We start from the raw sequence: 57671 nt of genomic DNA on the forward strand, positions 1-57671 counted from the left end.
CCGGATGCGCCGCCTCGATCAGCGCCCGCTCCCGGGCCAGCAGGACGATCCCGCCCTCCCGGCACACCTGATCGAGGCGTTCGACCGCCGCCGTCCGGGCCACCGGATCGTCGGTACTCGCCACCAGGCCGACCAGCGCCTCAGCGACGTCCCGCAGGTCACGAGACCCTTCACAGGCCCGCACCGCCGCCGCGTACCACTCGGCCGCCCAGTCCCGGTCGCCCCGCTGCATCGCCAGGCTCGCCTCGATCAACGCGCAGAGCCCGTCGTCCCGGGGCGCGATCTCGTCCACCCGGGCACGCCCGGGCTCCGGTTCGACCGGGCCGAATCCGTCGACCGCCTTCCGGGCACGCAGCTCGGAGAGTACCGCGGTCGCCTCGTCGATCCGCCCGTCCTGGGCGAGCGCCAGACCGACCGTGCCGAGCGCCCGTCGACGGTGCCCGGGATCGCCGAGGTCGGCCAGGGCCGACACCGCCCGGCGACCGTGCCGGACCGCGTCCGCGTACCGGCCCTCCAGGCGGGCCACCTCGGCCAGGTTGGCCCGGGCCAACACCCGGAGGCGCTCCTCACCGCACTCTCCGGCGAGCCGGTCCACCGCCGCCAGCCGACGCCGGGCGGCAGCGAGGTCACCGATCCGGATCTCGTGCCAGGTCAGATTGTTCTGCGCCACCGCCATGTCCCGGATCCGGCCGATCCCGGTGGCCAGTTCCAGAGCCGCCTCGCCGTGCCGCCGCGCCTCGTCGTGGCCGCCGACCGCGGTCCACAGTCCACAGAGTACGTTCCGGGCCGCCAGCTCACCGGGTACGTCCGACAACCGTTGGAACGCCGTCACCGCCGCCTCGGCAGCCGGCAGCTCCTGCGGCCCGGCGCCGTGCTCCTGGGCCAGTTGCGCGACACCGACCTGGGCCCAGGCTCGGGCGGTCGGATCGGCGTCCCCGGTGCGCGGATCGTCCAGCAGCCGGCGCAGCCACTGCCGACCGGCCACGTCCCGTCCCCGGTAACGCCACCAACGGGCAAGGTGACCGGCCAGCCGCAGCGCGGTGTGTGGATCGTCGTTCGCCGAGTACGCCAGCGCCGTCCACAGGTCACCGGCCACCTCGTCCAGCCGGCCGACCGCCTCGACGAACCGGGCACCGGCCAACTCCGGCGCGACCCGGGCGGCCAGCCCGGCGAAGACCGACGCGTGCCGTCGGCGGATCGCGGCGAGTTCGCCGTTGACGGCGGCACGTTCGGCCGCGAAATCCCGCACCACGTCGAGTACCCGGAACCGGAGCGGTCCGCTGCCCCGGGCGCCGATCAACCCGTGCGCCAGCAGGCGGTCCAGCAACCGGACCGGATCGACCGGACCGCCGGGCCCGTCGCCGGAACCCTCCGTCTCGGCGACCCGGGACGGCTGCGGATCCCCGGCGACCCGGGACGGCTGCGGATCCCCGGCGACCCGGGACGGCTGCGGATCGCCGACGGATGGGACATCGGCGTCGGCGGACCGGCTCGGCGGGGTACCCGCCGGCCGGGTCGGCGGATCCCGGGGCGGGGTGCCGGCCACCGGGAGCGGGTCGGGGGCGAGCATCGCCTCGGCCAGCTCCACCGACCAGCGGTTGCGCATCACCGAAAGGCGGCGCAGCGCCGCACGCTCGTCGGCGTCGAGCAGCCGGTAACTCGCGGCCACCGCGTCCCGCAGGGTCACCGCCGCCTCCCGGCCCACCGGCGGGGTGCCGAGGTCGAGCAGGCGGTTGCCGTACCGGTCGAGCAGCTCGTTCAGGTTGAGCACCCGGCCGTGCGCCGCGGCCAGTTCGATGGCGAGGGGCAGCCCGCCCAGCCGGCGTACCAGCTCGACGAGCGCGACCACCTCGTCCGGCTGCGGCGGCTCCCGGCCGATCTGGCGCAGCCGGGCGAGCAGCAGCGCGACGGCCGGATATTCCGCCACCGCCGCGAGGTCGGCCGGGACGTCGGCGGGTGGCACCTCCAGCGGGGCGACCGGCCGGACCCGTTCCCCGGCGAGCCCCACCGGGTGCCGTCCGGTGGTCAGCACCCGCAGCGTCGGCGCGATCTCGGCGAGCCGGTCGAGCGCCTCGGCGGCCGCGCCGGGAGCCCGCTCGACGGCGTCCACCAGCAGCAGTGACGGTGCGTCCGAGAACCGGCCGGCAAGGTCACTGGCCCGGCCGACGCCGAAGACCGTGGCGACGACCGACAGGACGTCCTCCTCGGTGGCACCCTCGATCATCACGAGCCCGCTGGTGCCGCCGGGAAACTCCTCGGCCACCTCCCGGGCCACCTTGAGCGCCAGCCCGGTCTTGCCGACTCCGGCGAGGCCGACCAGGCTGACCACCCCGCGCGGCGCCCGGGGCTGCTCGGTGAGCATCGCGGCCAGGTCGGCCACGTCCCGGTCCCGACCGATCAGCTCACCCGGCTCCGGCAGTCCCAGGCCGCGCGGCGGCAGGCCCCGGGCCCCTGGTGCGGCCAGGCCGCCCACCTCCGCCACCGGCCCGGCCTGGCCCCGGGCCAGTGCGACGAAGTCGGCCCGGTCCTGACCGGCCAGTCCGAGTGCGGTCGCGAGCAGCTCGACCGTCGTCCGCTGCGGGCGGGACGCCCGGCCCCGTTCGAGGTCACGGACCGTACGGATCCCGACGGCGGCCCGTTCGGCGAGTTCGGCCTGGGTCAGCCCGGCCGCCAGCCGGCACCGGCGGAGCAACTCGGCGAAGCCACCCGGAACCCGGTCAGCACCATGATCCGGAGTCATGGCCAGGAAGACTACGCAGCCCGGCTGGGCCCCGGCATAGATACGTCGCGCTACCGACGGAAGAGGACATAGATATCCGACAGATCACTGATGACCGGTTCCGGCGGGTAACCGAACCCTCACGGTTCGGCGGAGACCGGGACCGGAGCAGGTGGAGCCGGCGAGCCCGCCGGTCGTTCCGGGTCGCCGGAGAACCGCAGGTGCAGCCGACGTAGTGGGTCCGGTGCCCACCAGTTCCACTCGCCGAGCAGGCTCATCACCGCCGGCAACAACAGCCCGCGGACCACGGTCACGTCGAGGAGTACGGCCACCGCCATGCCGAAGCCGATCTCCTTTACCGCCGTCAGGTCGCCGAGCAGGAAACCCAGGAAGACGATGGTGATGCAGATCCCCGCCGAGGTCACCACCGGACCGGTCCGGGTGATCCCGGCCAGTACCGCCCGCTGTCCGGCGCGGGTGCGGGCCGCCGGGGTACGCAGATGCGACCATCGGCGCCACTCCTCGCGGATCCGGGCCAGCAGGAACACCTCGTAGTCCATCGACAGTCCGAAGACGAAGACGAAGAGCAGGATCGGGGTGGTGAGGTCGATCGCCCCCCAGGACTCCACCCCGAGCAGGGCCGCCCCCACCCCCCACTGGAAGACCACGACCAGCACGCCGAGGGTGGCGAGCAGGGTCAGCACGTTCAGCACCAGCGCCTTGACCGGGATGACCAGCGAGCCGGTGAGTACGAAGAGCAGCACGGTGGTGACCAGCAGCAGCACTCCGGCGGCGTACGGCAGTCGTCGGGTGACCGACGCCCGGTAGTCGACCAGCTCGGCGGCGGGCCCACCGACCAGCAGCGGCAGTGGCTGGTCGAGGGCGCGGACGGCGCGGACCAGGTCACGGGACTCCGGGCCGCCGGTCGCGCCGCGCGGGGTCAGGTCGATCACCACCGCCGCACCGGGCACGTCCGGCCGGGGCTGCATCCGGATCACCTGGGGCAGGGTGTTGAGCTGGTTCATCAGGTCCCGCACCTCGGTGCTGGCCGGATCCGCCTCGACGACGACGGTGACCGGGGCGGCCCGGCCCGCCTCGAAGTCGCGCAGCAGCACGTCGTGCACCTGCCGGGCCTCCATCGACCGGGGCAGCGCCCGGGCGTCCGAGTTGGCCAGGTTGGCGCCGGCCAGGAAGGGCAGGGCCAGCAGCAGCAGGCCGGCGGCGACGCCGAACGCGACCGGCCCGGGTTTGCGCTGTGCGTATCCCGCCAGTCGGCCGAGCAGGCCGGGATCGGCACCGGGCGTACCCGATCGTGGGCTGGCCGGGACGATCCGGCGGGCCGGGCGGGCGGCGACGGTCAGGGCCCGGCGCAGCCAGGTCCGGGCGCCAGGGGGCGGGATGCGCCGGTGCGCGACGGCGACCAGCGCCGGCAGCAGGGTCAGGCCGGCCAGCGTGGCCAGGGCCACCGCCAGGGCGCCGCCGAGCGCCATCGCCGCGAGCAGCGGCGAGGCGAAGACGTAGAGGCCGGCCATCGCGGCGGCGACCGCCAGGCCGGAGATGAGCACGGTACGGCCGGCGGTCGCCATCGTCCGGGCCAGCGCCTCGACCGGATCGCCGGGCTCCGCCCCCGCACCGCTCCCACGCCCCGCACCGCGCTCCGGTCCGGCGCCGGGCCGCGACCCGGCGCCACGCCCCGACCCGGCACCGCGCTCCTCGCGGAACCGGGCGATCAGCAGCAGCGCGTAGTCGACGGTCAGGCCGATGCCGAGCAGCGTCACCACGTTGACGGTGAACTCGCCGACCCCGGTGACGGCGGTCAGGCCATAGAGGCCGAGCAGGGTCACCACGACGGCGGCGAGCGCGGCGAGCAGCGGAAGGACCCCGGCCAGCAGACCGCCGAGGATCACCACCAGCGCCACCAGGAGTACGCCGAGCGCGATCGACTCCCCGACGGCCGCGTCGTCGATGGCCTGCTCGGCGAAGGCCCGCTCGGCCAGATCCTCGCCGCCCACCAGCACCTGCGGTGCGTCGATGCCGCGCAGCAGGGCGGCCACCCGGTCCTCGGCCGCCTCCCGGTCGGCGGTGTGCAGCCCGGCTGCCAACTCCACCCGGACCAGGCTGCTGCGGTTGTCGGCGCCGATCCGGCCGCCCGCCGCGTTGTAGAGGTCCTCAACCTCGCTGACCCCCGGCACGGCCAGCACCTCGGCGCGTACCCGGTTGACGCTGGACACCAGCGCCGGGTCGTACGGGTCCCGGTCGCGGACGACGGCGACCACGATCGGGCCCTCCGGCAGCAGCTCGGCGACCCGGCGGTCGGCCCGCTGTGACTCGGCGTCCGGGCGGAGGTTGTCGGTGTCGACCAGCCGGTCGAAGACCTGTCCGCCCAGGGTGGCCCCGGCCAGCACCAATCCCAGCCAGCCGACCAGGACCGGCCAGCGCCACCGCCACAGCGATCGCCCGAACGCAGCGAACATGCCCGAACCTCCCCTGACGCGACACGCATCGACGCGGGGGTCGCCGCCCGCTCGTCGCCCTCGGCGCACATGCAAACACCCAGAGCAGTGGTACGTCAGCCGCTATCCGGTCAGAACTGACTGTCCGGTGTGTCGGGTCCCGGGCGGGCCGCTGCCGTCAGGGTGCGGACGGGCCCGGTCAGTCGCGTTCGAGGGCACGGCGGGCCCGGAGGCGTTCGGCGAGCGCGCCGAGTGCCGCGGCGGCGTTGGACAGCTCGACCCGCTGCTCGTCGTCGATCTCGGCCATGGCGGCGGCGAAGATCCGGGCCCAGGCGTCCTCGATCCGGGCCGAGCCGTGCGCCGCCTCGACCGTCGCGTGCAGCCGTACGGCTCGCCGGTCGTTCGGGTCCGGTTCGCGGCGGATCAGGTTGCGGGCCACCAGGGCGCGGACGGTCGCGCTGACGTTGCTGGCGTGCAGCCCGAGGTCACGGGCGAGCGTGCTCACCGAGACGCCGGGGGCGTCGGCGACGTACCGCAGCACCTCCAGTTCGGACGGTGGCAACTGGCCCAGCCCGGCCGCGTCGACGCCGTGCTGCCGCAGCACCCGGCTCAGTTGGTACAGAACCGGTACGAGTGTCCTCGCCTGCCGGAGGACCGTCTCGTCCGCCATGGTCACTCGTTTCACCTCACGAGGATAACGCTAGACATAGTTATATAGGTATAGTAATTTGCCGTCGTGACTTCCGCCCCCTCGCGAAGCGAAGAGTCCAACCCACCGTCACCGCCCGAGACGTCCGGCGATCCACCCGCCGGGCCACCCGGCGAACCGCCCGCCAGGTCACCCGGCAGGTCACCCCGACTGCTGCTTCCCGCCCTGGTGCTACTGGCCTTCGTGCCGCCGATGGGCATCGACATGTATCTGCCGTCCTTCCCCCGGATGGCCGACGAGTTCCGCACCGACCCCGCCGGGATCCAGCTCACCCTCACCGCGTTCGTGATCGGGCTTGCCCTGGGACAGCTCGTGCTCGGTCCGCTCTCCGACCGGTACGGCCGCCGGCCGCTCATCCTCGCCGGCACGTCGGTCTGCGCGGCCTCCGCCGCCGCCTGCGCGTTCGCGCCCACCCTGACGACGCTGACCGCGCTGCGGTCCGTGATGGGCTTCAGCGCGGCGGCCGGGGTGGTGGTCGGCCGGGCCGTCATCTCCGACACCGCCCAGGGGCCGGCCGCCGCGCGGATGTTCGGCATCCTGATGGCGCTCACCGGCATCGCCCCGATCACCGCACCGCTGATCGGCGGCGTGGTCACCAGCGCCGCCGGCTGGCGGGCGGTCTGGGTCACCCTCGCGGTCGGGCTGCTGCTCACGCTGCTGGTCGCGCTCGTCGGCGTACCCGAGAGTCTGCCGCCGGACCGCCGGCACGCCGGCGGGCTCCGCGCCACCCTGGGCACCGCGCGGTCGTTGCTGACCGACCGGGTCTATCTCGGCTACATCTGCGCGTTCGGGTTCGGGTTCGCGGCCCTGTTCTGCTACATCGCCGCGTCGCCCTTCTTCCTCCAGTACGTCCTGGAGCTCTCCGTCCGGCAGGCCGCCGTCGCCTTCGCCGCCGGTGCGCTGATCGCCACCCTGAGCAGCGCGGTCAACGCCCGGGTCGTCGGTCGGGGCGCATCCCCGGCGGTCCTGCTCCGGATCGGCCTGGCCATCATGCTGGTCACCACCGGAGGGCTGCTCGCCGTCACCCTGGCCGGGGCACTCGACCGGGCGGTGGCGGTCGCACTGCTGCTCTTCTTCGTCGGGCTCGGCATGATCATGGGGAACGCGACCGCGCTGGCGATCCAACGCGTACCGAGGGCGGCCGGCAGCGGGTCGGCGGTGCTCGGCACCCTCCAGGGCGTACTCGCCGCGGTGGCGGCCCCGCTGATGGGGCTCGGCGGGCGGGACAACGCCGTGGTGCTGTTCCTCGGCATGACCGGCTGTGTCACGGTCGCCTGCCTCGCCCTGCTGCTCACCCGATCCGCGAAGCGGCCCCGGGGCGACCAGGTGCCCGCCGGGCCGGTTGCCGGCGCTCCGCCCGATTAGCGGAAGCGACAGGTCACGGCATGGGATTGGGCGGGCCGAGGTAGGAGCGCGGCCCCGAATTCCGAAACTGCCACCCGTATGGATGACGAAGATTACTCTCCGGAGTATGACCCGAGGGTTGCTCGCACTCAGGGTAGCCGCCGCAGCACTGGTGCTGCCGTCGGTGACCATGGCCGGCGCGCCCGGAGCCGCGATGGCGGGAACTGCGGCCCAGGCCAGGGCGGGTACTCCGGCCCGGCCCTGCCCGGCGCCGAGCCCACCGGTGGCCCGGCCGACCCGCCCCGCCCCGCCGCCGCTCGACCCGGCGAAGGCGACGGTCGGTGGCCCCGCACTGGCGACGGCCGGCCTGGTCACCCCGTCCGGCGTCGCCGAACCGCCGAAGGTCACCGCCACCTCGTGGCTGGTCGCCGACCTGACCAGCGGCGCGGTGCTCGGCGGCTGCGGTCCGCACGAGTACGGCGTACCGGCGAGCGTGCAGAAGCTGCTGCTGGCGGCGGCGGTACTGCCACACCTGGACCCGCGGCAGGTCGTCGAGGTGACCGAGTCGGATCTCGACTTCGAACCGGGCAGCTCGGCGATGGGGCTGGTACGCGGCGGCCGGTACACCGTGGAGACGCTCTGGCTCGGCCTGATGCTCAACTCCGGCAACGACGCGGCGAACGTCCTGGCCCGGCTCGGCGGCGGTGCCGGCGGCCAGGCCGGCGGGGTCGCGGCGATGAACGCCGAGGCGGCCCGGCTCGGGGCACACCAGACGCACGCCGCCACACCGTCCGGGCTGGACGGCCCCGGGCAGTACACCAGCGCCTACGATCTGGCGCTGATCGCTCGCGCCTGCTTCGCGCACGCCGACTTCCGGCGGTACGCCGGCACGAAGATCGCGCAGGTGCCGGCACAGGCGGTCAACAACACCAAGGGCTATCCGATCTGGAACGACAACCAGCTCCTGCACCGCTATCCCGGCGCGCTGGGCGGCAAGACCGGCTACACCGACCTGGCCCGGCACAGCTTCGTCGGAGCGGCCGAGCGGAACGGGCGTACCCTGCTGGTCACCCTGCTCGGCGCGGAGTCGCAGCCGCAGCGTGGCTGGGAGCAGGGGGCGGCGCTGCTCGACTGGGGGTTCGGGCTGCCCGCCGCCGCCACCGTCGGCCAGCTCGTCGCACCGATCCCGACCGACTCCGGCAACCAGGTCTCCTCGCCGGCCGCCGGCGCTACCCGGGTACGCCTCGACGACCGGGGATTCCGCACCGACCAACTGTTCGGCACGGTCGCCCCGGTCGTGCTGGTCGGCGCCCTGCTCGGGCTGCTGCTCCACCGGCGGCGCCGGGCCGCACGCCGCCGGATCGGCCGCTGACCAGGGTCCCGCTACTCCGCCGGGCGTACCGGGTCGACCTCGGAGACCTCCAGGAACCGGCTGGTCAGCTCGACGCCGCGCAACTCCTCCTGCCGGTGGACCGCCCGGCGCGGATCGGCCAGATAGGACTCGTACCCATCCCGCCCGGCGAACGACAGCAGGTGCACCTCGGTACACCCGTCCCCGGTGCGCAGCCGCTGCTCCAGCCGTCCGCCGTGCTCGGTCAGCAGCGGAAGCACCAGGTCCTCGTAGCGCCGGAAGGCGGTCAGGTGCTCCGCCGGCACGTCGAGCACCGCGACCATCCGGAGCCGGCGGTGCGGGGTCGAGTCGTTCAGCCGCGTGTTCGGCACCGGGGGACGGTGGGACAGCTGGTCGTCGTTCGTCATCCGACGGAGTATGCCGGATCAGGATAACCTCGACACCGGGGCTGAACGGCCTCGCCAGCAGGGCCGAGGCCCCTTGGCGCCAGGGGGCCGGCCGGGTCGGTCGAGTCGAAGGAGAGCGGATGACCCGCTACGTCGCACTGCTGCGGGGCGTCAACGTCGGCTCGGGCAACCGGATCGGCATGGCCGACCTGCGCCGGATCGTCACCGACCTCGGCCACGACGACGTGCGGACCTACCTACAGAGCGGGAACGTGGTCTTCGGGGTGGCGGACAAGGCGGATCCGCAGCGGCTGGGCAGCCGCGTCCGGAAGGCCATCGCCGAGGAGCTGGGCCTGGACGTACCGGTGCTGGTCCGGTCCGGCCCGGAGCTGACGGCACTGGCCGGCGCCAACCCGTACACGAAGGCGAACCCGGACGAGGTCAAGCTGCTGGTGGCGTTCCTGGCCGAGCTGCCCGACCCGGGTCTGGCAGCCGAACTGGCCGTGCCCGGTACGGACACCGCCGAGTTCACCTTCGCCGGCACCGGCCGGGAGATCTACCTGCACTACCCGGACGGGTACGGCCGGACCAGGTTCGACAACGCCTACCTGGAGAAGCGGTTGGCCGTGGCGTCGACGACCCGGAACTGGAAGACCGTCCGGGCCCTGACCGACCTCACCATCGGCTGACCTCAGAGCCGGCTGACCTCGACGGCTACAGCCCCAGGTCACGGGCAATGATCATCCGCTGTACCTCCGAGGTGCCCTCGCCGATCTCCAGGATCTTCGAGTCCCGCCAGAACCGGGCCACCGGGAACTCGTTCATGAAGCCGTAGCCGCCGTGGATCTGGGTCGCCTCCCGGGCGTTGTCGACCGCGGACTCGCTGGCGTGCAGCTTGGCGATCGCCGCGTGCCGCTTGAAGTCCTCACCGGCCAGCATCCGGGCCGCCGCGTCGTAGTAGGCCAGCCGGGAGGTGTGCGCCCGGCGCTCCATGTCGGCAATCTTGAACTGGATGGCCTGGAAGTTGCCGATCGGCTGGCCGAAGGCGTGCCGGTCCCTGGCGTACCGGATGGACTCGTCGACGCAGCCCTGGGCGAGACCGACCGCCAGCGCCGCGATGGCGATCCGTCCCTCGTCGAGGATCCGCAGGAACTGGGCGAAGCCCCGACCGCGCTGGCCGAGCAGGTTCTCCGCCGGGACGCGGCAGTCGTCGAAGGTCAGCTCGTGGGTGTCCGAGGCGCACCAGCCGACCTTGGAGTAGCCGGGCGCGACGGTGAAGCCCGGCGTACCGGACGGCACGATGATGGTGGAGAGTTCCTTGGAGCCGTCCGGGTTGGTGCCGGTGACCGCGGTGACCGTGACCAGGCTGGTGATCTCGGTACCGGAGTTGGTGATGAACGCCTTCGAGCCGTTGATCACCCACTCGTCGCCGTCCAGCACCGCCCGGGTCGCCGTGCCACCCGCGTCGGAGCCGAAGCCCGGCTCGGTCAGCCCGAACCCGGCCAGTGCCTCGCCGGTGACCAGCTTCGGCAGCCACCGGGCGCGCTGCTCGGCGGTGCCGAACCGGTAGATCGGCATCGCGCCGAGCGAGACCCCCGCCTCCAGGGTGATCGCCACACTGGAGTCGACCCGGGCGATCTCCTCCAGGGCGAGGCAGAGCGCGAAGTAGTCGCCGCCCATCCCGCCGTGCTCCTCCGGGAACGGCAGGCCGAACAGCCCCATCTTGCCCATCTGCGCGACGATCTCGTACGGGAAGGTGTGCCGCTCGTAGTGTTCGGCGATGGCGGGCGCGACGACCTCACGGGCGAAGGACCGCACGCTCGATCGCAGCGCCTCGTACTCCTCGCTGAGCCGGAAGTCCATGGGTTCCTCCATCTGGTCGGCGCCCCGTCCCGCCGCCGTGTGGGCAGGTCCGCCGGGAACGCTCGTGGCCGGGATTCGCTAGACGGGCGTGACGCCGTGTCGGCGGCGGGAGAAGCTGCGGTCCTTGCCCCGGGCGGCGGCGAACCGCCGGACCAGTTCGGCCCGCAGGTCGCCCGGCTCGACGATCGCGTCCACGACCAGTTCGCTGGCCAGCCGGACGATGTCGATGTCCTGCTCGTACGCGGCGCGCCGCTCCGCGACGAAGGCAGCCCGCTCGTCCGGGTCCTCGATCGCGGCGATCTTGTTGGCGTAGACGGCGTTCACCGCCGCCTCGGCGCCCATCACCGCGATCTTCGCGGTGGGCAGCGCGATCGTCGCGTCCGGCTCGAAGCCGGGGCCGGCCATGGCGTAGAGCCCGGCACCGTACGCCTTGCGGACCACCACGCAGATCTTCGGTACGGTCGCCTCGCTGATCGCCGTGATCATCTTGGCGCCGTGCCGGATGATGCCCTGCTTCTCCACCGCCGTGCCGACCATGAACCCGGGGACGTCGGAGAGGAAGAGCAGCGGCACGTTGAACGCGTCGCAGAGCTGGACGAACCGGGTCGCCTTGTCGGCGGAGTCGACGAAGATCACCCCGCCCTTGAACATCGAGTTGTTGGCCACCACGCCGACGACCTGGCCGTCGAGCCGACCGAAGCCGATCGTCAGCTCCCTGGCCCAGAGCGCCTGGATCTCCAGGAAGGAGTCGGCGTCGAGCAGGCCCTTGACGTACCGACGCATGTCGAACGCCTGCCGCTCGCTCGCCGGCACCAGCGCGGCCAGGTCGATCCTGTCCGGGGCGGCGACGGCGGGTGCGGCCGGCGGGGGCTGGGTCCAGTTCGCCGGCAGGTACGACAGGTAGCGGCGGACCACGTCGAGCGCGTCCGCCTCGGTCTTGCAGAGGAAGTGCCCGACGCCGGACTCGGCGCAGTGCACCCGGGCCCCGCCCATCTCCTCCAGGGTGGTCTTCTCCCCGGTCACCATCTCGACCATCCGGTCGGAGCCGAGGTACATGCTGGCATTGCCGTCCACCATCGCGACCACGTCGCAGAACGCCGGGATGTACGCCCCGCCGGCCGCGCTCGGCCCGAACAGCGCGCAGACCTGCGGGATGGATCCGGATGCGCGGACCTGGTTCCAGAAGATCTTTCCGGCGCCGCGCCGCCCGGGGAAGAGGTCGACCTGGTCGGTGATCCGGGCACCGGCCGAGTCGACCAGGTAGACCATCGGCAGGCCGTTGGCGTACGCCCGCTCGATGATCCGGATGATCTTCTCGACCGTACGGGCGCCCCAGCTGCCGGCCTTGACCGTCGAGTCGTTGGCCATCAGGCAAACGGGGCGGCCGTCGATGCTGGCCTGGCCGGTGACCACGCCATCGGCGGGGAGCCCGTCGGCGTGCGCGTTCGCGTAGAGCCCGTCCTCGACGAACGATCCCTCGTCGACCAGCAGCGCGATCCGCTCCCGGGCGAAGAGCTTGCCCTTGGCCGCGTTGGCGGCGTGGTATTTCTCCGCTCCGCCGGCCCGGACCCGCTTGCCGAGTTGTTCCAGCGCCGCACCGTCGAGTGTCACGCCGACCCCCTCGTCCGCACCGGGACTGTCGTCGCCCCGCCCCAACCGACCTGAACGATCGTTAGGCTACTGCATCCGGGCCGGTCCGGGCCACTCGACCACGCATCCGGGCCGCCCCGAGCCACACTCGACCACCGTCATAGCGAACGACCACGTATCCGGACAGGATGTTGTAATTGACGTTTGTCTATAACTACGCTGCTGGCACCCCCAACCGAGCAGAGCACCGGATCGGAGAGTGCGTCATGACCTCACGCATCAGCCGGCTACTGGTCGCGTTCGTCGCGACGACGGGTGCCACCCTCGGCGTCACGCTGGCCAACCCCTCGCCCGCGTCCGCCGCCATGACCATCTGCTACAACACCAGCCAGGCGCCGAGCTACGTCAGCATCGCGAACCAGGCCGCCTCGATCTGGAACAACGCCACGTCGAACCTGACGCTCTCGGCCAACTGCGGCTCCAACCTGCGGATCTACCAGATCACCGGCGGCGGCTCGTACGCCGTGCGAACCAGCCTCGGCAACGGCCGGGTCTACATCGACACCCGGCAGGCGCAGCAGTACAGCCCGCTGCGGATCATGAGCCACGAGATCGGGCACATCCTCGGGCTGCCGGACAACTACAACGGCAACTGCGCGCTGCTGATGTCGGGTGGCAGTGCCGGTACGAGCTGCACCAACCCGTACCCGAGCAGCACCGAGGCCAACCGGGTCACCCAGCTCTTCGCCGGTACCCGGGTCGGGCCGGAGCGGGCCGACGACGTCGGCGGTCAGATCTTCCAGGACAGCTGGCCGGCGACGACGCTCGCCCCGATCGGCTGACCACCGCCCGAGCGGCGACCCGCGACGGAGGGGCCGGCGATTCGCCGGCCCCTCCCGGGCGCTACTCCACGCCCGGTCAGTCCAGGGTCACCGACTGGCCCGGGGCGATCCGGCCGTACTCGGTCTCGGCCTTCTGCTCGAACCAGCGATCCACGACCGGCGCCCCACGCTCGCTGAGCAGCCCGTCGTGGATCGAGTACGCCCGCCGGGGCTCGATTGCCCGGGTGAAGTTGAGCGACTCGGAGACCTTCAACCACGGTGCGCTGGTCGGCACCAGCAGCGTCGCCACCGGCAGGTCCGGTACGAAGAACGCGTCGCCCGGATGGTAGACCCCGCCGCCGCTGGTCCCGACGTCGACCACGAACCCGAGGTTCGGAATCCCGGGCAGCCCCTGGTAGATCTCGGCATGGTCGCCACCGACCGCCCGCACCCGGAACCCGCCCGCGTCGAACTCGTCACCGGCGGCGACCGGAACCACCGCCGGACCGAGGTCGGCCAGTTGCCTCGTCACGTCGGCGTGGGCGTAGATCCGCAGCGCCGGGTTCGTGGCCACCGCCGCGCTGATCCGCTCGGTGTCCAGGTGGTCGGGGTGCTCGTGCGTGATCAGCACCTGGTCGACCGAGTCCAGCGCCTCGGCCTCGGTCCACATGCCCGGATCGATCACCAACGACCGTCCGTCCGCCTCCAGGCGTACGCAGGCGTGGGTGTACTTGATCAATCGCATTCGTCGAGCCTATCCCTGTTTCCCGTTGTCCACTCCCGTTACGCCGCCGCCAGCCTGCTGCGCGGGCCGGCCCGGAGCACCCCGGACGGCAGCTCCCGACCGACGAGCTGCTCCGCGTAGGCCGCCACCTCCAGCAGGGCGTCCAGGTCGACACCGGTCTCGATGCCCATGTCGTGCAGCATGTGCACCACCTCCTCGGTGGCCACGTTTCCGCTCGCCCCCGGGGCGTACGGGCAGCCGCCGAGCCCGCCGACGCTGGCGTCGTACTCGGTGACGCCGAGCTCCAGCGCGGTCAGCAGGTTCGCCAGCGCGGTACCCCGGGTGTTGTGGAAGTGCAGCAGCACCGGGATGTCGGGCTGCCGGTTCCGGACCGCGGTGACGAGTTCCCGGACCCGACGCGGGGTGGCCATCCCCGTGGTGTCCCCGAAGGCGACCCGATCCGCCCCGTCGGCCACCACCCGGTCGACGATGCCGGCCACCCGGGCCGGGTCGACGTCCCCCTCGTACGGGCAGCCGAAGCTGGTCGCCACGATCACCTCGGCACTCGCCCCCGCCTCGTGCAGCAGCGCGATCAGCCCGGCGATGTCGTCCAGCGACTCGGCGGTCGAACGGTTGACGTTGCGCCGGTTGTGGGTGTCGCTGGCCGAGACCACCACCTCGATCTCGGTGAAGCCGGCCGCCAGCGCCCGCCGCGCGCCCTTCGAGTTCGGCACCAGCGCCGAGTAGCGCACCCGCGCCGCCCTGGCCGCCCGCGCCCACACCTGGTCGGCGTCCGCCATCTGCGGAATCGCCCTCGGATGCACGAACGAGACCGCCTCGATCCGGCGTACACCGGTGCCGCCGAGCAGTTCCAGCAGCCGTACCTTGCCGTCGGTCGGGACCGGGTCCTCGTTCTGCAGTCCGTCGCGCGGCCCGACCTCCCGGATCGAGACCGCGCCCGGCAGATCGCCCGTCATACCGTCACCTCGCTCCGCCCGCGCACATCTCTCGCCGTCCGGCCGCACACTCCGGCACCCGCATCCGGCCGCTCCATTTCGGCGCCCGCATCCGGCGGCCGCTTCACTTCGGCACCCGCATCCGGCCGCTTCACTTCGGCGCCCGCATCCGGCCGACGATGCCGGTGTCGTAGTCGCCGCCGACGAACTCGGCGTTGTCGAGCAGCTCGGCGAAGAACGGCAGGTTGCACTTCGGCCCGGCGACCTCGAATCCGGCGACCGCCGTACGGGCCCGGTCGATCGCCTCGGCCCGATCGGCGCCGTACGCGATCAGCTTCGCCATCAGCGAGTCGTAGAACGGGGTGACGGTGGTGCCGAGGGCATACCCGGAGTCGACCCGGATCCCCTCACCGGTCGGTTCCGTCCACGCGGTCACCGCGCCCGGACCGGGCAGGAACCGCACCGGGTCCTCGGCGTTGACCCGCAGCTCGATGGCGTGCCCGCGCGGGGCGAGCGCGTCCGGGTCGAAGGTCGGGGCGAGCCCGGCGGCCACCCGGAGCTGCTCCTCAACCAGGTCGACGCCGTAGACCAGCTCGGTCACCGGGTGCTCGACCTGGAGCCGGGTGTTCATCTCCAGGAAGAAGAACTCGGCGGAGTCGGCGGAGTCACCCTGGGCGTCCCGCTGGCCCGGGACCAGCAGGCACTCCACGGTGCCCGCGTTCCGGTAGCCGACCGCCTCACCGGCCCGGACCGCCGCCGCCAGCAGCCGCTCCCGCAGCCGGGCCGAGACGGCCGGCGACGGCGACTCCTCGACCAGCTTCTGGTTGCGCCGCTGCACCGAGCACTCCCGCTCGCCGAGCGCCACCACCCGGCCGTCGGGCAGGCCGAGGATCTGCACCTCGACGTGCCGGACCCGGGGGAAGTAGCGCTCGATCAGCACCGAACCGTCCCCGAACATCCGCTCGGCGAAGGCGCGCACCCGGTCGTACTCGGTGCGCAGGCCGGCGGGGTCGCTGGCGACCGCCATGCCCATCCCGCCACCCCCGGCGGCGGCCTTGACCATCACCGGGTAGCCGATCACCTCGGCGGCGGCGAGCGCCGCCTCGACCGTTTCCGCCGGGTCGGTGGTGCCGGGCGCCACCGGCACGCCCGCGGCGGCCATCAGGTTCCGAGCGTTGATCTTGTCGCCCATCGCGGCGATCGCGTCGGCGCCGGGGCCGACCCAGACCAGACCGTTCGCCTCGACCGTACGGGCAAAGTCCGCGTTCTCCGACAGGAAGCCGTAGCCGGGGTGGATCGCCCGGGCACCGGTCGACTTGGCGGCGGCGAGAATCGCCTCGGGATTGCGGTAGCTCTGGACCGGGTTCGCCGGCCCCACGCAGACCGCCTCGTCGGCCTCCTGCACGAACGGCAGGTCGGCATCCGCCTCGGAGTGGACCACGATCGTCCGTACGCCGAGTCGCCGGGCCGTCCGGATGATCCGACGGGCGATCTCGCCACGGTTCGCGACGAGCAGGGACTCAAACATGCTGGTGTTCACCCTCTCAGTACTCGACCGGCCGCACCTGGTTGTGCGGCCGTCCGCGACCCGGCTCGGTGAACTTTTGGTTCAGTTGTCCGGGTCGGCGAGCAGCGCAGCCAGGGTAGCCGCCCGGAGCAGCGCGGCCCGGCGTTGGCGGTCCACCTCGCCGCCGAGGAACGGTGTGGAGTTCATCAGGCCGAAGGCGGCGTGGGCGAGCACCCGCGCCTCTCCCGCCGACAGTTTCGGGTGCAGCGCGGTCAGCACCCCCACCCACTCCTCGACGTAGAGCCGCTGGAGCCGCCGGATCTGCCGCCGAGGCTCCTCCGGCAGCCGGTCCAGCTCGTGCAGGTGCAGCGCGATGACCGCCGGGTTGGCCAGGGCGAACTCGACGTGAAAGTCGATCAGGGATTCGAGCGCCGCCCGGGAGTTGTCGGGATGCTCCGCGACCCGCTGCCGGCCGCCGGCCAGCAGCCCGTCACTCACCGGCATCAGCGCGGCGACGAGCATCGCCTCCTTGCCGGCAAAGTGGTGGTAAAGGGCCGGACCGGTCACCCCGGCGGCCGATCCGATGTCGTCCATCGAGACTCCGTGATAGCCACGGGCCGCGAAGAGGCCGACCGCGATCTCCAGAATCTCGTCGCGCCGGGACCGCCGTCGCCGCACGCCGCTGGCGGACGCGCCGGCCTCCGTCGCCATCACCTGCTCCTTCACCGTCACCCGACCAGCCTAGTCAGATGTCAATCGCCGACCCCGTGCCGAGTGTCGGCCGCCACTGGACGGACAGCCCTGGCCGATCCGCACCCGCACTACTCGTCGTCGGAGTCGAGGCCGTAGCGGGCCCGCAGCGCGTCGGCCTCCGCCGTACGGTCGAGCGCGGCGAGCGCGGCGGCGAGCAGCCAGGCCGCCCGGCGTACCGGCTCGGCGTGCTCGGGCAGGCTGTTCAGGGTCGCCCGGAGCAGCGGTTCGGCCTCGGCCGCCCGGTCCAGTCCGAGCAGTACCTCCCCGGTCAGCAGGTCCACCAGCAGCGCCTCACCGAAGGCCTGGATCGACCGTAGCCTTTCGGCGGCACCGTCCAGCCGGGCCAGCGCCTCCTCCGGCCGGTCCGCGCCGAGCAGCGCCCGAGCAGCGGTGTCGGCCAGCATCGCCCGCTCCCAGTGCACCGTCGGCTCGACCTCCCGACCGGTCGGATCCGACGTACCGGACCCGCCCGGCAGGGCCGCCGCCACCCGGTCGGCCACCTCCAGTGCGGCCAGCGCCGCCGCCGGGTCACCGGCCCAGTGCTGGGCGGCCACCTCCCGACGCCGGGCACGCACCTCGTCGAGGGGCAGCCCGGCGAGCCGGAACGCGGTCGCGGCGGCGGCGAACCGCTGCGCCGCGAGACTGTCCCGGTCCTGGGCGTAGAGCAGCTCGCCGGCCTCCTCCAGCACCCCGGCCCGGGCGGGCAGGTTGTCCGGGCCGTCGAGGTTGTCCGCGAGTTCGTCCAGCAGGGCCAGCGCCGGGCCGTCCTCGCCGAGCAACCGGTAGACGGTGGCCAGCAGGTGCCGGCACTGGTCCGCGTCGGCCTGCCGGCCGAGCCGGTCCAGTTCCCCGACCGCCTCCTCCGCCGCCTCGGCCGCCTCCAGCGTCCGGTCGGCCCGCCGGTAGGCGTCCGCCAGCTCCCAGCGCAGGTAGGCAGCGCCGTCCACGATGCCGCGCTCGACGCAGATCGCGACCGCCTCCACCAGATCGTCGACGGCCTCGCCCGGACGGCCGGCGGCGACCAGCGCCCGGGCCCGCCCGGTCCGGGCCGGCAGCGCCAGCTTGCCGGTGGCGAGCCGAACCGCCTCGTCGTACGCCGAAACCGCCCGCTCGGGGTCGTCCAGCGAGTTGGCATAGCCGAGGCTGGCCACGGCCCGGTGCTCGGGCAGGCCGAGTTCGTCGTAGAGGTCCCGGGCCCGCAGCGCCGCCTCGCCGGCCTCGGCCCCCCGCCCCAACAGCTCCAGGGCCCGGACCCTGGTCAGCGCGATCCGCGCCACCAGGTGCCGGTCGTCGGCACCGGCCGCCTCGGTCGACGCCCGGTCGACCGCCGCCAGCGCCTCGTCACCCCGCCCCCGCTCGACGAGCGCGATCGCCAACCGGTCCTGGGCGGCGGCACGATGCCAGGCGTCACCGTGCGCCATCAGATAGTCGGCGGACTCCTGGACCAGCGGCAGCCCCTCGTCCGGCTCGCCGGAGATCACCAGCAGTACACCGAGCCGGCCGGCGACCACCTGCGCGCGGAGCGGGTCAGGGATCTGCCGGTGCAGCTGCAACGCCTCCCGGTTCGCCGCCACCGCCGCGGCCATGTCCCCGGCCACCCGGCACTCGACCGCCCGGAACTCGGTCCGGCGAGCCGTGACGGACTGCTCCAGCGACCGCCCGGCGAACCGTTCGTCGAAGACCGCCAGTAGCGCGAGGAGGTCGTCGTCACGCTCGCTGCGCCAGGCCGCCTCGGCCAGGTCGAGCACCTGCTCCGGGCCGGCATCCGCCGGTACGTGGAGCGGGTCCGCACCTCCGGCCGACGCGCCGCTGGTGTCGCCGGCCGAGGCGCCGCTGGTGTCGCCGGCCGACGCGCCGCTGCTGTCGCCGGCCGACGCGCCGCTGCCGTCGGCTGCCGGGCCTGACACGGCGGCGTTGGACGCCCCGGCGAGGGGCGGGCGGCGGCGGGCGGTCGGCGAGAGCGGCAGGTACTCGCCGACCGGTTGCCGGCCGAGCAGCTCGGCGACGAACGCCGACTGGGTCGAGGTGCCGTTCCGGGCGTCGAACCTGGCGGCCAGCTCCCGGGCCGTACCGGCCAGTTCGTCCGCCAGCGCCGTCGCCGACACCTCGGCCGCCGGCCGGTCCAGATGCGCGGGGCGCCGCACCGGCAGCTTCCCGTGGCCGTCGGCGACCAGCCGGTGCAGCAGCAGCGCCGCGCTGGCGGTGAAGACCATCGCGTGGGCCGGCGAGGGCACCTCGTCCAGCCATCCCAGGTGCCGTTCCAGCAGTTCGAGCCCGCGCGCCTCGTTGCCGGTCAACGCGCAGAACGCCAGGTGCTCACCGACCCGGGACATGTACGCGATGTTCGTCCGGTGTCGGCGGTACGCCCGCAGGTGCGCGTCCCGGGCCTGCTCCCGCCGGCCGGTGTGCAGGTACGGCAACAGCAACGCGGTGAGTACGGACTGCGGCTGCTCGAAACAGCCGAGCCGGCCCGCGAGCACCGGTTCGGCCAGCGCCACCGCCTCCTCGTGCCGGCCGAGCGAGGCGAGATACTCGATCTGGTCGGTCGGGTCGCAGCCGGCACAGTCGGAGAGTTCGTCCCGGGGTGCGGTGGTCCACCGGCGGTACCACTGCTTGGCCTCCTCCGCCGCGCCGACGTGCACCGCCACGTGGTGCCGGTACTTGTAGACCATCTGGAGGCTGTGGCCGCCGTCCCGGTAGCGCCGTTCCATGTCGTCGAGTACGGCCATGGTGCGATCCAGCGGCACCTCGGGAAAGTCGAGCAGGCCGCAGACCATGTGCTTGAAGTACCAGAGCAGGGTGTGCAGGTGCCGCTGGTGGTAGGGCTTCGGGTTCTGGTCGAACTCGGCCAGGCACCAGGAGAAGGTGACGAACGACCGGGCCGGCTCGCCGCCGTAGTAGTAGGCGGCGGTGGCGAGCATCCGGGCCGCGAACCCGAGCTGCTCGTCGCCGGAGGCGTCCACCTCCCGGAGCAACGCTTCGACGGCGGCGATCTGGCCGCTGCCGTACGGCATCTCGCCGACCCGGTCGATCGTCCGCCAGAGATCGTCGTGGTCCCGGGCCATCGTCACTCCTTTCCTGGTACGGCCCGGTCGAGCAGGCCGAGGAACGAGCTGTTCAGCAGGGCGGCGTCGGCGGGCCGGATCGGGTGGTAGCCGAGCAGCAGCGCCTGGCCGTACAGGGCTTCGACGGCGATCCCGACCAGCGCCGGGTCGCCGAGCGCGCTGACCCGGCGGACCAGCGGGTTACGGTGGTTGAGCACCAACTGCGGGCGCTCGGCCGGGCCGGAGGCGGCGAGCGCGTCGAGTACCCCGGCCCAGGTCTCGTCGGCCCGCTCCCGGGTCGCCCGCAGCTGTTCCTCGAACGCCGCCGACCGGCTCACCAGGTAGAGCGCCGGTAGCGACGCCGGGGCGTATGAGCGGAGCACCACCTCGACACCGAGCCGGTCCAGGGCGCGCTGCGCGGCGATGACGAACGGCCGCAACGCCAGCTCCGCCACCGGGTCGAGGGCGTCGAACCGGGTGGTCAGGTCGGTCGGCTCCAGCCGTTCGACCAGTACCGAGCGGTCCACCGTCGGCAACCGCTCGATGATCTCGGTGTCGTACGTGTAACCGGCGTTGACCAGCGCCAGGTCCTGTGCCGCCGCCACCCCGGCGAGCTGCCGAAACTCGTCGATGCTGGCCGCGTAGCGGATCAGCCCGTGCCGTGCGCGGAACTCGGCCAGCGTGGTCTGCCCGGTGTTGGTCTCCATCGGCCACCAGCGTTCGACCAACCGGAGCATCTCGTCGTCGTGCAGGGCCAGCGCCTTCACCCCGAGGTGGTGGACCTGGAGGAACTCGGCGAGCCGGCGCGGCGCGCCGCCGGCCAGCCGGACCAGCCAGCCCCGGAGCTGGTCGCCGAGCGCCTCCCGGGTCGCCTCAAGCAGGCTGTCCTCGTAGAGCGCCTCCCGGCTGGCGGTCGGGCGCAGCTCGGTGGAGTCGACCACGCAGCGGGCGAAGAACGCCCAGTCCGGCAGCAGCCCCTCGGCGCCCTCGGTGAGCAGCATCCGCTTCAGGTAGACCCGGTGACCGGCCCGGGCCGCCGGGTTGACCGGGGTGGGCAGGACGAACGCCGCGCCGGTCAGCCCCGCCTCCGGCACCGACAGCGGCACGACGTCGAACGGGGTGAAGCCGAGCACCTCGCGGGCGTACCGGACGAGGTTGTCCCGGCGGGCGGAGGGTGAGGTTCCGGCGGGGGCCGACCACGGCGGCGGCCCGGCGGTGATCTCGACGTCGCCGACCAGCACCCGGACCGGCAGCAGCGAGCCGAACAGCCGGGCCAGCTCGGTGACCGTCGGCCGGGTCAGCCACTGCTCGGCGTCCCGGCGCGGGATCAGCGTGACGGTGGTCCCCGGCTCGGCACGCTGCGCGTCGACGGTGTGGGCCGCGGCGGCTGCGGCGGCCTCGGCGGCCAGCTCGACCCGGTAGCGGCCGTCGGCGTAGCCGGTCCAGAGCACGGTCGGCTCGTCGCCGCGCCGGGTGCACACCCGGACCTCGTCGGCGACCAGGAAGCAGGAGAGCAGGCCGATGCCGAACTGGCCGAGGAACTCGTGGCGGGCGAAACCGAGCTCGTCCCGCTTGGAGCTGCGGCCGATGGTGGCGAGCAGCTCGTGCACCTGTGCCTCGGTCAGGCCGATCCCGGTGTCGTGCACCCGCAGCGTGCCGTCCCCGGTCAGCTCCGGCGGCTCGATCCGGACCACGGCCGGCGCGTGCGGCTCGGTGGCCCGGCGGGCGGTGATGGCGTCCACGGCGTTCTGCAACAGCTCCCGGACGTAGACCCGGGGACTGCCGTAAAGGTGATGGCTGAGCAGGTCGACCACGCCACGGAGGTCGACCTGGAAGGTCCGGTCCACGATCTGCCCACTCACTCCCGTCCGGTGACGGCGCTCACGGTACCGGTCGGGGGCGACGCACCGCGTCCTGCTTTTCCGCCGACTTTCCGGAACGGCGGGCGGGTGGCTTGACCCTCGACCCGATCGAGGCCACAGGCTCGCCCCGGTCGACCGGGAGTGGGGAACGGGTGATACCGAATGTCCGATATGACGACGGTGACGAGGTCTGCGGCGCGGTCCGACGGCCGGGTTCGAACCGGCGGCGGCTACCGGGCACTCTGGACCGCGACGGTGGTGTCCCGGCTCGGCGACACGCTGCGTACCCCGGCCCTGGCGCTGCTCGCCGCCTCGGTCAGCCGCGATCCCCGGGTCGTCGCCGCAGTGGTGGCCGCCGGGCAGCTTCCGCCGCTGTTCCTCGGTCTGCTCGGCGGCGTCTATGCCGACCGCTGGGACCGGCGCCGGACAATGGCCACAGTGGACGGCCTACGTGCCGTCCTGGTCGCCGGCTTCGCGCTGCTGGTCGCCACCGGTGAGGCCGGGATCGTCGCGCTCGTCGGCTGTGCCCTTCTGCTCGCCACCCTCGGCGTCCTCTTCGACTCGGCGGCCTTCGCCGTACTGCCCGGCATCATGCCCGCCGACCGGCTGGCGGTGGCCAACGGCCGGCTCCAGGCGGGTACGGCGGTGGCCGGCGGCTTCGTCGGCGCACCGCTGTCCGGGGTGCTCTTCGCCCTCTCGGCGGCATTGCCGTTCGTGGTCGACGCGGTCACGTTCACGCTCGCCGCCCTGCTGGCGCTGACCCTCCGACCGACCCCGGTGCCGGCCCCGTCCGCGCTCCACCCGGTCGGGCCGGGTGCCGCCTGGCGGGCGGCCGGAGACGGGCTGCGCTGGATCTGGCGGGACGCCACCCTGCGCCGGATCACCGGGTTGACCGTGGTCACCAACCTCGCCACCAGCGGACTTGTCGCGATCATCGTGCTCTACGCGCTGGAGGTGCTGACTGTGCCCGCCGCCGGATACGGACTCTTCATGGCGGCGGCGATGCTCGGCGCGCTGGCCGGTGGACTCTGCGCCGGCCGGATCGCCACCCGGCTCGGTACCCTGCCCGGGCTGCGCTGGGTGCTGGTCGCCGAGACGATCGCGGTCGCCGCGCTGTCCGCCGCCCGGCACCCGGTGCCGGGAGCGATCGCACTCGCCGTCTTCTCCGCCGGCACCGCGACCTGGAACGCGCTCTGGTCGGCGTACGGGCAGCGGAACGTACCCGCCGAACTGCTCGGCCGGGTCGGCAGCGCCCAGCGTACGGTCGGGATGCTGGCCGCCCCGGTCGGCGCGATCCTGGCCGGAGCGCTCGGTTCCGCCGCCGGCCTACCCCCGGTGCTGTACGCGGCCACTGCCGTCTTCGCCCTGGCCACGGCCGCCTCGTGGCTGACGCGTCACACCGCCTCCGGCGCGGCCTCCGTGCCGTAGGCGGGCAGGGTCTCATACCTGCGTACGGCCGGGTTGGCGAGGAAGAGCCGCTCGGCCACCTGCCGGTAGGTGTCGAAATCGGCGGTCATCAGCACCACCACGAAGTCCCACTGACCGGCGACGTGGTAGCACTGCCGCACCGCGGGCTCGTCCCGGAGGCATTCCCGGAAGGCGGTGTAGTGCGGACCGGTGTCGGCCTCCAGTTCCACGAGCACCAGTGTGGTCATCGCGAGTCCGAGCGCCCGCGGGTCGAGCACCGCGACCTGTCCCCGGATCACGCCGGAGACCCGTAACCGGGTCAGCCGGCGCTGCACCGCGCTCGGTGACAGGCCGACCAGCTCGCCGAGTTCGTACAGCGGTTTGGCGGCGTCGACCCGGAGCAGGTCCAGCAGTCGACGGTCGGTCCGGTCCAGCGTCGGGAAGGTGGGAGGCACGCAAGAACCTTGCGTACCGGGGGCAGAATCGTCAATCGTCATCACCTGCACGTTCCCTAGCCTCGTCATCATGCTGGACAACCTTGATCTGGAGTCGCTGCGCCGCCGTCCCGGGGTGAAGTGGGCGCGGGCCACCGCAGCCGGTGCCGTGCCAGCGTGGATCGCCGACATGGACTTTCCGGTGGCCGAGCCGGTCAGGGCGGCGTTGGTGCAGGCCGTCGAGACCGATCTCGGCTATCCGGCCTGGGACGACCGTCCCGAGCGGAACCCGCTCGCCGAGGTGTTCGCCGCGCGGATGTCCGACCGGTACGGGTTCGCGCCGGTACCGGCGCACGTCCGGGTGTTCACCGAACTGATCCAGGCGGTGCAGGCGGTACTGCATGTCGGCACCGCCCCGGGTGACGCGGTCGCGATGCACACGCCCGCCTATCCACCGTTCCTGGAGACGCTCGGGGACATGCGCCGACGGCTGGTACCCATCCCCGTGGTGGACAGCGGTCACGGCTGGACCTTCGATCCGGACCGGCTGGCCGCCGACGTCGCCCGGAACCGATGCGTGGCACTGATCCTGGTCAACCCGCACGGCCCCACCGGCCGGGTCTTCACCCGGGCGGAACTCTCCGCTGTAGCGGAGATCGCGATGCGGCACGACCTGCTGGTCGTCACCGACGAGATCCACGCCGATCTCACCTACGAACCGCACCGGCACACCTCGTTCGCCGCGCTGGCACCGGAGCTGGCCGCGCGGACGGTCACCCTGCATTCGGCCAGCAAGGCATTCAACCTGGCCGGACTGCGCTGCTGCGTCGCGCACGTCGGCGATGCCCGGGTACGGGCAGCCCTGGATGCGCTCCCGCCTCTCCTGCTGGGTCAGCCGGGCAACCTCGGCGTACTCGGTACCCAGGCCGCCTGGCAGCACGGCGATGCCTGGCTCGCCGACGTACGGACGGTGCTGGACCGCAACCGCCGGTTGGTCGCCGACGGCCTGCCGGACGCGGTCGGCTACCACCTTCCGGAGGCGACCTACCTGGCGTGGCTGGACTTCCGCCCGCTCGGGCTCGGGCCCGATCCGGCCGCACACCTCCTCGACCGAGCCGGGGTGATGCTCAGCCACGGCCCGCCGTTCGGGCCGGGTGGCGAAGGGTTCGCCCGGCTCAACTTCGCCACCGGCCGGCCGATCCTCGACGACATCCTCCGCCGGCTTCGCGCGAGCTGCCGCCCGCGGCTAACGCCGTCCGACCTGGCATGACCACTGGCATGCGGGAGTCGGTCGCGGCGGTGCACAAGCTCGTCTCCGAACTCGTCCCAAACGACGAGTGGGAGGAACGCCACCAGACGGAGACGCTGCACTGGCTGCGCGGCACCGACGACGTGTTCCGGCGGGTCAAGCCGGCGACCCCGCCCCGGCACCTCGTCTCGTACGTCGTACCGGTCGATCCGGCGGACCGCAGTGTGCTGCTGGTAGACCACGTCAACGCCGGGCTGTGGCTGCCGCCGGGCGGGCACGTCGACCCGGACGAGCACCCCGCCGAGGCGGCCCGGCGGGAGGCGTACGAGGAGTTGGGCGTACCGGTCGAGAGCGGCCTCGTCGCGGAGGAGCCGGTCTTCATCACCGTGACGCGTACCGTCGGAATCGACGCCGGGCACACCGACGTGAGTCTGTGGTTCGTGCTCCAACTCGACAGGCAACGACCGCTCATGTTGGACGGTGGCGAGTTCCGAGAGGCCCGCTGGTGGTCGCCGGCCGAGGTACGCGACGCCGATCCGGCCCGCTTCGACCCGCACTTCACCCGCTTCTGGTCGAAGCTCCACGGCGATCGGGTCGAGGACGATTCCTGCCACCGAACGCAACCCTGACCGTTTATTGGCCGGACCCGCAGACGACCTACCGGCAGAAGACCTACCGGGGAGTTGAGCAGGGATGACGGGCGTGGTGACCGCGTACTACCTGTTTGAACACAATGACGCACCGGTCGTCGTCCAGACCGCCGACGAGATGGACCGGCTCATCGACGACCTGTTGGCGCAGCCCTTCGACAACAGCGTCTGCACGATGTACTCCTCGGCCCGCCGCGACCGGACGAACGGCTTCCCCGACCACGAGTTCGCGGTGGCCGTCAACCCGGAGGACTCGGTCGGGGGCCTGTGGTTCGACGACTTCGACACCAACTGGTACACCCGGGGCACCCCAAGCAGACACGACCAGGTGTTCTACTACCACGCGGGCAGCGAGCGGGACTTCCCGTGCCGGTCCGGTGGCGTGCGGTGAGTGCGGTGAGTGCGGTGCAGGCGGTCAGCGGGTGGCGGCGCCCCGGACGAACGACCGCCATGCCTGCGGTGCGAAGGTGAGCGCCGGCCCGTCCGGGTCCTTGCTGTCCCGCACCCCGACCACGCCCGGCAGGTTGTCCGCCACCTCCACGCACGCCCCGCTGGCTCCATTGCTGCGGGTGCTCTTGCGCCAGACCGCCCCGGTCAGGTCCATTTCTCCACCGCTTCCAATATCAACTTTGCGGACTGCTGGTGCGACAGTGCCTCACTGTGGACGACCTCCCACGCCTTGCCCATCGACACTACTTCCGACGGCTCCTGCACCACCACCCCCTTCAGCTGGTTGTCGAGGAAGGCGAGATTTTCGCCGCCGGGCAGGGTGGCGACGATGAATGGCCCAGCCAGCCCGGCGTAGGCGCCGACCGAGCTGGGCACGACCTGCAACCGGACGTGCGGCATATCGGCCGCCACCCTCGCCAGGTGCAGCATCTGGTCGCGCATGACTGCCGGGCCGCCGACGGGCCGGTGCAGCAGACCTTCATCGAGCACGGCGATGAGCTGCGGCGGCTTCTCCCTGCTGAGGATCGCCTGGCGCTCCATCCGGGCGGTGACCCGAGTCGTGATCTCCTCTGCGCTCAACACACCCATGCTGGTGAAGATCGCTCGGGCGTACGCCTCGGTCTGTAGCAGACCCGGGATGAGGGCGTACTCGTACCAGCGGAGGGTTTCGGCCTTTCGCTCGATCTCGATCCACTCCCGCAGCCAGCTCGGCTCGCTGTCCAGGCTGAGCTTGATCAGCATCCGCTCGAACAGCCCGCCGGTTCCCAGCGCGCGGTCAGCGCCCTGGACGTACTCCCGGGTCAGCGCCCGGCTGCCGTTCTCCACCGAACTCACGTGCGACGCGGAGAAGGTGGCGGCCCGGCCGAATGCCTCCTGGGTCTGGTTGGCAACCACCCGGGCTCGCCGGATTTCGTCGGCGATAAACGCGATCATGGATTGCTGAAGGGCTGTCAACATTCAGTCCCCCTCGAACGATAGATCAACTATTCAGGACTACTCAATCCGCCTCATCGTCGACCGCCAAAGTAGCGGTTGAACGCAGCGGTGATCGACGCCTAACGAATTTAGGGGATGGCCGTCCAGAGTGGAAGACATGCGGAACCGCTCCGGATCGAAATATGACGGGTGGAACCGCGCGGCCGTTCGGCCCATCGTCGATCGGCCCCGCTTCCAGAAAACGATCACGATCACGAAGAAAGGGCATTGCGATGGCCAGACGGCACCGCCCACGCATCCGCCATTACCGCGCCTGGTACTTCCTCTGGATCTTCTGTTCCTGTGGCCGTCGTTGGCGCTGCCCCCGATTCATGCCGGCGCTGCACCGACCCGGGCCGCCACCGGCACCCCGCCCGGCGCCGGTCCGGATCTCGCCCGACCTGCCGCCGCCCCCGCCCCGGGCCCGGCACAGCAACAACCGTCCGGTCTGGGACGCGCCCACCCGCTGCCACCTCGGCAACGGCCGGGCCGGCGGGCTCACCCCGGGCCAGGCCCGCCGGGCTCGTCAGGTCGAAGTCCGGTAGTCAGGACAACCGTCTTGTACGGTCCACACGCGCGGTTCCGTCCGCACACGCCCGCCCGACCGTCGTTCCGGTGCCGGACCTGCGGTGCACACTGGCCGTGCCAGCCAGCCCGGCTCGGCCTGCTCTGGACCTACCGCCACGACCGGATCGGGCTGCTGGTCTATCTCGCGGCGCAGCTCCAGCACGCGTTGCAGGATCTGCCCGGCGCCGAACCCCGCGAGTTGGCCGCGCGATTCCTCCACTGGCTCCCCCGCACCCCGCCCTGCTGACCGGATGTCCCCGCTGACCGGATGTCCCCGCTGACCGGATGTCCCGCTGACTGGATCCCCCGGTGACCGGATTCCGCCGCTGACGCGGCGGTGACCGGGGAACCGGCGGTCGGTGCCATGCCTCTACCCGGCATGGCGACGACAGAGCACGAACACGACGGGACAGCCGGGCGCGACGGGGCAACCGGGAATGGACTGGCGACAAGGCGGGGTGTGTTGCGGGCGGCCGGGGCGGTGCTGGCCGGGACGGCCGGGTTCGGTGCGGTCTCGGCGGTCGCCGGTTGCCGGTCCCGGAGCGGCGGGCAGACCACCCGCCAGGAGCCGGCGCCGCCGGACGCCCTCGTGGTCGAGTTGGCCGACGGGAACCTGGCGGTGGTCGAGGCGGCGACCGGGCGGATGCTGGTTCAGCCCGCCCCGGCGGTGGTCAGCGGCGACGGCCGCCGGCTGGTCCGGGTCGAGCGCTCGGACGGGGGTACCCGGTTGACCAGTCACCGGCTGCCGGACGGCGCGGCGGTCAGCGCCGGCACCCTGACCGGGGCGCTCACGGTCCGCGCCACCTCGGCGGACGGCGCCCTGGTGGCGCTCGCCGACGACGCCGGGCCGGGGCACACGCCGTACCGGCCGGGGCCCCGGGAGCGAACCACGATCGTGGTCGCCGACGGTGCCGGCCAGCGCCGCCGGCTGGAGCTGCCCGGCAACCTCGAACCGGAGGCGTTCGACGTGTCCCGACAGGCACTCTTCGTCCTCGACTATCTGCCGCCGACCGCGCCGGACCGGTACCGGGTCCGGGTCGTCGACCTCGCCTCCGGACGGGTGGAGCCGCTGCTGACCCGGGTCAAGGCGGTGGTGCCGGCGGGCGCCGAGGAGGAGATGCGCGGCGAGGGCAGGCAGGCCGTGTACGACCGAGCGCGCAACCGGCTGTTCACGCTCTACACCCACCAGCCGGACCACGTGCACACCCGGGACCGGATCGCGGCGGCGAACGACGCCGGGGCGGAGCAGCGCGACACCGGGGCCCGGGACGACGCCCCGCACGTGCACGCCTTCGTACACACCCTCGACCTGACCGAACGCTGGGCGTTCTGCGTCGACCTGCCGGCACCGTTCGGCGAGCACGCGGCGACCGGGCACACGATCGCCCTGAGCCGGGACGGCAGCCGGCTCTACGTGGCGGACACCGGTACCGGCGCACTGGCCACGATCGACCCCGACGGGCTGACCGTGGTGCAGAGCGTCCGGTTCGACGCGCTGACCGGTACCACCGGCTCGGGGGGTGCGGCGCCGGCCGCCGCGACCTTCGACGGCGTCGGGACGCTGCTGATCGGAGCCGGCCGCGAGGTCGCCGGGATGGCGGTCGCCACGGGCGGGGGCCCGGTTCCGCGCTGGACGGCTCCGGCCGAGGTACGCGGCCTCGCCGGCCCACCCGACGGCTCCCTGCTGTACGTCGGCCAGCCCGACGCCGTACTCCGGGTCGACCCCGGCACCGGGGCGGTACGGCAGCGTATCGACGTACCCGGGCTGGTGGCCCTGCGTCAGGTGATCCCCGCCGGTTAGCGGTCCCGGTCAGGGGTGAGGCCGCCCGGCTGGTCGCCCTGGACCACGGGTGCCCGGACCAGGTTGCCCCACTCGGTCCACGAGCCGTCGTAGTTGCGCACCCGGGGATAGCCGAGCAGGTGCCGCAGCACGAACCAGGTGTGGCTGGACCGCTCGCCGATCCGGCAGTACGCGATCACGTCGTCGTCCGGCGACAGCCCGAGCTGGTCGGCGTAGATCGCCCGCAGCTCGTCGGGGCCCTTGAACGTGCCGTCGTCGTTCGCGGCCGCCTTCCACGGCTTGCTCAGCGCGCCCGGGATGTGCCCGCCACGCAGCGCGCCCTCCTGCGGGTACTCCGGCATGTGGGTCAGCTCGCCGGTGTACTCCTTCGCGGAGCGCACGTCGACCAGTGGCCGGGCCGCCGCGATGTGCGCCAGCACCTGGTCCCGGTACGCCCGGATCGGCGCGTCGTCCCGCTGCGGCGTCGGGTACTCCGCCGGGGGCCGCTCGGTCTTCTCCCGGGTCAGCTCCCGCCCCTCGGCGACCCACTTCTGCCGGCCGCCGTCGAGCAGCCGCACGTCGGGGTGCCCGAAGAGGGTGAAGACCCAGAGCGCGTACGCCGCCCACCAGTTGAAGTTGTCGCCGTAGAAGACGATCGTGTCGTCCCGGCCGATCCCCTTGGCCGAGCAGAGCTTGGCGAACGCCTCCGCGTCGAGATAGTCCCGGGTCACCTGGTCGTTCAACTCCAGGTGCCAGTCGACCTTGATCGCGCCCGGGATGTGACCGGTCTCGTAGAGCAGCACGTCCTCGTCCGACTCGATCACCACCAGGCCCGGCTGGCCCAGGTGTTCGGCCAGCCACTCGGTGGTGACCAGGCGCTGTGGGTCGGCGTAGCCCTGCAGGCTCGGCGCGGGATCGCTCGGCATCGGCATGATCCCCACCGTACGCCGGGCGGTCGCCGCAGGGGGCCGGCTCCGCTCGGTTACCGTCGTCACATGGTGGAGCCGACCCGGACAGGCGTACGACACGAGGGTCGGACCTTCCGACGCGAGGACTGGTACGGCGACGAGTTCGTCGAGCACGAGTACGTCGACTGCGAGTTCTTCGACGTCGACCTGACCGAGGCGACCCTGGAACGAACCAGCTTCACCAACTGCGTCTTCGGCAACGTCCGGTTCAACGCCTCCCGGCACACCGACTCGGCGTTCCTGCGCTGCACCTTCACCCGGTGCAACTTCTTCGAGGCCGAGTTCTCCGGCTGCAAGCTGGTCGGCAGCACGTTCGTCGAGTCGGCGGTCCGGCCGCTCACCGTGCTCGGCGGAGACTGGTCCTTCGTCGGCCTGCCCGGCGCCGACCTGCGCGGCGTCACGATCCAGGGCGTACGGATGCGCGAGGCGGACCTGGCCGGCGCGAACTGCACCGACGCGATCCTGACCAACGTCGATCTCTCCGGCGCGCAACTGCGGGCGGCCCGGTTCGTCCGGTGCGACCTGCGCGGCAGTGATCTCAGCACCCTCGACCCGACCACCGTCGAGCGCTCCGGCGCGATCGTCGACCCGACCCAGGCCATCGTGCTCGCCCAGGCCCTCGGCTTCCAGGTCGGCTGAGAGCCTCTGCCCGACGGGTCAGTCCACGAAGGGCCGGCGTTGCGGGTACGGCGCCAGCATCGGCCGCTTGGCCGTGATCGTGTCGCCGGACGACCGGCCGGTGAGCCGGCGCCGGATCCAGGGTGCGAAGTGCTGCCCCATCCAGCGCAGGTCCGCGCTCCGGGCCGCCAGCCAGGGCGTCGGAGCGGGCCGGGGCGGCACCACCAGCCAGCCGTCGTCCGGCACCACGCCGAGCGCGGTCAGCACCCGAGCGGCGACCCGGCGGTGACCGGCCGCCGACAGGTGCAGCCGGTCCGGGCTCCACAGCAGCGGGTTGTGGAAGACGTCGTCGGCGAAGAGGTCCACCAGCGTCACCCCGTGCCGCTGGGCCGTCTCGCCCACCGCCCTGTTCAGTACCGCCACCCGGGGGGCGATGAGCCGTTGCCCCGGCAGCCGGGCCATCACGTCGGCGAACCGGAACAGCAGTACGTCCGCCCCGGTGGCCCGGAACTCGGCAACCACCTGGTCGAAGCGCGCGACCAGGGCGTCCGGGTCGAAGCTGCGACGCAGTACGTCGTTGCCGCCGGCGGCGAAACTGACCAGATCGGGGCGCATCTCCAACGCGGCGGGCACCTGCTCGGCCACGATGTTTCCGAACAGCCGGCCCCGGATCGCCAGGTTGGCGTACCCGAAATCCGGCCCGGCCTCGGCGGCCAGCGTCGCGGCCACCAGGTCGGCCCAGCCCCGGAAGCTGCCGTCGGGATAGGGGTCGTCCAGTCCCTCGGTGAAACTGTCTCCGACCGCCACGAAGTTGCGCCAGCGCACGCCGGGCCTCCCCTGCACTTCTCCCACTCCCTTGATCGGTGGCCAGTCTGTCAGCCTGCCCCCGTCGCGGGCAGACCCGGCGCCGGGAGGTGACCGGCGCCGCACCCCGCCGGCCCAGCGCGCCCGACAGCCGGCCGACATTTTCGTGCCTCGCTCCCGCCCCCGGGTCTACGCTGCCCGGGTGCTGCTACGGATGTCCACGCTGTTTCTGCGTACGCTGCGCGAGGATCCGGCCGACGCGGAGGTGTCGAGCCATCGGCTGCTGGTCCGGGCCGGTTACGTCCGTCGCGCCGCCCCGGGCGGCTACACCTGGCTTCCGCTCGGCCGGCTGGTGCTGGACCGGATCGCCGAGGTGGTCCGGGAGGAGATGGTCGCGATCGGCGGCCAGGAGGTGCTCTTCCCGGCCCTGCTGCCCCGGGAGCCGTACGAGACGACCGGCCGGTGGACCGAGTACGGCGACGACATCTTCACTCTCAAGGACCGGCGTGGCGCCGAGTACCTGCTCGGTCCCACCCACGAGGAGATGGCCGCACTGCTGGTCCGGGACACCTTCACTTCGTACCGGGACTTCCCGGTCTCGATCTTCCAGGTGCAGACGAAGTACCGCGACGAGGCGCGGCCCCGGGCCGGGCTGCTGCGCGGGCGGGAGTTCCTGATGAAGGACTCCTACTCCTTCGACCTCGACCGGGCCGGGTTGGCGGCGGCGTACGACCGGCACCGGGCGGCGTACCAGCGGATCTTCGACCGGCTCGGGTTGACGTACACGATCGTCGCGGCGACCTCGGGCGCGATGGGCGGCTCGGCGTCGGAGGAGTTCCTCGCCGTGACGCCGGTCGGCGACGACACCTTCGTCGGCTGCACCGCCTGCGACTACGCGGCCAACACCGAGGCGGTGACCACCCCGCCGGCCCCGGCCGGGGACGTGCACGCGCACCCTGCGGCGCAGGTGCACGACACCCCGGAGACGCCGACCATCGAGAGTCTGGTCGCGCTCGCCAACGCCCGACGACTCGGCGGCCGGACCGACTGGGCCGCCGGCGACACCCTGAAGAACGTCGTCATCGAGCTGCGCCGGCCCGGCTCGGACGAGCCGGAGTTGCTGGTCATCGGGGTACCCGGGGACCGCGAGGTCGATCTCGGGCGGCTCGCGGCGGTGCTGAGCCCGGCCACCGTGTCGATGTTCGACGGCTTCGCCGACCGGCCCGAGTTGGTCCGGGGCTACATCGGTCCGCAACTGATGGCCAAGCTCGGCATCCGCTATCTCGTCGACCCCCGGGTGGCAGCCGGCACCGCCTGGCTGACCGGCGCCGACGAGCCGGGCCGGCACGCCACCGACGTCGTCTGCGGGCGGGACTTCACCCCGGACGGGACGATCGAGGCGGCCGAGGTCCGGGCCGGTGACCCCTGTCCGGCCTGCCGGCCGGGGGTGCTGACGATCCGCAGGGGCGTCGAGATCGGGCACGTGTTCCAGCTCGGCCGGCGCTACACCGACGCGTTCCGGGTCGACGTGCTGGGTCAGGACGGCAAGCCGGTCCGGCCGACCATGGGCTGCTACGGCATCGGGGTGTCCCGGGCGGTGGCGGCGATCGCCGAACAGCACCACGACGAGCGGGGGCTGGTCTGGCCGGCGGCGGTGGCGCCCTGCGACGTACACCTGGTGGCGGCCGGAAAGGGGCCGCAGCTGGCGGCGGCGCTGGACCTCGGCGGGCAGCTCGCCGGGCGCGGCCTGCGGGTGCTGGTCGATGACCGGACGCACGTCTCGGCCGGGGTCAAGTTCGCCGACGCCGAGCTGATCGGTATCCCACGCACCGTCGTGGTCGGCCGCCGCTGGGCCGACGGGTACGTCGAACTACGCGACCGCGTCACCGGAGACCGCGCCGAACTCTCGGCGGCGGAACTCCTGGCCCGGCTGGCCGGTCCGGCACGCCCAGGCCCGGAGGGTCCGGCCGGCGAGCACCCAGGCCCGGAGGGTCCGGCCGGCTAGCGTCCCGCCCGTTGGTGTCCGGTTGGTTCGGTCGTGGGCCAGCCGCCCTGGCCCGGACAACTGTGACCTGGGCAACTGTCGTTCATGGGGCACCCGGTCGTCTCGTCTGTGTTGGCAGGCAGGCATTGACCGCCCGCCTGTTGGCAGGCAGGCACACGAACGATCGGAGACGTCATGAAGGTCTTCCTCGCCGGCGCAACCGGTGCGATCGGCAGGCATCTGGTCAGCCAGCTTGTGGCCCGCAACCACGAGGTCGTCGGTACGACTCGCTCGGCCGAGAAGGCCGGCGTCCTGCGGTCCCTGGGTGCCGAACCGGTCATCGTCGACGCGCTCGACGCCGAGTCGGTGGCTGACGCCGTGGCGAAGGCCGAGCCGGAGGTGGTCGTGCATCAGTTGACGGCGTTGAGCGGTCCGACCGACTTCCGGCACGCGAAGCTCATGGCGGCGGCCACCAACCGGTTGCGCACCGTGGGCACCGACCACCTGCTGGCGGCTGCGCGCGCCGTCGGGGTACGCACGTTCGTGGCGCAGAGCAACGCGATGTGGATGGAACGGGTCGGCGGGCCGGTCGTCGACGAGAGCGGCCGGATCGAGCCGAATCCGCCGGCCGATGCCGAGGAAGCCGTGGCGGCGCTGCGCCATCTGGAGACCGCGGTGACCGGTATCGCGTGGGCCGAGGGCATCGCGCTTCGCTACGGCGGCTTCTACGGCCCCGGTACCGGCGTAGAGTTGGCGCCGGGCGCGGGTATGGCCGCGCAGGTCCGCCGACGGAAGTTCCCGATCGTCGGCGGTGGCTCGGGGGTGTGGTCGCTGGTGCATGTCGTAGATGCCGTCTCGGCGACGGTCGCGGCCGTCGAACGCGGCAGGAGTGGCATCTACCACGTCGCCGACGACGACCCGGCGCCGGTGGGCGAGTGGCTGCCGGAACTGGCCCGGGTTCTCGGCGCCAAGCCGCCGCGCCGCCTCCCGGCCTGGCTCGTGCGCATGCTGGCCGGCGAGATGCCGGTGGACATGATGACCCGGGCCCGGGGCATCTCCAGCGAGAAGGCCAAGCGCGAGCTGGGCTGGACGTTGCGGTACCCGAGCTGGCGCAGGGGTTTCGTCGAAGGGCTGGGCTGACCGGTGTCCGCCGACGATCTGTACGCCGAGCTGCGCCCCCGGGCGTTCGCCATCGCGTACCGGATGCTCGGCAGCGTGGGCGAGGCCGAGGACGTGGTGCAGGAGGCGTTCCTGCGGATGCACCAGACCCTGGGACGGGACGAGCGGATCGCCTCGCCGCGCGCGTACATCGCGACCCTGGTCACCCGGCTGGCGATCGACCAGTTGCGCTCGGCGCGGGCTCGGCGCGAACGGTATGTCGGCGACTGGCTGCCGGAGCCGCTGGTCACCGACCCGTCACCGGCGGACCGCGCGGAAACCGCCGACGAGATGTCGCTGGCGTTCCTCGTGCTCCTGGAAACCCTGTCGCCCCGGCAGCGGGCCGCCTTCCTGCTGCGTGAGGTGTTCGACTACCCGTACGCCGAGGTCGCCGACATCATCGGCTCCGACCTCGACAGCACCCGGCACCTGGTGGCGAAGGCTCGGGCCCACGTCCGGGAGCGCCGGCCGCGCTACCACGCCACTCGCCGGCAGGGCGAAGAGCTGGCCCGGCGGTTCTTCGCGGCCGCCGAGCACGGCGACCTGCGGGCGTTGGAGGCGCTGCTCGCCCAGGACGTGGTGCTGCGCGGCGACGGCGGCGGGAAGGTCCCCGCGCTGGCGCGGGCGATCAACGGCCGGACCACGGTGGCCCGGCACCTGCTGGCCGCGTTGTCGCTGGTGGCACCGCACGGTGGCGTGCGCATCCGCATCGCCGAGGTCAACGGCCGGCCCGGCGCGATGGTGTTGGACTCGCGGGACCGGCTCTTCGGTGTGCTGGGGCTCGACATCGCCGACGGCGAGATCCAGGCGATCCACTCGATCGTCAACCCCGACAAGCTGCGCCACCTCGAACCGGTCAGCGACCTCGGTGCACGGGTCCGCGCTGCCCGCCGACGCCACGACGGCGCAACCGGGGTCGGCAGGTAACCGGGCGGACAGCCGCGACGCCTAGTCCGTCGGCCGGCCGGCCCTGCCGGACCGTTGTGCCTGGTAGAGCCGCTGGCAGTCGGCGTACCGGGGCAGGATGTCGGCGGCGCGCAGCTCGGCCAGGCTGGGCGCGTCGGCGTCGCGTTCGGAGAGGATCGGGTCGAGCTCGGCCGGCCAGGGCAGCGCCAACTCGGGATCCCGCAGGTGCACGATGCGTTCCCGCGCCGGGGCGTACCGGGCGGAGCAGAGATAGCTGACGACGCTCTCCTCCTCCAGCGCGACGAAGGCGTGGCCGAGCCCTTCGGACAGATAGACGGCACGGTTGTCGATGGTGTCCAGCCGGGTCATCTCGTGCCGGCCGAAGGTCGGCGAACCGACCCGCAGGTCGACCACCACGTCGAGTACGGCGCCACGCGGGCAGTAGACGTACTTGGCCTGGCCGACCGGTACGTCGGCCCAGTGCACGCCCCGGATCACGCCCCGCCGCGAGACGCTCTGGTTGGCCTGCGCCACGGACAACTCGAAGCCGAGCGCGTCGGCGAAGACCGCCGCGTCGTACCAGACGAGGAGCCGGCCGCGGTCGTCGGAGAACTGCTGCGGAAGGAACTCCCAGGCACCGGCGATGGACAGCTCCGTGGCCTTCACTCGCACCTCACAGCGTTACTCCGGATCTCTCCGGCCTGTCGGGGCCAACCGCACCATAACGTGCAACGACCCAGGTGACCGATCGGAAACCCGACATGGTGTTAGCGTGCCGGCCAAGGGGTAGCAGGTGGTATCGGAATTCGGGGGTTCGGAGGTACACAGTGACTGAGGTCAGAGTCCGTGACGTCATGACCAGAACGATCGTCTATCTACCCGCGGCCACCGCCCTGGACGAGGCGGCCCGCGCCATGCGGGACGCCGACATCGGCGACGTGGTGGTGACGGACGGGTCGAGCCTGTTCGGCATGGTGACCGACCGGGACATCGTGATCCGGGCCGTCGCCGAGGGCAGGGACGCCCGGCAGACCACGATCGGCTCGGTGACCTCCCGGGACATTGTGATGATCGAACAGAACTCCACCGCAGCCGAGGCCGCGGCCCTGATGCGGGACCGGGCCGTACGCCGGATCCTGGTCTGCGACGGCGACCGGCAACTCGTCGGCATCGTCTCCCTGGGCGACCTGGCGGTTCGTCCGGAGCCGTCGCCGGTGCTCAGCGAGATCAGCGAGGCCGGCATCCGCCCCTGAGCCACCTCGGTAGCCTGGGGCCCATGCCGCAGTCGATGCCACCGAAGCTCGCCGAGATCGTGGCGGAGTTCGCCGCCGCTCCCCGGGACGTGGTCCTGGAGATGCTGCTGGAGTTCTCCGACGCGGTGCCGCCGCTGCCGGCGGAGTTGACCGGCCACGCCGGGATGGAGCAGGTCCCGGAGTGCCAGACCGCCTTTTTTTTGCGCGCCGAGGTGGCCGCCGACCGTACGGTGACCACCTGGTTCGACTGCCCGCCGGAGGCGCCCACCACCAGGGCCTTCGCCGGAATCCTGGCCGAGGGACTGGCCGGGGCGAGCGCCGACGAGGTGCTGGCCGTGCCGGACGACCTCTACCAGCAGATGGGGCTGGCTCAGGCGATCAGTCCGCTGCGGGTACGCGGCGGCAACGCCATCCTGGCCCGGCTCAAGCGACAGGTCCGGGACCAGCTCGCCTGACGGTGCCGGTGCGCGGCCGGTCGACACCCGTGGCGCGGCAAGGTTTCACGTGCAACAACATCGACAGACATCGCTGCGACAGGAGTGCCGTCGCGCGGCCGTCCGGCGGCGGCGGTCCGTCAGCGCGCGACTCCGGCCGCCCGTTCGACCTCGGCCAGCATCAGCCGCAGCGACAGGCTGTGCCGCTCGGGCGGCAACCGGTCCAGCGCCCGCCGGGCGTGGCCGAGTCCGCCGGACGCGTCCCCGGCGCTCGCCATCAGCAGACCCCGGTGCAGTTCGATGTGGGTGGCGAACCGGGGCAGACTCTCCGGCCGGGTCCGGTCCGCCGCGTCCTGTGCGGCCACCGCCGCGGGATGGCCGAGCCGGGACAGCAGCATCGATTCGAAGGTGTGGAACCGCCACTGCGGCACCGCGAAGTCGGAGATCTGCTCCGAGCTGCCGGCCGTGTCGAAGACCCGGCGGGCATCGTCCAGCCGGGCCAGGCCGGTGACGGTGTCACCCCGACAGGCGGCGACGTGCGCCTGCGCGGTCAGCGCGTTCAACCGGCCCAGGGTAGGCCGGTCGGAGAGCGCGACGGCGTGTTCGGCGAAGCGGGCGGCGACCGGCAGGTGCGCCCCCTCGTACGCCAGCGCGAGGGCGGCCCGGCCGCGTACCCAGACCCGGGTCGCCAGGTCGCCGGAACGATCCGCCGCGATCGCCGCCATCTCGTACGACCGGATCGCTCCCCGGCCACCGTCGTTGCCGGGCAGGGTCTTGCCGTGCACCGTCATCAACCGGGCGGCGACCCCCCACAGGTGTGGGCTGCCCAGCTCCTGTTGCAGCACCACCAGATCGGCGGCGAGCCGGCCCCGGAGTTCGGCGGCGCCGAGCGACATGTAGTCCTGCCCGTACGCCTCGGCCCGGGCAACCCACTCGTCGACGTCCCGACGCGGCCCGATGGCGGCGGCGAACCCGTGCTGGACCAGCTCGGCCACGGCGGAGGAGACGACGACGGTCGCGGCGAGTGCGAGGGCACCTCTGCGGTTCACGCTGTCTCCCAACACCCGCTCGTAGGCGAGGACCAGATCCGGGGTGGCCGGCCGCTTGCCGAGCTCCACGTTGCACAGATGACTCTTGCTGTAGTTGGTGCGGGCCGCCATCTGGGTCAGGGTGACCTTGGCGTCCGTACGCGCCACCCTCAGCCTTGCGCCGACGTGATCCATCCGTCTACCGCCTGTGCGCTCCGGAAAACACCTGAAAACCGCGCCTACTATCGGTAGTTCTCTGATTACGGGAATGTAGGGATGTGGATCGCTTCAGTTCGATGTGGCATCGATCAATGTTTTACCGCTTCCGGGCACAGAACGTAAGCCTGGAGTGACCTCGGGATCGGTGCCGGGACAGGAGTTCCACGACCCGCGGGTATGACCCGAGTCGATCTCGTCGGCCTCCAGGTCGGCTCGTGATCGGTCCGCGCGGGACGGGGGCGCCTACCCGCTGTCTTCCCCCTGACCAGTGGGCGGCGCCCCACCGGGTGCGGCGGTCGTGCCGGCGGCCGCCGCACCTCCCGGGCAGCTCAGGAGGCGACTCGTGGGTGCGACTGGGCCGGTGCGCCCCCCGGGCGTGCGCCGGCGGCGCGGCGGGCGGAGATGACCGGCCCGGCCGCGCGCCGAATACGTAATCGGATGGTGCTGTCGGCCCGGCTCATCGTGATCGAACACTGGCCACGCGACGACGGTCGTTGCGCTATCTGCAAACTGCCGGGCTGCCGGGCACTGGCGACGGCACGTGCGTATTTAGAAATGGTGAACGACCCATTCGTACCCGCACCTCCGGTTGCCGATGTGGTAGACATCGACAGCCATGCCACCCCCTCGCCGGGGGTGACCGGCGGCGAGCCGGTGGACGGGGGCGAAGGGAATCCCGGATGAGCGAGACGACGCTGTGCCTGCCGTGCCCGCTCGCCCTGCGTCCGCCGGTGACCACGCCGCCCCACCACTGCCCCGGGCAGGTACGCCTGGTCTCCGGCACCGGCCAGGTCCGGATCGTCCTCTGCCGATGCCCGATCTGCTGGCCGGACCGCTCGACCGACCCGTCCGGGCAGAGGGCGACCGGCCGGTCGGGACAGCCCTCAGCCGAGCTGGCGGGCGAATCGTCAGCCGACCTCGCGGGCGAGCCCCTCGACGACCTCGGCGGTCGGCAGGAGCCCGAGAGCCGCACCGGGCAGTGCGATCTTGCTGTGCCGGACGCCGGACCCGACGATCACGTACGGCGTGCCGGCCACCCGCGAGTCGACCAGGATCGGCCACGACTCGGGCAGCCCGATCGGGGTGATGCCGCCGTACTCCATGCCGGTCAGCTCGACGGCCTCGGCCATCGGGGCGAAGCTCGCCTTGCGTACGTCGAGGTGGCGGCGCACCACACCGTTCACGTCGGCCCGGGTGGTCGCCAGTACCACGCAGGCCGCGTACCGGACCGTCCCCTCCCGCTTGCCGGCCACCACCACGCAGTTCGCAGACACGTCGAGTCCGACGTCGTACGCGGCGCAGAAGGCGACGGTGTCGGCCAGGGTGGCGTCGATCGGCGCGACCAGGATGTCGTCCACGCCGACCGGTGAGTCGGCGGGCCAGCGGTGCAGGGCCTCGGTCACCGGCGGTGCGAGCAGATCCTGGCGGGTCCGGGCCGGCTCCGTCTTCAGAGTTCCCATCACGCCCGCGATCCTCGCACCGACCACTGCGACCAGACACACCGGCTCCGACCGGGCACACCGGCCAAGGGGCGAGGCGCCGCCGAACGAGGATGCGACGCCGCAGGACGACGGGGCGACGCGCAGGACGACGACGTGGCGTGGGTCGGCCGTCAGCAACCGACGGTCGAACCGCGGGCGGGTCAGCTGCCGGCGAGGAAGGCGTCGTCCGGCACCAGGCTGCGTTCCCGGAGCCGGTCCCGTTCGGGCGACTGGGCGGCCCGTTCCCGCCGCAGGTCGACGTCCTCGATGCCGTGCCGGACGGCGATCCGGACCACGCCGTAGAGGAAGACGAAGCCGCAGACGTACATCAGCGCGGCCAGAGCCATGTAGATCATGCGTTCGAGAGTAGGCCCTGAATCCGGAGATTTTTCGTGTTCCGGACAGGCTCGCCCGGTCGGGTGCGGTACGTCGTCAGTCGCCTCCGTCGGTCGACCCCGCTGCCGGCCGTCGCAGTACGGCGTCGAAGACCTGGGCCAGCTCCGCCGCGTCCTCGCCCGCGTGGTGGGTGTGCGGGATCCCGGTCAGACCCAGCGCATACTTGATCTTCCCCTTGTGCGTACCGGCCCACTCGGCGCCGGTCCGCCCCATCCAGTAGCTACGCAGGTCCACCCCGGAACCGGTCGCCCCGAACGGACTCCGGCCGGTGAACCGGACGAAGTACCAGTGCACGAACATCCCGTCCCAGACGGCGGGAGCGGCCAGGAAGACCGGCCTTCCCTGCTTGCGCAGCCCGTTCACCCACCTCGCCGCGGCGGTCATCGCCTCCTCGGCCGGCGGCGCCTCCCGGAGCAGGCGTTCCCGGTCCAGCCCGGAGACGGCGAGAGCCTGGGGCACGAACTCGTCGGAGATCGGGCGCAACTCGGTGTAGAAGGTCAGCTCGGGCCGGCCGGCGACCGCCATGCCCAGCGAGATCATGCTGTACGGCCCGGGGATCGGCCCGTCCGCCTCGACGTCGACCGCGACGTACAACTCCGGAAGCTCAGCCACGAGATCAGCTTGCGGTGCCACGCCGACCCGGTCCACCCGAATTCCACCCCCGAAGACGGTTCGGACGGTTCCGGCGTGAGGTTCCCGGCACAGCTAAACATTAGTTGAGGTATTCGGGATACCCTCGACCCGTGACCGCACCTGCCCTCACCGTCGGACAGCTCGCCGCGCGCAGTGGCGTCGCCGTCTCGGCCCTGCACTTCTACGAGGCCAAGGGCCTGATCACCAGTACCCGGACCAGTGGCAACCAGCGCCGCTACAGCCGCGACGTCCTGCGCCGGGTCGCCTTCATCCGGTTCGCCCAGCGGGTCGGTGTGCCGCTGGCCCAGATCCGGGAGGCTCTGGCCAGCCTGCCCGAGCAGCGCACACCGACCCGCGCGGACTGGGCCCGGCTCTCGGCGAACTGGCGCGGCCAGCTCGACGAACGGATCGCCGCCCTGCAACGGCTCCGCGACGACCTCTCCGACTGCATCGGCTGTGGCTGCCTGTCACTGGACCGGTGCGCCCTCTCCAACCCCGGCGACGTGATGGCCGGTACCGGACCGGGGCCACGCCACCTGCTCGCCGGCCTCACCGAAACAGCGTCCACGCCAGGGGCGGCGGCGCCCGGGCCAGAGGCCGCGCCCGGGCCAGTGGATGCGCCCAGGCCAGCGGCGGCGCCCGCGCCAGCCTCGGCGGTCGACAGCACGGACGTGACCTGCGGTGGACCGGACGTCTGCGCCTCCTACGGCCCGGCCGATCCCGTCGGGGCCCGGGTCTGACGGAAGGGAGACTTCATGCCGGAAGAGGGCATAAGGCCGCGCTGACCGGGAACCCAGGGCCGACCCACGGCTCTGGGAGGGTGAGATGCGGTACCCGAGTGCGGCCAGCGACAGCCGCCCAGCCGCCGGGCGGAGCGGCCGCCCAGCCGGCGGCTCCGGTCGATGACGCCCCTCGGGCTGCGGATCCCCGGCGTGGACCTGCGCCGCATCCACCTGCCCACCCTGCCCGAGGCGATGTCGCCGCGCGGCGTGCCGCAACTCGTCGCCGGAGTCGCGCACCGCGCCGAGTCCATGGCGACCCGGGCCACCCGGGCCGCCGGCCTCAGGCGCCGTGCGGTCTGGTCCCGCCCGGGACGGCACCACATCGAGGTGCACGGGATCGCCCAGCCCGGCGGTGAATGGCTGGCCGCCCGGATCGAACACGCGCTGGAAGGGCTGTCCGGGGTCGAATGGGCCCGGGTCAACGCTCCCTCCGGGCGGGTGGTGGTGACGGTCGGCACGCCCGCGCCGCGACTGCGGGAGCTGATCGCGGTGATCGCCGCGATGGAAAGTACCGACGATCGGGCGCCCGACCCGGACTGCGCGGAACCGCATCCCCCGGAGGAGGGCCCACGGACCCGGCGGGCGATGGCCCGGATCGCGATGGACGCGTTCGGGCTCGGGCTGTCGGCGGCGGTCCGGATCATGCCGTTCACCCGGGCACCGGGCGAACTCGCCGGCCTGTTGCGCGCCGTCGACCTGCACCCGAGGCTGCACGCGCTGGCCGGGCGGGGGCTACGCGGCGACCACCGGGCCGACTCCTGGCTGCCGCTCGCCACCGTCCTGGCCCAGGGTCTGACCGGCGGCTGGGCCGGAATCCTGCTCGACGGCGCACAGCGGGTGCTGCAGTGGGGCGAGGCCCGGGCGCAGTTGGCCGCCTGGGAACAGGCCGAGCCGAGGCTCGCCGGTACCCCGGAGCGGGCCGCGGCGGCACCGCCGCCGGACGAGCGACCGCACCCCAAGCCGGACGGTCCGATCGAGCGCTACCTGGCCCGGATACTGGAGTCCGGCACCCTCGCCGGCGTCGCCGCGCTGGCCCCGGCCAGCCGCAAGCGAGCCGCCGCCCTGACCCTGGCCAGCATCCCGAGCGCCGCCGTCGCCGGCCGGGAGGCGTACGCGGCGCGGCTCGGCTGGCTGCTCGCCCGGCGGGGCGTGATCGCCATGGACCGTACGGTGCTGCGCGAACTGGAGCGCCTCGACGTGCTGGTACTGGACGCCGCCGTACTGCGTTCCGCCCGGAGCGTCCTCACCGACCTGCTGCCGCTGCCCGGCGCCGACGCCGAGGAGGTGGCGACCCGCGCCTTCGACCTCTTCGACCCGGAGACCCCGGACCGGGTACGCGACGACGACGGCTGGGCTCTCGGTCCGCTCGACGCACTGCGCCTGCCCGACGGGGCGGGTGCCGAGCAGATCGACCGGCTCCGCCCGGACGGCGGCACCCTGCTCGGCCTGACCGCCGGCGGTCGGCTCGCCGCCGTGGTCCGGGTGGCCGCCGAACCCGCCCCCGGAATCGACGCCCTGCCGGCGGCGGCCCGCCGAGCCGGCCTACGCCTCCTGATCGCCGACGAGGACCACCACCTCCACGAACACCACCACCTCCACGAACACCACCACCTCCACGAACACCACCCCAACGACCACGACCACGACGGCAACCACGACCACGACGGCAGCAGCGACGGCGACCACGAGTTCGTGGCCGGGCACCTGCCCGGCGGGCCACGGCTCGCCGGATCGATCCGGTCGTTGCAGTCCGAGGGAGCGATGGTCGCCCTGGTCTCCAGCGATCCGCGTGCGCTGGCCGCCGCCGACTGCGGGCTCGGGATATGGCACGCCGATGAGCCGCCCCCGTGGGGCGCCCACCTGCTGGTCGGCTCCGACCTCGGGGTGGCGGCGCTGGTGGTCGAGGCCGTCGGACTGGCCCGTACGGTGGCCCGGCAGAGCATCGCGCTGGCCGTCGGCGGCAGCGGGCTCGGCGCGGTGGCGGCGTTCACCGCGGCACCCGGGCAACTGCCGGGCCGGGCGATGGCGGCGGTGAACGCCGCCGCCGGACTTGCCATCGGGCACGGCGTCTGGCGGGCGGGCCGGCTGCCCGAGCGCCGTACCTCGATCGCCGCCCCGCAGACGCCCTGGCACCTGATGCCGGTACGGACCGTACTGAACCGGCTCGGCACCGACGAGGCGGGACTCTCCACCGAGGAGGTCGGGCGACGCGGCCGGACGGCGTCGATCGGCCCTACCGAAGGCCCCGACCTGCCCCGGGCGTTCGTCGAGGAGTTGGCGAACCCGCTCACCCCGGTACTGGCCGGCGGCGCCGGACTCTCCGCCGCGGTCGGCTCGATCGCGGACGCGGCCCTCGTCGGCGGGGTGATCGGGATGACCGCGCTGATCGGCGCCGCGCACCGGGTCTCCACCGAACGGTCGCTGGCCGACCTGCTGTCCCGGTCGGCGGTGACCGCCCGGGTCCGGCGGGACGGCACCGAGCGGGTGGTCGCCGCCGACGAGTTGGTCCCCGGCGACGTGGTGGCGCTGGACCCGGGCGACGCCGTGCCGGCGGACTGCCGGGTGGTCGAGGCGGTCGGCCTGGAGGCCGACGAGTCGTCGCTGACCGGGGAGTCGCTGCCGGTGACGAAGACCAGCCAGCCGGTGGTGGCCGCCGCGGTGGCGGACCGCCGGTCGATGCTCTACGAGGGGACCACGGTCGCCGCCGGGCGAGGCCTCGCCGTGGTGGTGGCGACCGGGGCGGACACCGAGGTCGGCCGGGGCATGGCGCTGGCCGGTGAGGCGGCCCCGACCAGCGGGGTCGAGGCTCGACTCGGCCGGCTGGCCAAGCTCTCCATCCCGCTCGCCGCCAGTTCGGCGGTGGCGGTCGCCGGGGCCGGGCTGCTCCGGGGCGTACCGCTGGCGGAGTCGGCCAGCACCGCCGCCAACCTCGCGGTCGCCTCCGTACCGGAGGGGTTGCCGTTCCTGGTCAGCGCCGCGCAGCTGGCGGCGGCGCGTCGGCTGGCCGAGCACGGCGCGCTGGTCCGGAATCCGCGCACGATCGAGACACTCGGCCGGGTCGACGTGCTCTGCTTCGACAAGACCGGCACCCTGACCGAGGGCGAGCTGATGCTGGCCGGAGTCGGCAACGGTCACGGCGACCGGTACGCCGACCTCGACACGCTGGACGGGCCGCTGCGTACCGTACTCGCGGCGGCGCTGCGGGCCACTCCGGCGGCCGAGCGGCCGGAGGAGGTCAGCCAGCAGACCGACCGGGCGGTGCTGACCGGCGCCCGGCGGGCCGGGGTCGGCACCGGCACCCGGACGCATCCCTGGCAGCCGGAGCACGCGCTGCCGTTCGAGCCGTCCCGGGGCTACCACGCCACGGTCGGCCGGCATCGGGGCCACCACCTGCTCAGCGTCAAGGGCGCGCCGGAGACGATCCTGCCCCGCTGCACCCGGCAGGGCGACCGGCCCCTGGACGAGGCCGGCCGGCGAACCCTGCAGGAAACGCTGGACCGGCACGCCGGGGCCGGGCAACGGGTGCTCGCGGTGGCCGAGCGGGAACTGCCCGGCGACGCGGTCACCGAGGAGGACGTTCGGGACCTGACCTTCCTCGGCTTCCTGGCCCTCGCCGACGGGGTACGCGAGAGTGCCGCTCCGGCGGTGCGCCGGATCCGGCAGGCCGGGGTGCACACCATCATGATCACTGGTGACCATCCGGCCACCGCCGAGGCGATCGCCGCGATCATCAGTACCGACGACACCGACCAGCGGGTGGTCACCGCGACCGAACTCGACCGGCTCGACGACGACGCCCTCGCCGAGCGACTGGTCCGGACCGACGTGGTCGCCCGGTGCACGCCGACACACAAGGTACGGATCATCCGGGCGTTGCAGAAGTGCGGGCGTACCGTGGCGATGACCGGGGACGGTGCCAACGACGCGCCCGCGATCCGGCTCGCCGACGTCGGCATCGCGCTCGGCCAGCGGGGCACCCCGGCGGCCCGGGCCGCCGCCGACCTGGTGGTCACCGACGACCGACTCGAAACGATCATCGCCACCCTGGTCGAGGGGCGGGCGATGTGGTCGTCGGTACGGCACGCGCTGAGCATCCTGGTCGGCGGCAACCTCGGCGAGATCGCGTTCAGCGTGCTCACCGCCGCGCTGACCGGCCGGTCCGCGCTGAGCGGCCGGCAGATGCTGCTGGTCAACCTGCTCACCGACCTGGCACCGGCGATGGCGATCGCGGTCCGGGCACCCCGGGCGGAGAGCATGGACGCCCTGCTCACCGAGGGACCGGAGACCTCCCTCGGCGCCACCCTCAGTCGGGAGATCGCGCTCCGGGCCGGCACCACGACCCTCGGTGCGACCACCGGTTGGACCCTGGCCCGCTACACCGGCACCCGACGCCGGGCCGGCACGGTCGCGCTGGCCTCGCTGGTCGGTACCCAGCTCGGCCAGACGCTGCTGGACGGTGGGACCAGCCCGGCCGTGCTGGCCTCGACCGCCCTCTCGGTGGCGGTCCTGGCCGGGGTGATCCAGACCCCCGGACTGAGCCACTTCTTCGGCTGCACCCCGCTCGGGCCGGTCGGCTGGGGGATCGCCGCCGGTAGCGCCCTGGGCGCCACCCTCAGCACCACCGCCGTCGACCGGCTGATCGCCCGGCCGTCCGCCGACGACCACGTCGACGACCACACCGATGACGACGTCAACGACCACACCGACAACCACGTCGACGACCACACCGACGACCACGTCGACGAGGCCGGACAGGCCGGCGACTCCACCGCAACCCGCTGAACGGGCGCACCGGGTCACCACTTCCACAACGGACCGTCTCCGCGAGTCGTGGAGGGCGGCGGCCTCCGCCACGTCCGGAGGCCGTCGCCGATCCCGGTTCGGCCGGCGAGAAAGAAGTACACCGCGATGTACTTAAATATCTCGCTACTTCTATTAATTTCCCTTCGAGATCAGTAGCGTCACGGTAGCCCTCGGTGGCGGGGCCACCGGGCGATGGCATCTCGGAGGGGGACCTATGCGTCGAACAATCGCCATCCTGGCCGCCGGAACGCTGGTGGTCGCGGGGTTGACACCCAGCGCCGTCCAGGCCCGGCCGAACGACGACGAGCGGAGTACCGGTGCCGCCACCACCGCGCCGTCCGTCGGCCTGGCCGGGGTGAAGTCGAACGCGGCGAAACAGCCGGCCGGGCCGAACCCGTTCCTGGCGCTGCTGCCGGATCCGGCCAAGGCGGACTACGTCGGATGGAAGAACTGGCTGGCGAAACAGGGCAACCAGCGAGCCGGGCTGCGGGCGCAGCAGCGGGCCGCTGCCGCCGCACCGGTGGTGGCCGACGAGGAGGAACCGACCGGCGTCCGGGGCGGCAACGACACCCCGGCGACCGCACAGCGGATCACCGGATTCGGTACGGGCGCCCGGGACAATCCGCGGCTGCGGATCCTCGGCACCCTCTCCCCGGAGAGGGTGGACGCGACGGAGATCGCGCCGAACCCGGAGGACGACGGTGCCATCCCGCTGGCCGGCGAGACCGGGGTCGGTGCCACCGAGCAGGCCGTCACGACCTCGGCGACGATCGGGGACGGCCCGCACGGCAGCGCCGGCAGCGGCAGCGGTGACTTCGACTTCTACCAGCTGACCGGCACCGCCGGCCGAACCCTGACGGTCGACATCGACACTCCGACCGGCGACCTCGACCCGGTCGTCCTGCTCTACGACGCCGAGGGCTCGTTGGTCGGGCTCAACGACGACACCCCGGAGGGACTGGACAGCCTGCTGGTGCACCGGTTCGACGCCGACGGTACCTACTACGTGGCGGTGATCGGTTTCCCGGCGGCTCCGGGGGATCCGTTCGACTCGGCCAGCGGCGGGGGTGCCGGCAGCGAGGGGCCGTACCGGGTGACCATCTCGACGGCGGAGCAGGACAGCGACTTCTTCGCCGTACGGCTGCGGCCGGGTGACGTACTCGGTGCCTCGGTCGAGGGCTCGGCCGCCCAGATCACGGTCTACGACCCCGACCACCGCGAGGTGCACGGCTCCGACCAGGACGCCTCCGCCCTCTACCCGCCGAACAGCCCGCTGCCGGGCGGCGGAAACGCGGTCACCGAACACGTGGCCGACAGGGCCGGCTGGCACTACGTCGGGGTGACCCTCGGCGACGGCATGTACGACATCACCGTCGAGGCGTACCGGCCGGGGCAGCAGCCGCGGCAGACCCTCTTCCTCGACTTCGACGGCGCACGGATCAACACCGCCATCTTCGGCGGCCCCGGCGTACGCACCCTCAGCCCGATGCGGGCCTTCCTCGGCCGCTGGGGACTGACCGCCGACGACGAGGACGCGGTGATCGACGCGATCGTCGCCGAGGTCCGGGAGAACCTCCGTCGGGACATGATCGAGAGTGGACTCAACCAGCGTTTCGACATCCGGATCCTGAACAGCCGTGACCACGCCGACCCGTTCGGGCAGGCGAACGTCAGCCGGATCATCGTCGGCGGCAGCATTCAGGAGTCGGGCGTACCCACCATCGGGGTCGCCCAGTTCATCGACCCGGGCAACTTCGGCACCCAGGACTCCGCCCTGGTACTGCTGGACGTGCTGAGCGACCCGGCCGGTGACGAGGCCTCGCTGAACACGTACCTCACCCCGGACAGTGACCGGATCGGCTTCGTCGGCCGGGCGGTGGGCAACGTGACCGCGCACGAGGCCGGACACTTCTTCGGCAACTGGCACGTCGACCAGTTCAACGACCAGGCCAACCTGATGGACCAGGGCGGCAACTTCCCGCTCCTGTTCGGCGTCGGCCCGGACGGCGTCGGCGGCACCGCCGACGACCCGGACGTCGACTTCGGCGAGGACACCTTCAACCCGGGCGAGGGCTTCACCGGCGTCGAGAACACCCTCGGCCGGATCGCCTTCGGCGTCACCCGGTGACCGCCGACTAGCACCGCGCGCGTTCCCGCGGCCCCTTCCGGTCGAACCCCGACCGGAAGGGGCCGTCGGCGCTCCGGTGCGGTGCACCTGCCCGGTGGCCCCGCCTGCTGACCGGATCGTTCCGGAGCCAGGCATGATGGTGTCTGCCGCCGTCGGCCAGGACCGGACAGGATCGGTGACATGTCATCGCGTGCACTCGTCGTCATCGACGTACAGGAGTCGTTCCGGCAACGGCCGATCTGGGCGGCCACCTCCAACCCGGACCTCGTCGACCGGGTACGCCGGCTGACCGAAGCGTTCCGGTCCTCCGGTGATCTCGTGGTCTGGGTACTGCACACCGAGCCCGGCACCGGCGATGTCTTCGACCCGGCGCTCGGCTTCGTCCGGTTGATGGACGGCCTGGAGCCCGAACCCGGCGAGCCGGTGCTGCACAAGACCTCGCACAACGCGTTCACCACCACCAACCTGCAGCAGTTGCTGACCGGAGCGGGCGTGGCGGAGGTGGCGGTCTGCGGAATCCGTACCGAGCAGTGTGTGGAGACCACCGCCCGGCTCGCCAGCGATCTCGGCTACCTGGTGACGTTCGTGACCGATGCGACGGCGACGAACCCGATCGAGCACCCCGACGCCCCGCCCGGCCGTACCGTGGCCGAGATCCTCGCCGACCCGCGCACGCTCGGCGTCGACGAGATCGTCGCGCGCACCGAGTACGCGCTGGCCGGCCGCTTCGCCACCATCCGTACCGTGGCGGAGCTGGCCGGGGATCCGAGCCCGGCTCCCGACGACCGGACCGCCGTGCCGGAGTCGGCCGTCGGGTGACCAACATCGTCTTCCTGCTCGCCGCCCGGCTGCACCTGCTCGACCTGGCCGGGCCGGCGCAGGCGTTCTCCACCGCCGCCGACCTCGGCGGCGGCTACGCCCTGCACTACGTCGGCGAGCGGGAAGAGGTGTGCACCACCCAGGGCGTACCGCTGCGGGCCCGGACCGACTGGCCCGAGCTGGGTCCGGACGATCTGATCGTGGTCCCCGGCTGGCGTCCGGCCGGCCGGCGCGACGCCGGCCCGGTCGGCGATGCCGGTTTCGCCGCCTCGACCCTGGACCGGCTCGTCCGGCACCACCGTCGGGGCGGCACCGTCGCCAGCGTCTGCGCCGGGGCGTTCGCGCTGGCCGGCGCCGGGCTGCTGGACGGCCGGCGGTGCACCACCCACCACGACCTCTCCGACGAGCTGGCCCGACGGTATCCCCGGGCCGTCGTGGTCCGGGACGTGCTCTACGTCGTGGACGACCGCGTGGTCACCTCGGCCGGTATCGCCAGCGGGATCGACCTGGCCCTGCACCTGCTCGCCGTCCGGCACGGACCCGGGTTCGCCGCCCGGGTGGCCCGGGAGATGGTCGTCTACGCCCGGCGCAACGGCGACGAGCAGCAGGCCAGCGCGATGCTGCGGCACCGGAGCCACATCAGCGACGTGGTGCACCGGGTGCAGGACATCCTCGACGCCCGCTTCGCGCAGCGGCTGGCCCTGGCCGACCTGGCCTCGGCGGTCGGGGTCAGCGAGCGGACCCTCACCCGGGTCTTCGTCCGGGCCGTCGGGGTGACGCCGCTGCGCTACCAGCAGATGCTCCGGGTCGAACGCGCCGAACACCTGATCGGGCACGGTGCGACCGTCGAGGCCGCCGCCCGGGCGGTCGGCTTCGGCGACGCCCGGATGCTGCGCCGGCTACGCGCCCGGGCCCCGGTCGCCGAGCCGGGTCAGCCGGGTCGCCGCGTTCCCAGCCGTCCCGCCCGCGCGGGTACGTTGCGTGGAGCCGGTGATCGACGGCTCGGCAGGTCGGGTCACGCCGGCCACCTGCACCGGGCACGACGACGGACGAGGCGAGGAGTAGAGATGCGGTACGTACGGCTGGGCGGCTCGGGACTGGAAGTGTCGAGGATCGTCCTCGGTTGCATGAGCTTCGGCGACCCGCAGCGCGGCACCCACTCCTGGACGATGGAGCTGGACGGGGCGCGGCCGTTCTTCCGGCAGGCCATCGAGGCCGGGATCACCACCTTCGACACCGCCAACGTCTACTCCCTCGGCAGCAGCGAGGAGATCACCGGCAGACTGCTCGGCGAGTTCGCCCGCCGGGACGAGGTGGTCATCGCCACCAAGGTGCACGGCCGGATGGGTCCCGGGCCGAAGGGCGGCGGGCTGTCCCGGGCGGCGATTCTCACCCAGGTCGACGAGAGCCTGCGCCGGCTCGGCACCGACTACATCGACCTCTACCAGATCCACCGGTACGACCCGAATGTGCCGATCGAGGAGACGATGGAGGCGCTGCACGACCTGGTACGGGCCGGCAAGGTGCGCTACCTCGGCGCCTCCTCGATGTGGACCTGGCAGTTCGCGCAGGCGCAGTACACCGCCGACCTGCACGGCTGGACCCGGTTCGTCTCCATGCAGGACCAGTACAACCTGATCATGCGCGAGGAGGAGCGGGAGATGCTCCCGTTCTGCCTCGACCAGGGCGTCGGGGTGCTGCCGTGGAGCCCGCTGGCCCGGGGCCGGCTGGTCCGGGACTGGGACGTCAGCACCGCGCGCAGCGAGACGGACGACTTCGGCGGCACCCTCTACCGGCAGGCCGAGGAGGCCGACCGGCGGGTGGTCGGCGCGGTCGCCGAGGTGGCGAGCGAGCTCGGGGTCCCCCGGGCGCAGGTCGCGCTCGCCTGGCTGCTGCACCAGCCGGCGGTGACCGCCCCGATCGTCGGCGCGACGAAGCCGGGACATCTCACCGACGCGGTCGCCGCGGTCGAGCTGACCCTCGGCGAGGAGGCGCTGCGCCGGCTCGCCGAGCACTACGTACCGCACGCTCCGGAAGGTTTCTGACCCGGCCGCCGCTGGGTCGGGGTCACCGGGACGGCCCTGACGGCCTCGCGCAGGGTCCGGGCCGCAGAGCCGAGATTGCCATCGCCATACCGAGTATGCATACTCAGTAGCTATGTCAGTCCGCCACAGCCTGCTCGCGTTGCTGGAACGCGGCCCCATGCACGGCTACCAGTTGCGCGCCGCCTTCGAGGAGTCCACCGGGGCCACCTGGCCGCTGAACATCGGGCAGGTCTACACGACACTGTCCAGGCTGGAGCGGGACGGCCTCGTGCGCCCGCTGCCGGAGAACGACGGGGGGCAGCAGCCGTACGAGATCACGGATGCCGGCCGGACGCAGTTGGGCAGTTGGTTCGCCACCCCGATCAGCCGGGCCGACCGGCCCCGCGACGAACTCTCCATCAAGCTGGCGCTGGCCATCACCACCCCCGGGGTCGACGTCGCGGCGGTGCTGCAGACCCAGCGCACCGCGACGATGCGGGCGCTGCAGGAGTACACCCGACTCAAGGCCCGCGACCCCGAACCCAGACCCGCCGACCTGGCGTGGCGACTGGTGCTCGACGCCATGATCTTCCAGGCCGAGGCCGAACTGCGGTGGCTCGACCACTGCGAGACCAGCCTGGTCCGACACGACCTCACCCGCCCGGTGCCATCGGCCACCGGCACGCCGAGCCCGGCGCCCGAGCACACCGAGGTGACGGCATGAGCGTGCTGGAGATCCGCGACGCCTACCGGACCCACGGCGCGGGCGAGGCCGCGGTGCACGCGCTGCGCGGCGTCACTCTGACGGTCCGGCCGGGTGAACTGGTGGCCGTGATGGGGCCGTCCGGCTCCGGCAAGTCGACCCTGCTGAACCTCGCCGGCGGACTGGACCGACCCACCCGGGGTGAGGTGTACGTCGAGAACCAGCAGCTACGAAAGCTCTCCAGTCGCCAGCTCGCCGCGCTGCGACGACGCTCGATCGGGTACGTCTTCCAGGACCTCAACCTGCTGCCGAGCCTCACCGCCGCGGAGAACGTCGCGCTCCCCCTCGAACTGGACGGCGCCGGGGTGCGGCGGGCCCGCCGGCTCGCCGTGGCCGCCCTGCACGAGGTGGGTCTGGCCGACCTCGGGCCGCGATTCCCCGACGAGATGTCCGGCGGTCAGCAGCAGCGGGTCGCGATCGCCCGGGCCCTCGCCGGCGACCGTCGGCTCGTCCTGGCCGACGAGCCGACCGGGGCGCTCGACTCGCAGACCGGCGAGTCCGTGCTGCGGCTGCTGCGCAACCGGGTCGACGCGGGCGCGGCCGGCGTGCTGGTGACCCACGAGGCCCGGCACGCCGCCTGGGCCGACCGGGTGGTGTTCCTGCGTGACGGCGTCATCGCCGACACCTCGGGCCCGCTGGCGGCGGCCGAGCAACTCCTGGGGCGGGCGTGATGAGGAGCTGGCTGACCGCGCTGCGGATCGCCCGCCGGGAGGCGCGCCGCGCGAAGGGACGCTCGGCACTGGCGATCGCGATGCTCGCGTTGCCGGTGCTGGCGCTGAGCGCCGCCGCCGTCAGCTACGACATGTTCCGGCTCACCCCCGAGGAGGAGGCCACCCGCCTGCTCGGTGCCGCCGACGCGAGGATCGAGTGGGTCGACACCGGGCCGGTCCGGCAGGATCCCACCGGGGACGGCCACTCCTCGGACACCTCCTCGCACGCCGCCACGGTATCGGCCGAAGACCTGCTCGCCGCGCTTCCCGACGGCAGCAGGGTGACGCCGATCCGGAGGGGCACCGTCCCGCTCCGTACCGGAAACGGGGTGGGAGACCTCGCGGCGTACGCCATGGACGTGACAGACCCGATGGTGGCGGGCCTCGTCATGCTGCACGAAGGTCACGCCCCGACGACCGGCGGCGAGGTCGCGCTCACCGAGCAGGCGGCGGCCCGGCTGGCCGCCCGGATCGGCGACACCGTGCGGAGCGCCGACCGGAAGGCCTCGTGGACAGTCACCGGAATCGTCGAGTTCCCCGCCGAGCTGGCCGAGCAGGTGGTGTTCGCGCCGGACGCGGGGCCCGGCGGCGGGGCCAGCTACGACTCCCACGGCTGGTTGTGGGACGCACCCGCGGCGGTGGACTGGGCCGGGGTCAGGCAGCTCAACGAGCGCGGCATGGTGGTCGTCTCGCGGGCGGTGCTGTTGAACCCGCCCGCCCTCGACCCCTCGGACCCGTACTACCGGGACAGCGGCGACGACGACGTCAGCCTGCGAACCGTGGCCGCCGGTGGGCTCGTAGTCGGGCTGGGCGTGCTCGAGGTGATGCTGCTCGCCGGGCCGGTATTCGCGGTCGGTGCCCGCCGCCGCCAACGCGAGCTCGGGCTGGTTGCCGCCAACGGGGGGACGCCGGCACACCTGCGCCGTATCGTGCTGGCCGACGGTGTCGTGCTCGGCGTGCTCGCCGCCGTCCCGGGACTGCTGCTCGGCGTGGTGGCCGCGTTCGCGTTCCGCCCGCTGGTCGAGGTGCACCTGGCGCAGCAGCGGGCCGGCGGATACCGGGTGTTTCCCCTCGCACTGGTCGCCATCGCCGTCCTCGCCGTCGGCACCGGGTTGCTCGCGGCCCTGGTGCCCGCCTTCACCGTGGCCCGCGGCGACGTCGTCACCGCGCTGACCGGGCGTCGTGGCATCCGCCAGTCGCGCAAGGGCTGGCTGCTCCTCGGCCTGGCGCTCGTCGGCACCGGGGCAGCCGCCGCCGGGTACGGCGCCTGGCAGGTGTCCTCCAACGTCATCCTCACCGGCCTGGTCCTCGCCGAGTTGGGCCTGGTGCTGTGTACGCCGGCACTGGTGGGGCTGGTCGCCCGGCTCGGCCAGGCGCTGCCGCTCGCCCCGCGGATCGCACTGCGCGACACCGCCCGAAACCGGGCCGCGGCCGTACCTGCCGTGGCGGCGGTGATGGCGGCGGTGGCCGGCAGCGTGGCGATCGGCGTCGTACTCACCGCACAGAACGCGAGGGCGGACGCGCAGTACCGGGCTGGCCTTCCCATCGGGCACGCGCTCGTGATCAACAACCCGATGCCCGGACCGCTCGACCACAAGCAGCAGCCCGGGGCCTCGATGAAGGAGGTGGCGGCCGTCGTACGGAACACGTTGCCGGCGACCGAGGTCGTCCCGGTCGGCCAGGTGGCCTGCCCGACCGTCGACGCTCCGCCCACCTCGGTCAAGGCGGGTCGGCCGGTGTTCCCGCACTGTGCGCTGCACCTCCGGGTGCCGCCGGACCGCCGGTGCCCCTACGACCCGAACAGCGGTGCGGTGCTGAGCCGGACCCAGCAGCGGGCTGCCAACGCCGATCCGCGGTGCGAGATCGCCACGATGCCGAGCAGAGCCGGCTACGGTGAGCTGGTCGCCGGGCCGGCGGCGGTGACCGCACTGACCAGGGCCACCGGCGAGGATCTGTCCCGGGCCCGCGAGACACTGGCGGCGGGCGGTGTACTCGTCGGCGACCCACGCCTCGTGGTCGACGGCAAGGTGACCATTCAGGCGTACGACGAGACGGTCCACGGCCCGATAACGCCCGAGAAGCTGGCGCAGGCGCCGACCGTGAGCGTGCCCGGGTACGCGCCCACCACCGGTACCCGGTTGCCCGGTCCGATCTACTCGTCGGCCGCGGTCAAGGCCGCGAAGCTCGCTGACCGACCGTACGGGCTCGTCGTGGCCACCGACCGGATGCCCAGCCAGGCCGAGCAGGATCGGCTGACCGCCGGGCTGCGCGACCTGACCGACCAGGGCGGGCTGGGCGCGACGATCGAACGTCGACCGGTGACCCCGCACGACCCGACCCTGCTGATCCTGGCCGCGGTCGCCGGCCTCGTCACGCTCGGAGCGGCCGCCGTCGCCACCGGCCTCGCCGCCGCCGATGGCCGTGGCGACCTGGCCATCCTCTCCGCCGTCGGCGCCAGTCCGGGCGTACGCCGCTGGCTGTCACTGAGCCAGTCCGGGGTGATCGCCGGTCTGGGTACGGTGCTGGGGCTGCTCGCCGGGCTCGGGGCGTCCGCCGCGGTGCTCTTCGCCTACAACCAGGCGCTGATGTACCAGTGGCCGCGCGACCCGGCGTATCCGATCACCGTGCCGTGGGCCACCCTGGCGGTGGTGCTCGTGGTACCGCTGGTGGCCATGCTCGGCACCGGCCTGCTGACCCGCTCCCGGCTCCCCATCGAACGCCGTCGCCTCGGCTGACCCGCGACGCCGCCCCGGCACGCCCCCGGTCGTCCGCGAGCCCGGCCGCACCACTATTGCGGCAGCTCCAGCGACTCGACGCGCGGTTTCTTCTTTGCCGGCAGCGGTTTCGGCAAGGTACTGATATACGACGGAACGTTGTACGCGGCGGCACCCCGAGCCGTGGCGTGGTACGCGGCCGTACCGCAGCCCTTGATCGTCTTCATCGGGCTCTGCGAGGTGCTGGGAGGCATCGGCCTGTTCCTGCCAGCGATGACGCGGGTCAAGCCAAAGCTGACGCCACTCGCCGCCGCCGGGCTGATGCTAACAATGATCTCGCAGCTGGCTTCACATCATGCGCGGCGAGTACGCGTTGGTGCCCGCCGATCTCGTGCTGGGTGGCGTTGCGGCGCTCATCGCGGTCGGACGGTGGAAGCTGAGGCCTGTCGCAACCGCGCCCACCAGAAGGAGCCTCGACGCCATGACACCTGCGCCCCGACCGCTGCAACAGCGTAAGAAGGACACCCTGCACCGGCTGGAACACGACGTCGACGCCTGGGTGGCCACCGCCGACCTGGCGGGCACGCCGTATCTGGTGCCGCTGTCGTTCCTCTGGGACGGCCAGACGCTGCTGATCTCCACGGCTGCCACCAACCCCACGGCTCGCAACCTGCGCGCCAGTGGGCGGGTCCGCCTCACGATCGGGCCGACCCGCGACGTCGTGCTCATCGAGGGAACCGCTGTCATCGTCGACGAGATCACCGACGACATCGGTGACCTGTTCTCGGCCAAGACCGGGTTCGACCCGCGCACGTCGAACTACCCGTACTTCCGGATCCGACCCGACCCTGATCCAGGCCTGGCGCGAGGTCAACGAGATCGCGGGCCGGGACCTGATGGTCGATGGCCAGTGGCAGGTCTAGCACTTACGGGTACTGCGACAGCGACCGTTGAAGCGTTCCTCCGGCAAGCGCGCGCTCGCTCGTCCGGATACTGCTTCGCCTCGAGGAGATCCCGCCCGTCGAGCACCGCAGGAAGGCCAGGTTCGGGGCGGAGCCCCGAAGGTCTAACCGCCCGCTGGGCTCCTCGCCGGCCCGGCGAGTGGCGCGGCGGCTGAGCACACGTCCGCCCCAGGTTCGACGGGTGCTTGAGGCGCAGTGGGCGATTCCTTCTGCGCCGTACCCAGCGTGGCCGCCAGGCGAGCCGGGCTGAGAGCTGCCGAACATCCCGCTCATTCGCCGGTTGCCGGACATGATCGGTGAAAGCTTCATGGGTGGCGGGTCGGTGGCGGTCTCCGTAAGCTCCGCGGCATGACGGTCAGTGTCGATGCTGCGCGGCTGCTCGCCCGTCAGTGGTTACGGGAGCCGGTTGCTAGACGCTGGCGGCATGTCCAGGCTGTTGCTGCGAAGGCGGAGCAGATCAGTGGAGCCGTTCCCGCCTCGGATCGGGACG

The 57671-nt window shown here is 72.7% G+C and carries 48 protein-coding genes and 4 pseudogenes (2 of these 52 only partly in view); 29 read left to right on the top strand and 23 right to left on the bottom strand.

The genetic code is table 11. The annotated features are described in order from the left end of the window. The 3 genes and pseudogenes from ABNF97_RS03650 to ABNF97_RS03660 form a co-directional block, all read right to left on the bottom strand. Nucleotides 1–2740 (bottom strand): annotated as a pseudogene (locus ABNF97_RS03650) (ATP-binding protein); its annotated part reaches 5 nt to the left of the window's first position; the annotation flags it as partial. A 119-nt stretch (nt 2741–2859) separates the two neighbouring features. Continuing rightward, nucleotides 2860–5193 (bottom strand): MMPL family transporter, encoded by a 2334-nt coding sequence (locus ABNF97_RS03655; protein ID WP_130461204.1) that lies wholly within the window; start codon nt 5191–5193, stop codon nt 2860–2862. Between the two features lie 178 nt (nt 5194–5371). Further along, nucleotides 5372–5857, bottom strand: a complete 486-nt coding sequence (locus ABNF97_RS03660) for a MarR family transcriptional regulator (protein ID WP_207230421.1) — start codon at nt 5855–5857, stop codon at nt 5372–5374. 51 nt (nt 5858–5908) lie between these two features. On the opposite strand from ABNF97_RS03660, the gene ABNF97_RS03665 reads away from it, so the two are divergent. Together ABNF97_RS03665 and ABNF97_RS03670 are read left to right on the top strand one after the other, a co-directional pair. Next, a complete protein-coding gene (locus tag ABNF97_RS03665) occupies nt 5909–7246 on the top strand; it encodes a Bcr/CflA family efflux MFS transporter (protein WP_207230422.1) in 1338 nt (445 codons plus the stop codon). Between the two features lie 106 nt (nt 7247–7352). Beyond that, nucleotides 7353–8597: a D-alanyl-D-alanine carboxypeptidase family protein gene (locus ABNF97_RS03670; protein WP_349337638.1), complete on the top strand. Its 1245-nt coding sequence runs from the start codon at nt 7353–7355 to the stop codon at nt 8595–8597. Nucleotides 8598–8608: 11 nt separating this feature from the next. Here the strand turns inward: ABNF97_RS03670 and ABNF97_RS03675 are convergent, their stop codons facing one another. Beyond that, on the bottom strand, nt 8609–8983 hold the full coding sequence (locus ABNF97_RS03675) for a hypothetical protein (RefSeq protein WP_207230423.1): 375 nt from the start codon (nt 8981–8983) through the stop codon (nt 8609–8611). A gap of 119 nt (nt 8984–9102) precedes the next feature. On the opposite strand from ABNF97_RS03675, the gene ABNF97_RS03680 reads away from it, so the two are divergent. Then, nucleotides 9103–9651, top strand: a complete 549-nt coding sequence (locus ABNF97_RS03680; RefSeq protein WP_349337639.1) for a DUF1697 domain-containing protein — start codon at nt 9103–9105, stop codon at nt 9649–9651. A gap of 25 nt (nt 9652–9676) precedes the next feature. Here ABNF97_RS03680 and ABNF97_RS03685 read toward each other — a convergent pair whose 3' ends face one another. Together ABNF97_RS03685 and ABNF97_RS03690 are read right to left on the bottom strand one after the other, a co-directional pair. After that, nucleotides 9677–10825, bottom strand: a complete 1149-nt coding sequence (locus ABNF97_RS03685; protein ID WP_349337640.1) for an acyl-CoA dehydrogenase family protein — start codon at nt 10823–10825, stop codon at nt 9677–9679. Between the two features lie 78 nt (nt 10826–10903). Then, complete coding sequence (locus tag ABNF97_RS03690; RefSeq protein ID WP_349337641.1) at nt 10904–12436, bottom strand: acyl-CoA carboxylase subunit beta; 1533 nt, start codon at nt 12434–12436, stop codon at nt 10904–10906. 245 nt (nt 12437–12681) lie between these two features. On the opposite strand from ABNF97_RS03690, the gene ABNF97_RS03695 reads away from it, so the two are divergent. Further along, on the top strand, nt 12682–13257 hold the full coding sequence (locus ABNF97_RS03695; protein WP_130461209.1) for a snapalysin family zinc-dependent metalloprotease: 576 nt from the start codon (nt 12682–12684) through the stop codon (nt 13255–13257). 76 nt (nt 13258–13333) lie between these two features. Here ABNF97_RS03695 and ABNF97_RS03700 read toward each other — a convergent pair whose 3' ends face one another. The 6 genes from ABNF97_RS03700 to ABNF97_RS03725 all read right to left on the bottom strand — a co-directional run bounded on the left by ABNF97_RS03700 (nt 13334) and on the right by ABNF97_RS03725 (nt 22067). Beyond that, nucleotides 13334–13981, bottom strand: a complete 648-nt coding sequence (locus tag ABNF97_RS03700) for an MBL fold metallo-hydrolase (protein WP_349337642.1) — start codon at nt 13979–13981, stop codon at nt 13334–13336. Between the two features lie 38 nt (nt 13982–14019). Beyond that, a complete protein-coding gene (locus ABNF97_RS03705) occupies nt 14020–14925 on the bottom strand; it encodes a hydroxymethylglutaryl-CoA lyase (protein WP_207230709.1) in 906 nt (301 codons plus the stop codon). Nucleotides 14926–15067: 142 nt separating this feature from the next. After that, complete coding sequence (locus ABNF97_RS03710; RefSeq protein ID WP_349337643.1) at nt 15068–16444, bottom strand: acetyl-CoA carboxylase biotin carboxylase subunit; 1377 nt, start codon at nt 16442–16444, stop codon at nt 15068–15070. Nucleotides 16445–16525: 81 nt separating this feature from the next. Next, complete coding sequence (locus tag ABNF97_RS03715; protein WP_349337839.1) at nt 16526–17134, bottom strand: TetR/AcrR family transcriptional regulator; 609 nt, start codon at nt 17132–17134, stop codon at nt 16526–16528. Between the two features lie 110 nt (nt 17135–17244). After that, nucleotides 17245–20241, bottom strand: a complete 2997-nt coding sequence (locus tag ABNF97_RS03720) for a hypothetical protein (protein WP_349337644.1) — start codon at nt 20239–20241, stop codon at nt 17245–17247. A gap of 2 nt (nt 20242–20243) precedes the next feature. Beyond that, nucleotides 20244–22067, bottom strand: a complete 1824-nt coding sequence (locus ABNF97_RS03725) for an HSP90 family protein (RefSeq protein WP_349337840.1) — start codon at nt 22065–22067, stop codon at nt 20244–20246. A 177-nt stretch (nt 22068–22244) separates the two neighbouring features. Here ABNF97_RS03725 and ABNF97_RS03730 point away from each other — a divergent pair, with 177 nt between their 5' ends. Beyond that, the gene (locus ABNF97_RS03730; protein WP_349337645.1) at nt 22245–23510 is read left to right on the top strand and encodes an MFS transporter; all 1266 of its coding nucleotides are present in this window, start codon (nt 22245–22247) and stop codon (nt 23508–23510) included. On the opposite strand, the gene ABNF97_RS03735 is transcribed toward ABNF97_RS03730, so the two are convergent. Then, complete coding sequence (locus tag ABNF97_RS03735; protein WP_207230424.1) at nt 23477–23944, bottom strand: AsnC family transcriptional regulator; 468 nt, start codon at nt 23942–23944, stop codon at nt 23477–23479. The genes ABNF97_RS03730 and ABNF97_RS03735 overlap by 34 nt on opposite strands. 70 nt (nt 23945–24014) lie before the next feature. Here ABNF97_RS03735 and ABNF97_RS03740 point away from each other — a divergent pair, with 70 nt between their 5' ends. The 3 genes from ABNF97_RS03740 (at nt 24015) to ABNF97_RS03750 (ending at nt 26213) form a co-directional block, all read left to right on the top strand. Further along, the gene (locus ABNF97_RS03740) at nt 24015–25193 is read left to right on the top strand and encodes a MalY/PatB family protein (protein WP_349337646.1); all 1179 of its coding nucleotides are present in this window, start codon (nt 24015–24017) and stop codon (nt 25191–25193) included. Continuing rightward, the gene (locus tag ABNF97_RS03745) at nt 25190–25801 is read left to right on the top strand and encodes an NUDIX hydrolase (protein ID WP_349337647.1); all 612 of its coding nucleotides are present in this window, start codon (nt 25190–25192) and stop codon (nt 25799–25801) included. Before ABNF97_RS03740 ends, ABNF97_RS03745 begins: the two co-directional genes overlap by 4 nt. Before the next feature lie 64 nt (nt 25802–25865). Continuing rightward, entirely contained in the window at nt 25866–26213 is a 348-nt protein-coding gene (locus tag ABNF97_RS03750) for an Imm1 family immunity protein (protein WP_349337648.1), read from the top strand. Nucleotides 26214–26237: 24 nt separating this feature from the next. Here the strand turns inward: ABNF97_RS03750 and ABNF97_RS03755 are convergent, their stop codons facing one another. Beyond that, on the bottom strand, nt 26238–26426 hold the full coding sequence (locus tag ABNF97_RS03755) for a DUF397 domain-containing protein (RefSeq protein ID WP_349337649.1): 189 nt from the start codon (nt 26424–26426) through the stop codon (nt 26238–26240). Further along, on the bottom strand, nt 26417–27205 hold the full coding sequence (locus ABNF97_RS03760) for a helix-turn-helix domain-containing protein (RefSeq protein WP_349337650.1): 789 nt from the start codon (nt 27203–27205) through the stop codon (nt 26417–26419). Before ABNF97_RS03760 ends, ABNF97_RS03755 begins: the two co-directional genes overlap by 10 nt. A gap of 374 nt (nt 27206–27579) precedes the next feature. Here ABNF97_RS03760 and ABNF97_RS03765 point away from each other — a divergent pair, with 374 nt between their 5' ends. The 3 genes from ABNF97_RS03765 to ABNF97_RS03775 all read left to right on the top strand — a co-directional run bounded on the left by ABNF97_RS03765 (nt 27580) and on the right by ABNF97_RS03775 (nt 29615). Next, nucleotides 27580–27792, top strand: coding sequence for a hypothetical protein (locus ABNF97_RS03765; RefSeq protein WP_349337651.1), 213 nt, complete (start codon nt 27580–27582; stop codon nt 27790–27792). Between the two features lie 14 nt (nt 27793–27806). Next, complete coding sequence (locus ABNF97_RS03770; RefSeq protein ID WP_349337652.1) at nt 27807–28061, top strand: flavin reductase; 255 nt, start codon at nt 27807–27809, stop codon at nt 28059–28061. 213 nt (nt 28062–28274) lie between these two features. Beyond that, on the top strand, nt 28275–29615 hold the full coding sequence (locus tag ABNF97_RS03775; RefSeq protein ID WP_349337653.1) for a YncE family protein: 1341 nt from the start codon (nt 28275–28277) through the stop codon (nt 29613–29615). Here ABNF97_RS03775 and ABNF97_RS03780 read toward each other — a convergent pair. After that, nucleotides 29612–30526 carry a sulfurtransferase gene (locus tag ABNF97_RS03780; protein ID WP_349337654.1) on the bottom strand — a complete coding sequence of 305 codons (915 nt, stop codon included), beginning with the start codon at nt 30524–30526 and terminating at the stop codon, nt 29612–29614. The two genes, ABNF97_RS03775 and ABNF97_RS03780, sit on opposite strands and share 4 nt — an antisense overlap. Nucleotides 30527–30589: 63 nt before the next feature. Here ABNF97_RS03780 and ABNF97_RS03785 point away from each other — a divergent pair, with 63 nt between their 5' ends. Next, entirely contained in the window at nt 30590–31201 is a 612-nt protein-coding gene (locus ABNF97_RS03785) for a pentapeptide repeat-containing protein (protein WP_130461218.1), read from the top strand. 18 nt (nt 31202–31219) lie between these two features. On the opposite strand, the gene ABNF97_RS03790 is transcribed toward ABNF97_RS03785, so the two are convergent. Further along, on the bottom strand, nt 31220–32005 hold the full coding sequence (locus tag ABNF97_RS03790) for an SGNH/GDSL hydrolase family protein (protein ID WP_349337841.1): 786 nt from the start codon (nt 32003–32005) through the stop codon (nt 31220–31222). Nucleotides 32006–32186: 181 nt separating this feature from the next. Here ABNF97_RS03790 and ABNF97_RS03795 point away from each other — a divergent pair, with 181 nt between their 5' ends. The 3 genes from ABNF97_RS03795 to sigJ all read left to right on the top strand — a co-directional run bounded on the left by ABNF97_RS03795 (nt 32187) and on the right by sigJ (nt 36053). Next, nucleotides 32187–33989: a proline--tRNA ligase gene (locus tag ABNF97_RS03795; RefSeq protein ID WP_349337655.1), complete on the top strand. Its 1803-nt coding sequence runs from the start codon at nt 32187–32189 to the stop codon at nt 33987–33989. A 174-nt stretch (nt 33990–34163) separates the two neighbouring features. Beyond that, nucleotides 34164–35108 carry an NAD-dependent epimerase/dehydratase family protein gene (locus tag ABNF97_RS03800; RefSeq protein ID WP_349337656.1) on the top strand — a complete coding sequence of 315 codons (945 nt, stop codon included), beginning with the start codon at nt 34164–34166 and terminating at the stop codon, nt 35106–35108. Between the two features lie 3 nt (nt 35109–35111). Continuing rightward, nucleotides 35112–36053: an RNA polymerase sigma factor SigJ gene (sigJ, locus tag ABNF97_RS03805; protein WP_349337657.1), complete on the top strand. Its 942-nt coding sequence runs from the start codon at nt 35112–35114 to the stop codon at nt 36051–36053. 21 nt (nt 36054–36074) lie between these two features. On the opposite strand, the gene ABNF97_RS03810 is transcribed toward sigJ, so the two are convergent. Continuing rightward, the gene (locus ABNF97_RS03810) at nt 36075–36698 is read right to left on the bottom strand and encodes a dTDP-4-dehydrorhamnose 3,5-epimerase family protein (RefSeq protein WP_349337658.1); all 624 of its coding nucleotides are present in this window, start codon (nt 36696–36698) and stop codon (nt 36075–36077) included. A 161-nt stretch (nt 36699–36859) separates the two neighbouring features. Between ABNF97_RS03810 and ABNF97_RS03815 the strand changes: the two genes are divergently transcribed. Then, complete coding sequence (locus ABNF97_RS03815; RefSeq protein ID WP_349337659.1) at nt 36860–37285, top strand: CBS domain-containing protein; 426 nt, start codon at nt 36860–36862, stop codon at nt 37283–37285. A gap of 23 nt (nt 37286–37308) precedes the next feature. Then, nucleotides 37309–37740: a SufE family protein gene (locus ABNF97_RS03820; protein ID WP_130461224.1), complete on the top strand. Its 432-nt coding sequence runs from the start codon at nt 37309–37311 to the stop codon at nt 37738–37740. A 119-nt stretch (nt 37741–37859) separates the two neighbouring features. On the opposite strand, the gene ABNF97_RS03825 is transcribed toward ABNF97_RS03820, so the two are convergent. From ABNF97_RS03825 to ABNF97_RS03840, 4 genes are all read right to left on the bottom strand, one after another. Further along, nucleotides 37860–38942, bottom strand: coding sequence for a helix-turn-helix domain-containing protein (locus ABNF97_RS03825; protein WP_130461225.1), 1083 nt, complete (start codon nt 38940–38942; stop codon nt 37860–37862). A gap of 932 nt (nt 38943–39874) precedes the next feature. Next, complete coding sequence (locus ABNF97_RS03830) at nt 39875–40426, bottom strand: YbaK/EbsC family protein (RefSeq protein WP_130465704.1); 552 nt, start codon at nt 40424–40426, stop codon at nt 39875–39877. Nucleotides 40427–40608: 182 nt separating this feature from the next. Then, nucleotides 40609–40803 carry a hypothetical protein gene (locus ABNF97_RS03835; RefSeq protein ID WP_349337660.1) on the bottom strand — a complete coding sequence of 65 codons (195 nt, stop codon included), beginning with the start codon at nt 40801–40803 and terminating at the stop codon, nt 40609–40611. A gap of 76 nt (nt 40804–40879) precedes the next feature. Then, the gene (locus tag ABNF97_RS03840) at nt 40880–41455 is read right to left on the bottom strand and encodes a 3'-5' exonuclease family protein (protein WP_130461227.1); all 576 of its coding nucleotides are present in this window, start codon (nt 41453–41455) and stop codon (nt 40880–40882) included. Between the two features lie 131 nt (nt 41456–41586). On the opposite strand from ABNF97_RS03840, the pseudogene soxR reads away from it, so the two are divergent. From soxR to ABNF97_RS03885, 9 genes and pseudogenes are all read left to right on the top strand, one after another. Then, nucleotides 41587–42018 (top strand): annotated as a pseudogene (soxR, locus tag ABNF97_RS03845) (redox-sensitive transcriptional activator SoxR); the annotation flags it as partial. Nucleotides 42019–42450: 432 nt separating this feature from the next. After that, nucleotides 42451–47040, top strand: coding sequence for an HAD-IC family P-type ATPase (locus tag ABNF97_RS03850; protein ID WP_349337842.1), 4590 nt, complete (start codon nt 42451–42453; stop codon nt 47038–47040). A 235-nt stretch (nt 47041–47275) separates the two neighbouring features. Further along, nucleotides 47276–49189 (top strand): PPC domain-containing protein, encoded by a 1914-nt coding sequence (locus tag ABNF97_RS03855; RefSeq protein ID WP_349337661.1) that lies wholly within the window; start codon nt 47276–47278, stop codon nt 49187–49189. Nucleotides 49190–49369: 180 nt separating this feature from the next. Further along, nucleotides 49370–50008, top strand: coding sequence for a cysteine hydrolase family protein (locus ABNF97_RS03860; protein WP_349337662.1), 639 nt, complete (start codon nt 49370–49372; stop codon nt 50006–50008). Then, nucleotides 50005–50895, top strand: a pseudogene (locus ABNF97_RS03865) (GlxA family transcriptional regulator); the annotation flags it as partial. The gene ABNF97_RS03860 and the pseudogene ABNF97_RS03865, both read left to right, overlap by 4 nt. Before the next feature lie 180 nt (nt 50896–51075). Then, a complete protein-coding gene (locus ABNF97_RS03870) occupies nt 51076–52053 on the top strand; it encodes an aldo/keto reductase (protein ID WP_349337843.1) in 978 nt (325 codons plus the stop codon). A 112-nt stretch (nt 52054–52165) separates the two neighbouring features. Beyond that, a complete protein-coding gene (locus ABNF97_RS03875; protein ID WP_349337663.1) occupies nt 52166–52756 on the top strand; it encodes a PadR family transcriptional regulator in 591 nt (196 codons plus the stop codon). Continuing rightward, a complete protein-coding gene (locus tag ABNF97_RS03880) occupies nt 52753–53466 on the top strand; it encodes an ABC transporter ATP-binding protein (protein WP_349337664.1) in 714 nt (237 codons plus the stop codon). The genes ABNF97_RS03875 and ABNF97_RS03880 overlap by 4 nt, the downstream gene beginning before the upstream one ends. After that, complete coding sequence (locus tag ABNF97_RS03885; protein ID WP_349337665.1) at nt 53466–56240, top strand: ABC transporter permease; 2775 nt, start codon at nt 53466–53468, stop codon at nt 56238–56240. The genes ABNF97_RS03880 and ABNF97_RS03885 overlap by 1 nt, the downstream gene beginning before the upstream one ends. Before the next feature lie 53 nt (nt 56241–56293). On the opposite strand, the gene ABNF97_RS03890 is transcribed toward ABNF97_RS03885, so the two are convergent. Further along, nucleotides 56294–56446, bottom strand: coding sequence for a hypothetical protein (locus ABNF97_RS03890; RefSeq protein WP_349337860.1), 153 nt, complete (start codon nt 56444–56446; stop codon nt 56294–56296). Here ABNF97_RS03890 and ABNF97_RS03895 point away from each other — a divergent pair. The 3 genes and pseudogenes from ABNF97_RS03895 to ABNF97_RS03905 form a co-directional block, all read left to right on the top strand. Then, nucleotides 56379–56525: pseudogene (locus ABNF97_RS03895) on the top strand (DoxX family protein); the annotation flags it as partial. The gene ABNF97_RS03890 and the pseudogene ABNF97_RS03895 overlap by 68 nt on opposite strands. Before the next feature lie 49 nt (nt 56526–56574). Next, the gene (locus ABNF97_RS03900) at nt 56575–57336 is read left to right on the top strand and encodes a pyridoxamine 5'-phosphate oxidase family protein (RefSeq protein ID WP_349337666.1); all 762 of its coding nucleotides are present in this window, start codon (nt 56575–56577) and stop codon (nt 57334–57336) included. Between the two features lie 193 nt (nt 57337–57529). Next, nucleotides 57530–57671 carry the beginning of an HD domain-containing protein gene (locus tag ABNF97_RS03905; protein WP_349337667.1) on the top strand. It continues 425 nt past the right edge of the window, so only the first 142 of its 567 coding nucleotides appear in the window; its start codon is at nt 57530–57532; its stop codon lies beyond the right edge, outside the window.

Source organism: Plantactinospora sp. B6F1 (genome assembly GCF_040120695.1).
Lineage (GTDB): Bacteria > Actinomycetota > Actinomycetes > Mycobacteriales > Micromonosporaceae > Plantactinospora.

Bases quoted from the DNA above. Each gene is read 5' to 3' on its own strand.
- ABNF97_RS03655 (WP_130461204.1), bottom strand. From the start codon at position 5,193: ATGTTCGCTGCGTTCGGGCGATCGCTGTGGCGGTGGCGCTGGCCGGTC.
- ABNF97_RS03670 (WP_349337638.1), top strand. From the start codon at position 7,353: ATGACCCGAGGGTTGCTCGCACTCAGGGTAGCCGCCGCAGCACTGGTG.
- ABNF97_RS03675 (WP_207230423.1), bottom strand. From the start codon at position 8,983: ATGACGAACGACGACCAGCTGTCCCACCGTCCCCCGGTGCCGAACACG.
- ABNF97_RS03680 (WP_349337639.1), top strand. From the start codon at position 9,103: ATGACCCGCTACGTCGCACTGCTGCGGGGCGTCAACGTCGGCTCGGGC.
- ABNF97_RS03685 (WP_349337640.1), bottom strand. From the start codon at position 10,825: ATGGACTTCCGGCTCAGCGAGGAGTACGAGGCGCTGCGATCGAGCGTG.
- ABNF97_RS03695 (WP_130461209.1), top strand. From the start codon at position 12,682: ATGACCTCACGCATCAGCCGGCTACTGGTCGCGTTCGTCGCGACGACG.
- ABNF97_RS03700 (WP_349337642.1), bottom strand. From the start codon at position 13,981: ATGCGATTGATCAAGTACACCCACGCCTGCGTACGCCTGGAGGCGGAC.
- ABNF97_RS03710 (WP_349337643.1), bottom strand. From the start codon at position 16,444: ATGTTTGAGTCCCTGCTCGTCGCGAACCGTGGCGAGATCGCCCGTCGG.
- ABNF97_RS03715 (WP_349337839.1), bottom strand. From the start codon at position 17,134: ATGGCGACGGAGGCCGGCGCGTCCGCCAGCGGCGTGCGGCGACGGCGG.
- ABNF97_RS03720 (WP_349337644.1), bottom strand. From the start codon at position 20,241: ATGGCCCGGGACCACGACGATCTCTGGCGGACGATCGACCGGGTCGGC.
- ABNF97_RS03730 (WP_349337645.1), top strand. From the start codon at position 22,245: ATGTCCGATATGACGACGGTGACGAGGTCTGCGGCGCGGTCCGACGGC.
- ABNF97_RS03740 (WP_349337646.1), top strand. From the start codon at position 24,015: ATGCTGGACAACCTTGATCTGGAGTCGCTGCGCCGCCGTCCCGGGGTG.
- ABNF97_RS03745 (WP_349337647.1), top strand. From the start codon at position 25,190: ATGACCACTGGCATGCGGGAGTCGGTCGCGGCGGTGCACAAGCTCGTC.
- ABNF97_RS03750 (WP_349337648.1), top strand. From the start codon at position 25,866: ATGACGGGCGTGGTGACCGCGTACTACCTGTTTGAACACAATGACGCA.
- ABNF97_RS03755 (WP_349337649.1), bottom strand. From the start codon at position 26,426: ATGGACCTGACCGGGGCGGTCTGGCGCAAGAGCACCCGCAGCAATGGA.
- ABNF97_RS03760 (WP_349337650.1), bottom strand. From the start codon at position 27,205: ATGATCGCGTTTATCGCCGACGAAATCCGGCGAGCCCGGGTGGTTGCC.
- ABNF97_RS03765 (WP_349337651.1), top strand. From the start codon at position 27,580: ATGCCGGCGCTGCACCGACCCGGGCCGCCACCGGCACCCCGCCCGGCG.
- ABNF97_RS03780 (WP_349337654.1), bottom strand. From the start codon at position 30,526: ATGCCGATGCCGAGCGATCCCGCGCCGAGCCTGCAGGGCTACGCCGAC.
- ABNF97_RS03785 (WP_130461218.1), top strand. From the start codon at position 30,590: ATGGTGGAGCCGACCCGGACAGGCGTACGACACGAGGGTCGGACCTTC.
- ABNF97_RS03800 (WP_349337656.1), top strand. From the start codon at position 34,164: ATGAAGGTCTTCCTCGCCGGCGCAACCGGTGCGATCGGCAGGCATCTG.
- ABNF97_RS03820 (WP_130461224.1), top strand. From the start codon at position 37,309: ATGCCGCAGTCGATGCCACCGAAGCTCGCCGAGATCGTGGCGGAGTTC.
- ABNF97_RS03825 (WP_130461225.1), bottom strand. From the start codon at position 38,942: ATGGATCACGTCGGCGCAAGGCTGAGGGTGGCGCGTACGGACGCCAAG.
- ABNF97_RS03830 (WP_130465704.1), bottom strand. From the start codon at position 40,426: ATGGGAACTCTGAAGACGGAGCCGGCCCGGACCCGCCAGGATCTGCTC.
- ABNF97_RS03835 (WP_349337660.1), bottom strand. From the start codon at position 40,803: ATGATCTACATGGCTCTGGCCGCGCTGATGTACGTCTGCGGCTTCGTC.
- ABNF97_RS03850 (WP_349337842.1), top strand. From the start codon at position 42,451: ATGTCGCCGCGCGGCGTGCCGCAACTCGTCGCCGGAGTCGCGCACCGC.
- ABNF97_RS03855 (WP_349337661.1), top strand. From the start codon at position 47,276: ATGCGTCGAACAATCGCCATCCTGGCCGCCGGAACGCTGGTGGTCGCG.
- ABNF97_RS03860 (WP_349337662.1), top strand. From the start codon at position 49,370: ATGTCATCGCGTGCACTCGTCGTCATCGACGTACAGGAGTCGTTCCGG.
- ABNF97_RS03870 (WP_349337843.1), top strand. From the start codon at position 51,076: ATGCGGTACGTACGGCTGGGCGGCTCGGGACTGGAAGTGTCGAGGATC.
- ABNF97_RS03875 (WP_349337663.1), top strand. From the start codon at position 52,166: ATGTCAGTCCGCCACAGCCTGCTCGCGTTGCTGGAACGCGGCCCCATG.
- ABNF97_RS03880 (WP_349337664.1), top strand. From the start codon at position 52,753: ATGAGCGTGCTGGAGATCCGCGACGCCTACCGGACCCACGGCGCGGGC.
- ABNF97_RS03885 (WP_349337665.1), top strand. From the start codon at position 53,466: ATGAGGAGCTGGCTGACCGCGCTGCGGATCGCCCGCCGGGAGGCGCGC.
- ABNF97_RS03890 (WP_349337860.1), bottom strand. From the start codon at position 56,446: ATGAAGACGATCAAGGGCTGCGGTACGGCCGCGTACCACGCCACGGCT.
- ABNF97_RS03900 (WP_349337666.1), top strand. From the start codon at position 56,575: ATGCGCGGCGAGTACGCGTTGGTGCCCGCCGATCTCGTGCTGGGTGGC.